The sequence below is a fragment of the Streptomyces sp. NPDC102406 genome, from assembly GCF_044765725.1.
Lineage (GTDB): Bacteria > Actinomycetota > Actinomycetes > Streptomycetales > Streptomycetaceae > Streptomyces.
Window position 1 is genome coordinate 115,344 of the sequence record NZ_JBIWKP010000011.1, and the last position, 45,663, is coordinate 161,006.

At 70.2% G+C, this 45,663-nt stretch carries 39 protein-coding genes and 2 pseudogenes (1 of these 41 cut by a window edge); 18 read left to right on the forward strand and 23 right to left on the reverse strand.

All coding sequences use genetic code 11. The features are described 5' to 3' along the window. The 4 genes from ACIRF8_RS31795 to ACIRF8_RS31810 all read left to right on the forward strand — a co-directional run. Positions 1–513, forward strand: partial view of an alpha/beta fold hydrolase gene (locus tag ACIRF8_RS31795; RefSeq protein ID WP_404220453.1) — the 3' portion only. 402 nt of this gene lie to the left of the window's left edge; the window shows 513 of its 915 coding nt (coding positions 403–915); the start codon falls outside the window, past its left edge; the stop codon is at positions 511–513. 430 nt (positions 514–943) lie between these two features. Next, the gene (locus tag ACIRF8_RS31800) at positions 944–2,278 is read left to right on the forward strand and encodes a hypothetical protein (RefSeq protein WP_404220455.1); all 1,335 of its coding nucleotides are present in this window, start codon (positions 944–946) and stop codon (positions 2,276–2,278) included. Between the two features lie 345 nt (positions 2,279–2,623). Further along, positions 2,624–3,424, forward strand: a complete 801-nt coding sequence (locus tag ACIRF8_RS31805) for a hypothetical protein (protein ID WP_404220457.1) — start codon at positions 2,624–2,626, stop codon at positions 3,422–3,424. 637 nt (positions 3,425–4,061) lie between these two features. Further along, on the forward strand, positions 4,062–5,588 hold the full coding sequence (locus ACIRF8_RS31810) for an RICIN domain-containing protein (RefSeq protein ID WP_404220460.1): 1,527 nt from the start codon (positions 4,062–4,064) through the stop codon (positions 5,586–5,588). A 58-nt stretch (positions 5,589–5,646) separates the two neighbouring features. Here ACIRF8_RS31810 and ACIRF8_RS31815 read toward each other — a convergent pair whose 3' ends face one another. Then, a complete protein-coding gene (locus tag ACIRF8_RS31815; RefSeq protein ID WP_404220462.1) occupies positions 5,647–6,144 on the reverse strand; it encodes a hypothetical protein in 498 nt (165 codons plus the stop codon). A gap of 38 nt (positions 6,145–6,182) precedes the next feature. Next, on the reverse strand, positions 6,183–7,280 hold the full coding sequence (locus ACIRF8_RS31820; protein ID WP_404220464.1) for a hypothetical protein: 1,098 nt from the start codon (positions 7,278–7,280) through the stop codon (positions 6,183–6,185). A 378-nt stretch (positions 7,281–7,658) separates the two neighbouring features. Here ACIRF8_RS31820 and ACIRF8_RS31825 point away from each other — a divergent pair, with 378 nt between their 5' ends. Both ACIRF8_RS31825 and ACIRF8_RS31830 read left to right on the forward strand, forming a co-directional pair. Continuing rightward, the gene (locus ACIRF8_RS31825; RefSeq protein WP_404220466.1) at positions 7,659–8,393 is read left to right on the forward strand and encodes a hypothetical protein; all 735 of its coding nucleotides are present in this window, start codon (positions 7,659–7,661) and stop codon (positions 8,391–8,393) included. Positions 8,394–8,459: 66 nt separating this feature from the next. After that, complete coding sequence (locus tag ACIRF8_RS31830; protein WP_404220468.1) at positions 8,460–10,298, forward strand: FG-GAP-like repeat-containing protein; 1,839 nt, start codon at positions 8,460–8,462, stop codon at positions 10,296–10,298. Positions 10,299–10,656: 358 nt separating this feature from the next. Here the strand turns inward: ACIRF8_RS31830 and ACIRF8_RS31835 are convergent, their stop codons facing one another. Further along, a complete protein-coding gene (locus ACIRF8_RS31835; RefSeq protein ID WP_404220470.1) occupies positions 10,657–11,076 on the reverse strand; it encodes a hypothetical protein in 420 nt (139 codons plus the stop codon). A 313-nt stretch (positions 11,077–11,389) separates the two neighbouring features. Here ACIRF8_RS31835 and ACIRF8_RS31840 point away from each other — a divergent pair, with 313 nt between their 5' ends. Together ACIRF8_RS31840 and ACIRF8_RS31845 are read left to right on the forward strand one after the other, a co-directional pair. After that, positions 11,390–11,734: a hypothetical protein gene (locus ACIRF8_RS31840; protein ID WP_404220472.1), complete on the forward strand. Its 345-nt coding sequence runs from the start codon at positions 11,390–11,392 to the stop codon at positions 11,732–11,734. A gap of 1,046 nt (positions 11,735–12,780) precedes the next feature. Continuing rightward, the gene (locus tag ACIRF8_RS31845) at positions 12,781–13,851 is read left to right on the forward strand and encodes a polyprenyl synthetase family protein (RefSeq protein WP_404220474.1); all 1,071 of its coding nucleotides are present in this window, start codon (positions 12,781–12,783) and stop codon (positions 13,849–13,851) included. 487 nt (positions 13,852–14,338) lie between these two features. Here ACIRF8_RS31845 and ACIRF8_RS31850 read toward each other — a convergent pair. Then, positions 14,339–14,437: pseudogene (locus tag ACIRF8_RS31850) on the reverse strand (MerR family DNA-binding transcriptional regulator); the annotation flags it as partial. Between ACIRF8_RS31850 and ACIRF8_RS31855 the strand changes: the two are divergent. After that, positions 14,411–14,833: a nuclear transport factor 2 family protein gene (locus tag ACIRF8_RS31855; RefSeq protein WP_404220680.1), complete on the forward strand. Its 423-nt coding sequence runs from the start codon at positions 14,411–14,413 to the stop codon at positions 14,831–14,833. The pseudogene ACIRF8_RS31850 and the gene ACIRF8_RS31855 sit on opposite strands and share 27 nt — an antisense overlap. Before the next feature lie 80 nt (positions 14,834–14,913). On the opposite strand, the gene iolD is transcribed toward ACIRF8_RS31855, so the two are convergent. The 7 genes from iolD to ACIRF8_RS31890 form a co-directional block, all read right to left on the reverse strand. After that, a complete protein-coding gene (gene iolD, locus ACIRF8_RS31860) occupies positions 14,914–16,869 on the reverse strand; it encodes a 3D-(3,5/4)-trihydroxycyclohexane-1,2-dione acylhydrolase (decyclizing) (protein WP_404220476.1) in 1,956 nt (651 codons plus the stop codon). Beyond that, positions 16,866–17,807 carry a 5-deoxy-glucuronate isomerase gene (iolB, locus tag ACIRF8_RS31865; protein WP_404220478.1) on the reverse strand — a complete coding sequence of 314 codons (942 nt, stop codon included), beginning with the start codon at positions 17,805–17,807 and terminating at the stop codon, positions 16,866–16,868. Before iolB ends, iolD begins: the two co-directional genes overlap by 4 nt. Further along, positions 17,804–18,685 (reverse strand): deoxyribose-phosphate aldolase, encoded by an 882-nt coding sequence (locus tag ACIRF8_RS31870; RefSeq protein ID WP_404220481.1) that lies wholly within the window; start codon positions 18,683–18,685, stop codon positions 17,804–17,806. Before ACIRF8_RS31870 ends, iolB begins: the two co-directional genes overlap by 4 nt. Continuing rightward, the gene (iolC, locus tag ACIRF8_RS31875; RefSeq protein ID WP_404220483.1) at positions 18,682–19,656 is read right to left on the reverse strand and encodes a 5-dehydro-2-deoxygluconokinase; all 975 of its coding nucleotides are present in this window, start codon (positions 19,654–19,656) and stop codon (positions 18,682–18,684) included. Before iolC ends, ACIRF8_RS31870 begins: the two co-directional genes overlap by 4 nt. A 3-nt stretch (positions 19,657–19,659) precedes the next feature. Further along, positions 19,660–20,559 carry a sugar phosphate isomerase/epimerase family protein gene (locus ACIRF8_RS31880; protein WP_404220485.1) on the reverse strand — a complete coding sequence of 300 codons (900 nt, stop codon included), beginning with the start codon at positions 20,557–20,559 and terminating at the stop codon, positions 19,660–19,662. Further along, positions 20,556–20,693, reverse strand: coding sequence for a hypothetical protein (locus ACIRF8_RS31885; RefSeq protein WP_404220487.1), 138 nt, complete (start codon positions 20,691–20,693; stop codon positions 20,556–20,558). The genes ACIRF8_RS31880 and ACIRF8_RS31885 overlap by 4 nt, the downstream gene beginning before the upstream one ends. 640 nt (positions 20,694–21,333) lie before the next feature. Continuing rightward, positions 21,334–22,077, reverse strand: a complete 744-nt coding sequence (locus ACIRF8_RS31890) for a GntR family transcriptional regulator (RefSeq protein WP_404220489.1) — start codon at positions 22,075–22,077, stop codon at positions 21,334–21,336. 438 nt (positions 22,078–22,515) lie between these two features. On the opposite strand from ACIRF8_RS31890, the gene ACIRF8_RS31895 reads away from it, so the two are divergent. Next, positions 22,516–23,310, forward strand: coding sequence for a DUF1963 domain-containing protein (locus ACIRF8_RS31895; RefSeq protein WP_404220491.1), 795 nt, complete (start codon positions 22,516–22,518; stop codon positions 23,308–23,310). 75 nt (positions 23,311–23,385) lie between these two features. Here ACIRF8_RS31895 and ACIRF8_RS31900 read toward each other — a convergent pair whose 3' ends face one another. Beyond that, entirely contained in the window at positions 23,386–24,264 is an 879-nt protein-coding gene (locus tag ACIRF8_RS31900; RefSeq protein WP_404220493.1) for an alpha/beta fold hydrolase, read from the reverse strand. A gap of 137 nt (positions 24,265–24,401) precedes the next feature. Here ACIRF8_RS31900 and ACIRF8_RS31905 point away from each other — a divergent pair, with 137 nt between their 5' ends. Beyond that, a complete protein-coding gene (locus ACIRF8_RS31905) occupies positions 24,402–26,339 on the forward strand; it encodes a BTAD domain-containing putative transcriptional regulator (protein ID WP_404220495.1) in 1,938 nt (645 codons plus the stop codon). Between the two features lie 200 nt (positions 26,340–26,539). Further along, positions 26,540–26,992, forward strand: a complete 453-nt coding sequence (locus tag ACIRF8_RS31910; protein WP_404220497.1) for a DUF5707 domain-containing protein — start codon at positions 26,540–26,542, stop codon at positions 26,990–26,992. Positions 26,993–27,100: 108 nt separating this feature from the next. On the opposite strand, the gene ACIRF8_RS31915 is transcribed toward ACIRF8_RS31910, so the two are convergent. Then, positions 27,101–28,024 carry an alpha/beta hydrolase gene (locus ACIRF8_RS31915; RefSeq protein ID WP_404220500.1) on the reverse strand — a complete coding sequence of 308 codons (924 nt, stop codon included), beginning with the start codon at positions 28,022–28,024 and terminating at the stop codon, positions 27,101–27,103. Positions 28,025–28,093: 69 nt separating this feature from the next. Between ACIRF8_RS31915 and ACIRF8_RS31920 the strand changes: the two genes are divergently transcribed. After that, entirely contained in the window at positions 28,094–28,570 is a 477-nt protein-coding gene (locus ACIRF8_RS31920; protein ID WP_404220502.1) for a MarR family winged helix-turn-helix transcriptional regulator, read from the forward strand. A gap of 185 nt (positions 28,571–28,755) precedes the next feature. Here ACIRF8_RS31920 and ACIRF8_RS31925 read toward each other — a convergent pair whose 3' ends face one another. From ACIRF8_RS31925 to ACIRF8_RS31940, 4 genes are all read right to left on the reverse strand, one after another. Beyond that, positions 28,756–30,420, reverse strand: a complete 1,665-nt coding sequence (locus tag ACIRF8_RS31925) for a cellulase family glycosylhydrolase (RefSeq protein WP_404220504.1) — start codon at positions 30,418–30,420, stop codon at positions 28,756–28,758. A 415-nt stretch (positions 30,421–30,835) separates the two neighbouring features. Further along, positions 30,836–31,441 carry a hypothetical protein gene (locus ACIRF8_RS31930; RefSeq protein ID WP_404220506.1) on the reverse strand — a complete coding sequence of 202 codons (606 nt, stop codon included), beginning with the start codon at positions 31,439–31,441 and terminating at the stop codon, positions 30,836–30,838. Between the two features lie 41 nt (positions 31,442–31,482). Next, on the reverse strand, positions 31,483–31,866 hold the full coding sequence (locus ACIRF8_RS31935; RefSeq protein WP_404220508.1) for a hypothetical protein: 384 nt from the start codon (positions 31,864–31,866) through the stop codon (positions 31,483–31,485). 108 nt (positions 31,867–31,974) lie between these two features. After that, complete coding sequence (locus tag ACIRF8_RS31940) at positions 31,975–32,964, reverse strand: MerR family transcriptional regulator (protein WP_404220683.1); 990 nt, start codon at positions 32,962–32,964, stop codon at positions 31,975–31,977. A gap of 100 nt (positions 32,965–33,064) precedes the next feature. On the opposite strand from ACIRF8_RS31940, the gene ACIRF8_RS31945 reads away from it, so the two are divergent. Next, positions 33,065–34,561, forward strand: a complete 1,497-nt coding sequence (locus ACIRF8_RS31945) for an alpha/beta fold hydrolase (RefSeq protein WP_404220510.1) — start codon at positions 33,065–33,067, stop codon at positions 34,559–34,561. 411 nt (positions 34,562–34,972) lie between these two features. Here ACIRF8_RS31945 and ACIRF8_RS31950 read toward each other — a convergent pair. From ACIRF8_RS31950 to ACIRF8_RS31965, 4 genes and pseudogenes are all read right to left on the reverse strand, one after another. Then, positions 34,973–35,230 (reverse strand): annotated as a pseudogene (locus ACIRF8_RS31950) (NADP oxidoreductase); the annotation flags it as partial. Between the two features lie 245 nt (positions 35,231–35,475). Then, positions 35,476–35,667: a hypothetical protein gene (locus tag ACIRF8_RS31955; protein ID WP_404220512.1), complete on the reverse strand. Its 192-nt coding sequence runs from the start codon at positions 35,665–35,667 to the stop codon at positions 35,476–35,478. Positions 35,668–36,129: 462 nt separating this feature from the next. Continuing rightward, complete coding sequence (locus ACIRF8_RS31960; protein WP_404220514.1) at positions 36,130–38,832, reverse strand: SpoIIE family protein phosphatase; 2,703 nt, start codon at positions 38,830–38,832, stop codon at positions 36,130–36,132. Positions 38,833–39,328: 496 nt separating this feature from the next. Then, positions 39,329–39,763, reverse strand: coding sequence for a MarR family winged helix-turn-helix transcriptional regulator (locus ACIRF8_RS31965; protein WP_404220516.1), 435 nt, complete (start codon positions 39,761–39,763; stop codon positions 39,329–39,331). Positions 39,764–39,868: 105 nt separating this feature from the next. Here ACIRF8_RS31965 and ACIRF8_RS31970 point away from each other — a divergent pair, with 105 nt between their 5' ends. Further along, positions 39,869–40,783 (forward strand): alpha/beta hydrolase, encoded by a 915-nt coding sequence (locus ACIRF8_RS31970; RefSeq protein WP_404220518.1) that lies wholly within the window; start codon positions 39,869–39,871, stop codon positions 40,781–40,783. 53 nt (positions 40,784–40,836) lie between these two features. Next, on the forward strand, positions 40,837–41,277 hold the full coding sequence (locus tag ACIRF8_RS31975) for a hypothetical protein (protein ID WP_404220520.1): 441 nt from the start codon (positions 40,837–40,839) through the stop codon (positions 41,275–41,277). Between the two features lie 235 nt (positions 41,278–41,512). Here the strand turns inward: ACIRF8_RS31975 and ACIRF8_RS31980 are convergent, their stop codons facing one another. Continuing rightward, positions 41,513–42,271 (reverse strand): SDR family NAD(P)-dependent oxidoreductase, encoded by a 759-nt coding sequence (locus tag ACIRF8_RS31980; protein WP_404220522.1) that lies wholly within the window; start codon positions 42,269–42,271, stop codon positions 41,513–41,515. A 148-nt stretch (positions 42,272–42,419) separates the two neighbouring features. Between ACIRF8_RS31980 and ACIRF8_RS31985 the strand changes: the two genes are divergently transcribed. Continuing rightward, a complete protein-coding gene (locus ACIRF8_RS31985) occupies positions 42,420–43,073 on the forward strand; it encodes a TetR/AcrR family transcriptional regulator (RefSeq protein ID WP_404220524.1) in 654 nt (217 codons plus the stop codon). A gap of 141 nt (positions 43,074–43,214) precedes the next feature. Here ACIRF8_RS31985 and ACIRF8_RS31990 read toward each other — a convergent pair whose 3' ends face one another. After that, positions 43,215–44,093: a hypothetical protein gene (locus ACIRF8_RS31990; RefSeq protein ID WP_404220526.1), complete on the reverse strand. Its 879-nt coding sequence runs from the start codon at positions 44,091–44,093 to the stop codon at positions 43,215–43,217. A gap of 249 nt (positions 44,094–44,342) precedes the next feature. Between ACIRF8_RS31990 and ACIRF8_RS31995 the strand changes: the two genes are divergently transcribed. Continuing rightward, on the forward strand, positions 44,343–45,473 hold the full coding sequence (locus tag ACIRF8_RS31995) for an FAD-dependent oxidoreductase (RefSeq protein WP_404220529.1): 1,131 nt from the start codon (positions 44,343–44,345) through the stop codon (positions 45,471–45,473). The last annotated feature ends 190 nt before the right edge of the window (positions 45,474–45,663 follow it).

Here is a 45,663-nt window from a genome sequence, read left to right on the forward strand (position 1 = left end):
GGGGTCGCCCTGCTCGACGCCGGCATCCCCGGCGTCACTCTCCCCGACACGATCCCCACCGACCCGGAGCGGGCGTGGAAGACCTGGCACTTCGCGTTCCACCTCGTGCCCGACCTGCCCGAGACGCTGCTGACCGGCCGGGAGCGGGAGTACGTCGGCTGGTTCCTGAAGGCGAAGTCCCACTCGCCCGACACGTTCGAGGACGCCGAGATCGACCATTACGCGGCCGCCGTCGCCGCCGAAGGAGGGCTCCGCGCCTCCCTCGCCTACTACCGGGATGCCGCCGAGTCGGCCCGCAAGAACCACGAGGCGCTCCAACGGCAACACCTCGCCCTGCCCGTCCTCGGCATCTCCAGCAGCCATGGTTCCATCCCGGACATGGCGGCATCCCTTAGCCCTTGGGCCGACAACACCACCGGCGTCGTCGTGCCCGACGCCGGACACTTCATTTCCGACGAGCAGCCCGGCGCCGTCGCCGCCGCACTGACCGCGTTCGTCCTCGACGGCGACTGACACCGGGCGAACGCCGTTCAACCCGGCACCGCACCGGCCGGGGCCGGGTTGAGGCTGACCGGTCGGCAGTCCGCAGAGCCCGGCGCCGGTTCAGCGGCAGACGGTGTTCCGAAGCGGCGATGCGGCGGCGGAGACGGCCGGGGCGAGCGCAAACCTCGTACGGCCACCGAACCGGACCGCTCGGAGATAGCGGCCCTCAGGACGGTCGGTCCTCCACGGTCGGTCCTCCACGGTCGGGCCGCTCCGGCTGGCAGCACGGCACATTTGAAGTGCTCCCCGCCTTGGGCCCAGTGCGTTCCGCGGTCCGCTGGCTTCCGCTGGCTCGCGCCACGTCATAGCCACGGCGCCGTACAACCCTCTACGCAGCCGGATCGTCTCTCTTCGCGGGCGGTCCGATCCGGCCGCGCCTCCCACCACCACAGAGGACGCCATGAGACTCCCCGCCCGTGTCACGGTCGCGGCCGCGCTGACCGCCCTGGTCGCACTCGGTCCCCTCGGTGCGCACGCGTTCGCCGACGAACCGGAGAGCGATCAGCTCTGGCTCAACACCCCCTACGAGCTTTCGCTCCCGGCCGGGGGCACTCAGAGCCCGGGCGAAGCACGGGTGTTGGACGTCGGGCTCTACCATGACAACGCCGACGCCGAGGTGGTCGACGGCCGGGTGCACGTCGACGCCTCGGGGATCGCCGCCGTCGCCGAGATCGAGTGGCCGTCGAACTGCGCACCCACCGGCCCCACGGCCGTCTGCTCGGTGCCCGCCGTCAGCAACACCGGTGACGCCGACGACATACGACTCACGGTGCGGGCGGCACCCGGCGCCGCGGCCGGCGCGCGGGGCACCGTCCGCTACTCCGCGACCGCGACCGGCGGCCCCGACGGTACCCTCACCGCCTATGAGCAGGAGACCACCGTCTCCGTGGCCGCCGGGCCCGATCTCACTCCGGTCGGCGTGCACGACGTCGAACACGCCGTGCTCGGCTCCTCCCTCACGCAGCCGGTGGCGGTCGTGAACCGCGGCACCGAGGCCGCACACGGGTTCACCCTGGAGATGAACGTCCCGTACGGCCTGGACTTCGACGCGCGCCGGCCCGAGTGCCAGTACCGCACCACAGGCGGCGGGAACGCGCCGATCACCTTCGCCACCTGCACCTACGACACGGTCCTCGAACCCGGTGAGACCTTCGCGCTGCCCGGCGGGGTCGGACTCGCGGTCCGCGAGCACGCGATGGACGAGCGGTTCGGCGTGAACGTCACGCTCGGCGGCGGCGCCACCGACATCGACACTGGGAACGACTCGGCGTACGCGGCCGTCCGCGCCGACAACACCGCGGACTTCCGGGTCCGCGGCGCCACGGTCCGGGGCGCGGCCGGTGAGACCGTCACCGCGCGCCTGCGCTTCCGCAACACGGGCCCGGCGTGGGTGGCCAACCTCGGCTCGGGCGATCCGGTGGCCTCCGTCGGCTTCGTCGTGCCGCGGGGCGCAACCGTCACCGGCTACCCGGAGGAGGAGTGCCACCCCACCACCCTGGCCGGTGAGTACTACGAGGGCACGACCGGCGCCCCGCGCTACGCGTGCTCGCTGCCGATCTGGGCCGCCCCCGACGCGGTGCGCGACTTCGCCTTCGCTCTGCGCGTCGACACGGTGCTGCCCGGTGCGACCGGAGCGGTCACGCTCACACCGCCCTATGGCGACACCTTCCCGTTCGACCCGAAGCCGGGCAACAACAAGGCGAAGGTCGTGCTGAACCCGGGAGTGAAGCCGTAGGCGCCCGGGGTGCGGCCGTCTCGGTCAGAGGGCCTTGGCCAGGGCCCCTGCCGATCCGGTCCGCGCCCAGGGTAGTTCGCGTGGCATGCCGCTGATCGGGTTCGTGTAGATCGAGCAGTACAGGCCGGGCACGACCGCGACCGGGCCGACCAGGCGGGAAGCCGAGCGGCTCGGAGCTGGGCCATCTGTGCGGTTGGCGTGCGGGGCTTTCCGGTCCAAGGGGCGTCGCTCGTTCGGGTGCGAAGAGACGTTTTTGCTGCTGCGTGCGGTGTCCGGTGCGGGAGATGATTCCGGCGCCCCGTGCACGGGGACACACCAGCCGTCGCGCCCTGCAGGAGTTGCTCCGTGGTCCTTGTCATCGTCGTCGCCGTAGCAGCCCTGCTGGCCGGACTTGCCGCCAACCGCTACTTGCGTCCCCTCCTGCTGAGTGAGGACGACGACACCGGCATGGCCGTCAAAGACCTCGTGGGCCCACTCCTCACACTGACCGTGCTGCTGCTCGCCTTCGTCCTGGTCACTGCCAACAGCTCCTACGGCAAAGCCGAGGTCGCCGCCCGCGGCGAAGCCCGCGCCGTCGACCAACTCGTCGAGGCCGCCGAGTACGCCCCCGCGAGGCAGCGGGCCGAAGTGCAGGCCGACGCCGTCTGCTACGCCCGCGCGGTACGCGCCAAGGAATGGCCGGCCATGGCTGACGGCAACAGCTCCACGGCCCCCAGCGTCTGGTCCACCGACCTGCGGCGCGTCTTCCGCGAGGTACAGGACAAGCCCGTCTTCGGAATGCTGGTGGCCGCCGACAACAAACGCTCCGACGAACGCGAGGAACGCCTCACCCAGGCCACCGCCAGCATCCCCAGCGCCATCCTCTGGTTTCTCCTCTCCACCCTCGTCATCACCGTGATCGCCCTCGGCGTCTGCCTGCCCCGGCGCAACAACCGCGGCCAGATCACCACCCTGGTCGTCATCACCGCACTGCTGACCACCACCCTGTGCATCATCCGCGACGTCGACCGCCCCTTCGGCGGCATCATCGACGTCCAGCCCACCGCCATCACCAAAGTCGAACACCAGGCCAATCGCGACTTCCTCGCCCGCCACAGCGCCGATGAACTGCCCTGCGACAACGACGGCACCCGCCACAACGCCTGACCAGCACCAACTCCCGCCACCGCAAGCACCTGACGGGCGCCCTGATCGGCCAGCCAACGCCGCGCCGCCTCCACGGCTCGCATCTCCATTCGGGGAGTATGGCAAGCCTCGCGTGACCCGCACGCAACAGCCCGGCCGGGACCACCGTGGTGCCGTACCGCCGCCACAAGGAGAGGGCCTGCCCGACCGGGAACAGGCCCCACAAGTCGGCGTCCGCGTCGAGCACGCCTTCGCCCGGATGCCGACCTGGAAAATGCCGTCGTCTGCCGACGGCCGACTGCGAGACGACTGAGCGCAGCACGCGATGCACGGCATCGCTCGCCTGCACCGGCGGTGAGGGCGCGCCTGTCCGGCGTCCAAACTGCGTGGCGGGAGTGCGCGCCGCCTTCCAGGCTCAGCCTGGCCGGATCGCAGAGCGCCACCTGTGACAGAGCCAGTTCGACGACAGAATTCGTCCGTATCTGGCAACTCCTGCGTGCTGGTTGCCCGTTCGGAGGGTGCCGTCCCGTCGCTATCCCATTAACACAGTTCGCAAACCACCCGCTAGTGGACTTGCCGCCGCATATGCACTTGTGACTTTCTGGAATCAGTAAGAACCGTGTGTAGCGGTCGATCGGGGACCGTGAAGGGATGACCGATGAGTACTGCTCAAGCACCAGCGGCGGATGACGAGTCCTCCGTCCCCCCCATCAGCACGGTCGCCGGGACCGGGGTGGCCGGGTTCAAGGGAGAGAACGAGTCTGGCGCGACAGCTCAGTTGAACCGTCCGTACGGGATCGCGGTGGACGGCAACGGCACTCTCTACTTCTGCGACTTCGGCAATCACCGGGTCCGCAAGATCACCACAGACGGGAAGATCAGCACGGTCGCCGGGACCGGCGCCGCGGGCTTCCGCGGTGACGGCGGACCTGCCCGCTCGGCCCAACTGCACAATCCGCGTGAGGTGGTGGTGGACGCCGGCGGCACGCTGTACGTCACCGATTCCAGCAACCACCGGGTGCGCAGGATCACCGCGGACGGGGTCATCAGTACGGTCGCCGGGACCGGCGTCGCGGGCTTCGGTGGTGACGGCGGACCCGCCGTCTCCGCCCGGCTGAACCTCCCGTTGGGGATCGCGCTGGACACCACCGGTGCCCTGTACATCTGTGACTACAGCAATCAACGGATCCGCAAGATCGCTACGGACGGGACGATCAGCACGGTCGCGGGGAGCGGGGTCGCTGGATTCAAGGGAGACGGTGGCCCAGCGGTCTCAGCTCAACTGAAGAACGTGCATGGGGTGGCGGTGGGCCAAGAGGGCGACCTCTACATCGCCGATTCCAGTAACAACCGGGTCCGTAAGGTGACGGCCGACGGAACGATGAGCACGATCGCCGGGACCGGCACCGCGGGCTACAGCGGTGACGGCGGTCCCGCTGCCTCCGCTCAGTTGAACTTCCCTCTGACCCTGGTGGCGGACAGCGGCGGCGCCCTCTACATCTCCGACCACAGCAATCAACGCGTCCGGAGGATCGGCGCGGACGGGAAGATCAGCACGGTCGCCGGCACCGGTGCCGCGGGCTTCAGCGGCGACAGCGGCCCGGCCACGGTGGCCCGGTTGAACAACCCGCGCGGGCTCGCTGTCGACTGTGTCGACACCCTCTACATCTCCGATTTCGACAATCACCGGATCCGGAAGATCAGATCAGCGAGGCTGGCCGGGCTGCCCGACGCGGGCACCGTGGTCTGCTGGGCCAACGTACGCAGTCGGTTGCGTATGGGGGTCTCGCGCGAGTCCGTGAAGGACGGGGCCGAGGTCCATCAGTCGCTCGCCGTCCGCCGCGACCACCAGCGGTGGCGGTTGCTCGCGGCGGGCCAGGACGACGGAGACATCCTGTACCGGATCGAGAACGTGCGCAGTGGCAAGGTCCTGGAAGTCGTAGGAGCGGGGACAGCGCAAGGAGCGGCCGTCGCGCAGCGCGCCTATGAGGGGGGCGACGCACGCCATCAGCAGTGGAGGCTGATCCCGGTGGGCGCGGTGGCCGACAGCCCGCGCGTGTACGAGATCGCCAACGGGCACAGCGGCCTGTTGCTGCGCGTGGAGTCCAACGGTCCAGCGGCGGTCACGCAGTTCGGGGCGGAGGGCGACCACCGCGGCCGGCAGTGGCAGTTGCTCCCTGTATGAGACATGAGCGAGGGGTTCAGGGACGAGGACGTCCCTGAACCCCTCGTCATCCGGAAGGCTACTCGGAGCGGCCCGGCTTCTCGGCGGAGGCCTTGGGCGCCTCGGGCTTCTTGGCCTCGGCGGCCGCCGGCTTGGGCTGCATGCACTCGCTCTTCTTCGGCATGTCATCCAGGTCCGCGGGCTTCTTGAGGCCGCTGTGCCCCGTCACCGTCGCACTCGACTCCTGCATGCCGCCGGCCGCCGCCGCGGACACCGAGCTGGGCTGCTGGGCGTACTGCGCCTGCGCGTCGGCCGATGCCTGCGTGCTGTGGATGAAGGAGCCCAGAAATCCCAGGATCACCCGTGCTTCGGGTGACTGCTCCTGCACGATCTTCGCCCGGGAGGTGGCCCCATGGATGCCGTGCGTGTAGAGGCTTGTGGTCGTGTCGTCGTAGGTGCCGTCGTCGGCGTCCTCGAAGTCGATGTCCGTACCCGGCCGTGGTTTGCCCTGGTCGGGGATGACCGAGAAGAGGCCTGTGCCCTGGCCTGCGAAGCGGAAGATGTTGTCGAACACCATGATCGTCACCTTTGGTCGTGGCGGAGCCGCACGCGTGGTCAGGGCCCCTTGTACAGATCGCGCTCGCTGTCGGTCAGGTTCTCGCCGTCGAACATCGTGTGGTGGACCTCCAGGGCGGAGACGACCTCGGCCAGTCCCTGCATGCGGAAGCCGCCGTCCGCCAAGCCGATCTCGTTGATGTCGCGGGCGACCAGCCGCTCGAGGCCGGGGTAGTCACCGGGCTGCGGGGGTGACAGCACCTTCACCGGCACCGCGTACTCCACCGCGAGCAGACCGGAGAAGGTCACCGGGATCTCGTACGTGTACTGCTTGCGGGTCCGGCGCTGGGTCACGAGGGTCTCCACACGAGAGCCCGGCGGGACTTTTCCGGAGATCTGGGATTTGGAGGCCCAACTGGTGTTCAGAGAACCGCCGACGGAGGCCGCGACCCCTTGCGCCAGCGCGGCGTTGAGCCCGGCGGTGCCCGATGCACTGCCCGTGGTCGTGAATGCTGTCGATCCTGTTACCGAGCCCGTCGCGGTATTCGTCATCCCGTTGGTCATACCCATGTCGACGGCGTTCGCGTTGTCCACGCCCACGCTGTCCTTGCTGTTCTTGTTGGTCACCGTGTTCGAGTTCTTGTTCGTCATCTCGTTCTTGAGCTGAGCCTGTAGCTGCGCCTGGAGATTCAGCCCCAGTTGTAGCTGCAGTTGCAACTGAAGCTGCGCGCTGACATTGCCGCCGAAAGTTAGTTTGGTGTCTCCCGAAAGAGACCAGGTGGCCCCGTTCGACACGGTGAAATCGACCGAGTCGACGAAAGTCATCTCGTCCTTGCCGCGATTGACGTAGGTACGCGACGAGAACGTGTCGGGTGGGGGCTGGGCGATGTCGCGCCGCTCCTCGATCAGCGGTTCCCCGAGGTTCATGTAGGCCAGCCACCCCAGATCGAACGCCGGCTTCCCGGTGAAGTCGCCGAACCGCAGCTTGTTCACGGAGAATCCGACGGGCTTGTGCTGCACGCCGTAGTCGTCGACGAAAACCAGACTGGGATGGCCCAGAATGGCATCTTGAGCCTGCGCGATGCCAAGTTCGCGCAAGTTCTTCTTGGTCAGTGGCTGACGCTTGGCCCGTTCCAGGTTGTACGCGTTGGAAGGCAATGTCTGTCCTCGGCTGATCCGGTCGAAACCCCGCACGGTGATGTGGGAACAGGCGGACTACGCACACGTTCCGAATCGAAGCTAGCACGGACCCTATTTGCCGAGAAGACCCATTCACGGTCAACGCTCAATCGAGTGACGAGGAATTCTCGCCAGCCTCAGGAATCACACGCCATCTCTCCGCAATTCACGCCCAAGGGTGGTGTAGCTGGAATCCCGCCAGCTTTGGGGGTATTTGCCTCGGTCGCGCATTCGTTTTTCGGTGCGCCTTCGGTCGAGCGCTATTGACCGAGCGTTTATGCCACGTGCTTAATCAGTGCTTGAGCGCCGCGACGCGCCGTTCTCCCTCCCACATCAGAAACAGGTGAGGTTTCCGCGATGTACACGCAAGAACGCACGACGATGTCGAATCTGGTGGTCGGCGGCCCGGTGGCGGTGAACAGCTACGACAACGCGATCGTGGCGGCGCTGGTCGAGAACAAACCTGTCATGCTCGTCCACGCCTTCAACGGCGGCTACCTGCGACCCGTAGAGCTCAAGCCGGAGAGCCACGACAAGGGTGTGAAGCTGGCGACCACGCTCGACCCGGCCACCAAGGAGGCCCAGGGTCACCTCTGGTACCTCTCCCCCGCCGGCTTCTTCGGCCAGCGGCCGCTGTACTGCATCGAAAGTGCCGCAGGCCAGGTGCCACCCCCCGCCGCCACGGGCGCGGGCGCGGGCGCGAGTCAGGCTGACGCGGGACGCGGTGACGACGGCACGCCCAAGCCCCAGCGCAGGCGCATCACCGTCCACCAGGACGCCCCCAAGAGCACGGCCGACACCGTGCAGGTCGGCCTGCCGGACAAGGTCGGCGACAAGTGGCGCGGGAAGAACGGCGCATTGGAGGACACCCAATTGTGGGTCGTCACCGTGACACCGTGGGGCGGGATCACCTTCGTCCCGATCACCCACCCCGATGCCATCCTCGGGTTCAAGGACCACGCGGTGACGGCCGACAGCGAAGTGCGGCTCACCTACAACTGGGGCGGGGACTTCACCGGGACCGTCATCAACACCTTCTACCCGCGGCTGCCCAGCGAGTGGAACGTCCCCTACCACCACGTCTTCACGTGATCCGCGGCCACCGCCGCGCCGCCCCCTCCCGAGCCCACGCCCGCGCCGCCTGGAAGAGGCATCACAATGCCCGTGCCCACACACGAACTGAAGCTGGCAATCGTCAACGCCGCCACGGGACAACCCCTCGGCACCAAAGCCGCTCCGAGCGCGGACGGGACACTCGTCGTCCGCGACTTCCCCGACGACGGTCCGAGCCCCGCACAGTGGCAACTCACCCCGGCCCCCACCCCGCAGGACGACAAGACCTACGTGATCCGCAACGCGGCCGACGGCAAGGTGCTCGACAACCCCGCCACCGCGGACCGCGGCGTCCGCCGGCAGGACGCCGCCGCGGGCAAGAAGAGTCAGCAGTGGCACGTCGTCCCGGTCGAGGGCGAAGCCGGCCTCTACTTCATCGAGGACATCTCCGGTGACGTCGTTCTCGACCTCGCCGACCCCGGCGAGGTCGACACCCGCATCATCCTGAGCGCTTATGACGACAGCGCCCTGAGCCAGCGCTGGCGATTCGTGACCGCCGAACCCGAGCGCACCAGCGACCCGGTGCTGCGCTGGACGCCCCTGAGCCATTGGAACGGTCGCCAGTCCTGGCGCCTTGACCGCTCCCCCGCGCTGCGCCCGGCACCCGACGCCTCCCCGTCCTTCAGCGACGTGCTGCTGGTCCTCGACCGGTTCGGCAGCAACCCGGGCGCCGGCGGATGGAACACCGTGGGGCCCAGTCACTTCCCCACCCCCACCGGACAACCTGGCTGGTGGGCGGGTGTCGGTGCACGGTTCCTCGCCGACACCACGGGCAAGGGACGACAGGACATCGTCGGCCTCAAGCCCGCGAAGGGAGCCGTGACGTCGTCCGGCCGGGGCGACGGCATGTTCGACGATGACGAGCGCGTCCTGCACCCACCCGCGCCCTCCGCCAAACCCGCGGACCTGTGGACCCTCGCGGACATGACGGGCGACGGCCGCCCCGATGTCGTCGTCCTTTCCGCCGAGGGGGTACGGGTCTCCTCCCAGGCCGAGGACGGGACGTTCGCGCCCGCGGGCGGCGAGCTGGTCCTCAAGGCGTTCGGGCACGGCCCCCAGGCAGGCGCGTGGTCGACCGACAAGCATCCCCGCTTCCTCGCCGACACCACCGGCGACGGCAGGCTCGACCTCATCGGCTGCCACGACGACGGCGTCTGGATCTCCCTCCAGGACGAGGAAGGAAAGTACGCACCGCTCGGCGACGAGCCCGCCCTCAGGGCGTTCGGCCACCACGAGGAGGCGGGCGGCTGGCTGGCCGACAAGCATCCCCGCTTCCTCGCCGACACCACCGGCGACGGCAGGCTCGACCTCATCGGCTGCCACGACGACGGCCTCTGGATCTCCCTCCAGGACGAGGACGGCACCTTCGCCGAACCCCTGTACGTCCTCGACGACTTCGGGGGCGCCCAGGGCTGGAGCTCGGCCACCGAACACCCCCGCTTCCTGCTCAGCACCGCCAGCGAAGAGGCGGTGGACATCGTCGGATTCGGCCCGCAAGGGGTCGTGGTGGCCCGGGGGCGCGGGGACGGCACGTTCGAGCCCGCGCACATCGTCCTCAACGACTTCGGGGAGGCCCAGGGCTGGTCGAGCAGCAGACACCTACGCCTCCTCGCCGACGTCACCGGCGACGGCCACCCGGACATCGTCGGCTTCGGCGACGAGGGCGTCTGGGTGGCGCACAACCGCGGCGACGGCCGATTCGAACAGGCCCAACTGGTATGCCGCGGCTTCGGACACAGCGACGACGCCGGCGCCTGGCGGGTCGACCGCCACCCCCGCTTCCTCACCGACATCACCGGCGACGGCCGCGTCGACATCGTCGGCTTCGGTGGTCCCGGCGTATTCGTGGCCCGCAACCTCCACCGCCGCTTCCGCACCCGGTAGCCCGCGAGGCAGCTCCGCGGCGCCCACGACAGCGGCCCGTCGGACGGGCCTGCGCGACGTGTTCGCGCCGGCCCGCTTCAGCGGTCAAGCTGACGCAGGCGACAGATGGGCGCCGAGCCGGTCGGCCCCGCGAAGTCGTCGTCTCCGGCCCGCGGCAGCAGTGGTTGGAGCTGCCGGCCGATCCGGGCACTGCCTCCACCAATGCCGCCCATGCGTCCGCCTGATCACCGAGCCGGGCTGCCTCGCATGCGGAGTACCGGGGCACGTAACCGGGTGTCGCCCGCGCCTCGAAAAGGGGTCGTCGCCACGTCGTACGACCCGGACGCAAGCCGTACTCTCCGTAGGCGCAGGCTTCGTGTCAGGCTCGGTCGTACTTCCAGGATCCGCAGCTGTACGGCTCGCCCTCCAGAGACGACAAGCACGCCTGATAGCGGATCCACGCGCCGTTGTAGATCTGCGTCTGGGCGAACTGCTTGGTCACCGCGGGGCCGTCGTACCCCTTCCTGTTGTAGACGTAGTCGACGTAATAGTCGTACCTGCCGCTGTACTCGTCCATGACGGCGATGATGCCCATCGTGGCCTTGCCGTCGGGCTTGAGGTCGTGAACGGTGAAGTAGTTGCCGCTGGTCTTCCAGTCGACGCTGGCCGCGCCATTACTGTTGCCCACGGTGCCGTCGGCCGCCGCACCGGGCGCGAAGGTCGCGGTCGCGGCCGTGATCAGGGCCGCTGTGCCGAGTACGGCGGCCAAGCCGAGCTTGCCAGTACCTATGGATCGCATGGGGTCCCCCTGGAAACGCTGCACGTGGACTGCAAATCGGCAACAGGATGGGGCGCGGGGTGTGCGACGTCGAGAGGTGGGGCGGCATCCGTTTGTGCGAGCCGAAGGCCGGGGCGATCGGGCCCGCCGCCGAGGAGCTGCGCGCGTACGCGGCTGGCGCGGAGACCTACGTCCTCCATCCTGAGCAAGGCGCTGGCGCGTCTGACCGGTGCAGGTTCGTTTCCTCAGTGTCCGTACGGGTGAAGCGGCGGTGCGCGCTGTCCCCACCGGGGCAGTAAAGGCCACGGCAACATCCCTCAACAGAAAGACCCCCATGCGTCTTCGCTCCGCCTTCACAGCCGTTCTCGGCGCCGCTCTGCTCCTCACCGCGACCCCTTCTTCCGCATCGGCCGCCGCCGGACAGTTCCGCTACGACTACCTGACCGACGAGGGATACGAGGTCACCGGCTTCCTCACTGACCCGCCCAACAACCAGTGCCTCACTCTCCCCGGCGTCGGCCAGGACAACCCCCAGCCCGGCCACTCGCCGAAGAACCGCACGGATGCCTGGGCAACGGTCTTCAGCGAGCCCGACTGCCAGGGTGAGTTCTTCAAACTCCGCCCGCACACCGGTGGAGCATCGGAGCGACTCAAGGTCCGTTCGGTCGTCTTCGACTGACACACCCCCGCTACCTCGTTCGTAGTCCTGCACTGAGACCACCGGCCTCCGGGTCCGGCACGCACTCCCCCCTTGGTATTCATGATCCGGGAGGGGGCGGTGTTGCCGGTTCCGGAGGCACGGACGCACCGCTGACGAGGGACTTGAGCACCGGTGTTGTCCGGGAGCATCTACGGCGCGCTCACTCCCCGAGCACGAGAAGCAGAAGGCGTACTCCGGAGCCGTCGCCGAGGCACACGCCGACTTCGCGGACAGCTCAGGCTCACGATTCCACCCGGGGTCGCAGCCCTGCGGCCGGTGTCTCAACGCCCCCCGTAAGAACGCCGAGCCACTGCCCGCCGAACTCGCCGGTCCCGCTGCCGGCGGACGCGAGACCACGGCCAGGGCGACGCCCCGGTCGGCCGCGGCGCGGACGGCGCACGTACGCCGCCGCGCCGACAAGTTCATCGACGAACGCCGCTCAGCGCTCGACAGACTGGGCCGGCCGCGATGCAGCAGCCGCCCCATCTAGATGAAGCAGCCTCCCTCTCTATCAGCCCCGCCTCAGGGCGCCGGCTCCGCGACGGGACTGCGTCGGCACCGGCACCGGCACCGGCATCGGCATCGGCATCGGCATCGGCCAGACCGTCGGGTCACACCAGATCCCCCCTGAGGCTCGGCGTCACTGTGCCCCATGTGACCATGTGACGTCCTATGACATCCGAAGGCGCATCCTCCTGGTCCCGGCGGACCGTTCTGCCGGTCCTGGGCCCGCGGCATGCTGACGTGGTCCAGTGGGAGCGACCGACCGGCTGGTGGGCCGAGCCGATCTGGACGAGCGTGAAGCGGCGAAGATCCGGGACATCCTGCCCGCGACGGGGCACGCGAGGAGACCGAGCGGGTGATCACTCCCGGCTACGAACACCTCCCGCGTGTCCTGGGCGGGAGCGGGGCACCCAGTACGCCTCCTGACCCCGAACAGCGACCGTGGCCCCCAGGGCACCACACGTCAACCGTTGCACGTCCACAGCGGTGTCATCCGCCGCTCCCAGCAGGAAGAACTCGTGATGACCGAGCAGGTTCTCGATCGCATCGCCGGATATGAGCGCCGGTTCAACACGCTCTTCGAGGAGTACTTCGACACGTTGAGCGCCGGGCTGGACGCGCCGTCGTTCAGTCGTTTCACCCCGGAGTGCTTGCGGTTGTTGCGGGAGTTGTCCTTGCGGGGCGGCAAGCGGATGCGGGTCGTTCTGCTGCATGAAGCGGCGCGTCTGGTGACGGACGAGCCGGTCGAGGGGCTGGAGGCTGCGGCGCTGAGTATCGAGCTGCTGCAGACCCACGGTCTGGTGCACGACGATCTCATCGACGACAGCCCCACCCGCCGAGGCGGCCCGTCCACCTACTACGCCTATCGTGAGCGGTTCCCCGACCGGCCGCGGACGGCCCTTGGCCTGACCGTGCTCGCGGGGGACCTCGCCCTCGCCCTGTCGCTGAAGGTGCTGCTGGAGGCGCGAGCGCCTATGGCGATGCGGCAGGCCATGGTCGAAGTGCAGACATGGGCAGCGGCCGACACGTTCGTGGGCCAGATCGTCGACCTGGAACGCGACTTCGCCGACGCGCCGGGCGAGGAGGTCCTGCACAGCGTGGCCGACTACAAATCCGCCCGCTACTCGATTCTCGCACCCCTGCAACTCGGGCTCCTGTCCGCAGGCGAGCAGCCGGCGCTCTTCGATAAGGAACTGCGGGAGTACGCGCGGCTGGTGGGGATCAGCGGGCAGATGCGCGACGACTACCTGGATCTGTTCGGGGACGCGTCCGTCATGGGCAAGCCGACCGGCACTGATATCCGCGACGGCAAGCACAGCTACACGGTCAGTGTCCTGCTTGCGGCTGTTGACGATGCCGAGCGGCGCGTGGTGGAGGCCGCGCTCGGTGACGCGTCCTGCCCGCCGGAGACCATCGCCGCCGTACGGGCGATCGCGGAGCGTCATGGTGTGCCGGGCAGGATGCAGGCGGACATGCGCCGCTTCGCGGAGCAGGCCACCGAGGTGGCCGCCGGCTGGCGTTCACGGTGGCGGGAAGAGGCGGTCACCTTCTTCGAACAGGTACCGCTGTGGAGCGTCAACCGCACCGGGTGACCGGCCCGTTCAGGCGCCTGCCGGGTGCCGCCTTCGGTGGCGGGGGCCAGCGCGTCAACTCCGTGACGGCCTGGGGCCAGGGTTCGGGGGTGCCGTCGGCGCCGGGAAGGGCGTGGTCGATACGGAGAGAAACGCTGTTGGCGTCTTCGCGTGTCGCCGCCATGACGGCCAGGCGGAGACGCCGGGCGGGCTGCACAAGACGGCGTCGATACGCGCGCCTGGAGGGCGGCGGACGGCACTGGTGGGGAGGCGGGCAGGTGTCCTCGGTGCGCTCTCCGGTTTTCGTCAGACGAATCCAGCGCCGGTAGCGCGTACCGCGGTTCCGCTCGCCGCGCTTGCTCGGCGGCACGACAAACTACTGGATGCTCCAGCGGGGGGAACGCTCAGGATCGTTGGGATAGGCGAATACGTTGAGCTCGCCCCCGCGGCCCACGCCACGGTGACTTCCGTAGGAATGGCACAACCGTGCATGGGCTGGTCCTGCTCCTACCCGCGCGATGGCATCCTGCCGGTACAGGCGCTGGCCTGCCGGGCTGCGCTCCGCGGTGAGCAGCCCCTGCTGCTCGTAGTAGCGCACGGCGCGCACCGGTTCGACCGGCTCGCCCCCTTCTTCTCGCCGGACGTCGAGCTGCATCAAGCAGCTTCTCTGCCCTATGGGGGCACGTGGCGTGCGCACCGGGGTATGGCGCGGTTCTTCCTCAGGATGGGAGAGGTGTGGGAGTCGTTCGACAGGGTGGAGCAGCAGTTCCTCGCCGCGGGTGAGACTGCGGTCGTGCTCACACAGGTTCGTGCCCGCGCTCGCGCGACCGGCCGGGAACTCAGCTTCCCGCTTCCGCAAGCGATCACGGTCAAGGATGGGCGGATCACCGAGGTCCGTCCGTTTTACTGGGACATCCAAGCCATCGCCGACGCCTGCGCCTGCGCCGTACCGGCATCGGCATCGGCATCGGCATCGGCATCGGCATCGGCATCGGCAGACTGACGGCTTCGTTCCGCGGCGCCTGTCCCGCCCTGTCCGCCCCGTTCGCCCCGTTCGCCCTGTCGCCCCGTCCCGCGTTCGCATCACTCGCGGGGCGGGCGGTCCGTATCCGGAGTCGTCGGGGCGAGGAGCGGTCGTTGAGTCGCCTTGTGGTCGGCGTACACCGCCCATGCCTCCCGCGTCGAGTCGAGAGTGGAGACCTCGCTGACCGGCACGTCCCACCAACTGTCGCTGTCCGGGGCGGAGATGGTGGGGTCGGTCTCGACGTGGATCACGACGGGGCCGCCGTCCGCGGGCCACGCCTTGGCCTCGGCGATGGCCTTCTCCAGCGCCCCGCGCGAGCGCACCTCGATGACGTGCGCTCCCAGACTGCGGGCGTTGGCGGCCAAGTCGGTGGGGAGCCGGGGCCCGTCAAGACGCCCCTCGGCGGACCGGTAGCGGTAGCGGGTCCCGAACCGCTGGGAGCCGACCGACTCCGACAGCGAGCCGATCGAGTGGAAGCCGTGGTTCTGGACGACCACGACGATGACCTTCACACGTTCCTGCACCGCCGTGACCAGCTCGGTCGGCATCATCAGATAGCCGCCGTCACCGACCATCGCGAACACGTCCCGCGTGTCGTCGGCGAGCCGGACACCTAGCGCGGCCGGGATCTCGTAGCCCATGCACGAATACCCGTACTCGACGTGGTATGCCTTGCGTTCGCGAACGCGCCACAGTTTGTGCAGGTCGCCTGGCATGGATCCGGCGGCGCACAGGACGACGTCGCGAGGGTCGGCGAGTTCGTTGACGCAGCCGAGGACGGTGCCCTGGGTGAGGGCGCCCTCGGCCAGCCGGTCCGTCACCGAGGCGGGCGGACGGTAGGCGTCCTCCACCTGCTGGTCCCAGTCCCGCCAGAGTGCGGCCTGCCGCTCCTCGTACTCCGTCGGCACGCGGTGCCCGTCGAGCGCGGTGGTCAGTGCGGTGAGGGCTTCGCGGGCGTCGGCCACGACCGACAGGCCGGCGTGTTTGCCCGCGTCGAACCCGGCGATGTTGATGTTGATGAACCGAACTCCCGGTTGCTGGAAGGCGGTTCGTGACGCGGTGGTGAAATCCGCCCAGCGCGTGCCGATGCCGACGACCACGTCGGCGTCCCGGGCGAGTGCGTTGGCCGCGGTCGTTCCCGTGGAGCCGATGCCGCCCATCGCCTGTGGGTGGCCGTGCGGCAGGGAGCCCTTTCCGGCCTGGGTCTCCCCCACCGGGATGCCGGTCGCGTCCGCGAACGCGGTCAGGGCCGCCTCCGCGCCCGAGTAGTGCACGCCGCCGCCCGCGACGATCAGCGGGCGCCGCGCCGAGCGCAGCAGCTCGGCGGCGGCGGCGATCCGGGCCGCCTCGGCGGGCGGCCGGGCGATGTGCCAGGTCCGCGCGTCGAACAGCTCGACCGGCCAGTCGTACGCCTCGGCCTGAACGTCCTGCGGCAGCGCGATCGTCACCGCGCCGGTCTCGGCCGGATCGGTGAGCACCCGCATGGCGCCGAGGAGTGCGGAGGGCAACTGTTCGGGCCGGACGACCCGGTCGAAGAAGCGGGACAGCGGCCGGAAGGCGTCGTTGACGGTGATGTCCGCGGCGCCGGGCTGTTCCAGCTCCTGGAGGACGGGGGCGCTGGGGCGGGTGGCGAAGGTGTCCGCGGGCAGCAGCAGCACCGGGACCCGGTTGATCGTCGCGAGCGCCGCACCGGTCAGCATGTTGGTGGAACCAGGGCCGATGGAGGCGGTGCAGGCCCAGGTCTCCAGGCGGTCCCGGTGCCGCGCGTAGGCGACCGCCGTGTGGACCATGGCCTGTTCGTTGCGGGCCAGTACGTACGGGAGGCCGTCGGGCTCCCCCTCCTGCTGGAAGAGGGCCTGGCCGAGGCCCGCCACGTTCCCGTGGCCGAAGATGCCGAGGACACCGGCGAAGAGGCGGCTGCGCCGCCCGTCGCGTTCGCTCCATTGGGCGGCGAGGAACCTGACCGTGGCCTGCGCCACGGTCAGGCGTACCGTCGTGGCCTGTCCCGTGCTCATGCGGCACCTCCTGCGGCTTCGTCGGGGAGGGAGGGGGTCGGCGCGAGTCGCGCGTCGAAGGGCAGGTCGCGCCAAGTGTCGCGGACCCAGGCGTGTGCGGGGTCGTCGCAGATGAGCCAGGCGCGTACGGGTCCGGGACCGGCCATGACGTTGAGGTAGTAGAGGTGGGCGTTCGGCGCCGCCATGGCCGGTCCGTGCCAGCCGTGCGGCACAAGGACCACGTCTCCGGTACGCACTTCGGCCAGCACGTCGATCGGGCGGTCGGGGTCGGAGGCGTAGACGCGCTGGTAGCCGACGGGGTCGGTGCTTCGGGCGTCGGTCGGCTGCGTCTCGAAGTAGTAGATCTCCTCCAGCGCGGTCTCCTCCCCCGGCCGCTCGACGTCGTGCTTGTGCGGTGGCCACGAACTCCAGTTCCCGGCCGGGGTGATGACCTCGCAGGCGATGAGGGCCTCGGCGTCGAGCACGTCCGGTGTGCCGAAGTTGCGCACCTGGCGTGAGCAGACACCGGCCCCGCGCGCTTCGACCGGCACGTCGGCGGCGGCCACGTGCCGGAACGCCTGCCCGCCTCCGTTCTCCGGCACGCGGGCCCCGGCGACCGCGACGCGCGCCGCGCCGGAGTCGGCCCGCAGCGTCAGGCGCCACCCGGCGGGTACGTAGGCGGTGTCCGTGGGCCCGCTGAACACGTCACGGCGTCCGGCGAGTCGCGCCTCGTGCGTCTTTCCGTCGGGCGCCACGGCCAGGACCCGTACGCCTCCGGAGAGCGGCACGACGATGTGCTCCCAGCCCGCCGCCTCAAGGACGCGGGTGTCGCCGGCGTCGAGGGTCGCGACCCGCAGGCTCGTGTACCGCCAGTCCGGGGGCGAGGCGGTGGCGGCGACCTCCCAGCCGTCGTCGGCGGCGCTGCCGAGGGGCAGGACCCAGCGGGCGTTGTCGTTCATCGGCTGCTCCCGTGGACGAGGTCGGCGGCGATGTCGACGGCCGCGGCGACATCACCGCCCGGCGGATACAGAAGCGTGCGCCCGACCACCAGGCCGCGCACCGCGGGCAGGGACATGGCGGCGCCCCAGGCGGCGTAGGTGTCGTGGGGGTCGCCCTGCGGGTCGCCGCCGAGCAGCAGCGTCGGCAGCGTGGTCGCGTCCAGGACGCGTTCGAGTTCGTCGACGACCGGCAGCTTGAGCCAGGTGTAGGCGCTGCTCGCGCCGAGCCCGCTCGCGATGTGTATCGACTTGATGACGCTGTCGGGGTCGAGGAGGTTGCGGACGCGGCCCTCCTCACGCACGCTCAGGAACGGCTCGATCATGGACATCAGGCTGTGCTCGGCCAGACTGGTGACCGCGGCGGCCGTCGCCTGGAGCGTGCTGAGGCTTCCCGGGTCGTCGAGGCAGATCCGGGCGAGCGTCTTGCCGCCGTCGAGCCCTTGCGCGGCGATGGATTCGGCGGTGTAGGCGGTGAACCGGTCGTCGAGCTCGAAGACGGAACCTTGCAACCCGCCGCGGTTCATCGACCCGATGGCGACCCGGTCCTCCAAAGCGCCCATGAGGAGAAGGTCGTCGAGCAGGTCCGGGGTGCCGAGCACGCCGTCGACCCCGGGGCGGGACAGGGCGGTCACCAGCCGGTCGAGGAGCCCGGTGCGGCTGGCCATGGCCGCGTCGTCGTCGCGGACGCCGAGGGCACCGCGGGCCGGGTGGTCGGCGGCGACGATGAGCAGGCGGCCGTCGTCGCCGTGCAGGGGGCGGCGGGAGCGCTTCTGCCAGGCGCGCCCGATGCGCTCGGGCTCGCGGGCCCGGATGTCGGTGAGTCGTGCGGCGTCGATCATGTGGTCCCCACGGTCTGGACCGGCGACGGTGAGGCGAGGGCCGCCTCCACCTCGGACGTGGTCGGCATGGCGGTGGAACACGCGAGGCGGGCGGCCACGAGCGCGCCCGCCACATTGGCGAACTCGATGATCCGGCGCAGCTCCCAGCCGCTGAGCAGGCCGTGCACGAGGGCGCCGCCGAACGCGTCGCCCGCGCCGAGTCCGTTGACGACCTCGACGGGGAACGGGGCGACCTCGACCCGTTCGTCCCGGGTGGCGGCCAGTACCCCTTTGGGGCCCTGTTTGACGACGGCGAGTTCGAGGCCCCGGTCGAGGAGCGCGTCCGCCGCCCGTCCGGGCTCCGTCTCGCCGACGGCGACCTCGCACTCCTCGCGGTTGCCGACGGCGACGGTGACGTGGTCGAGCGCGCGCTCCACCTGCCGCCCGGCCCCCTCGGGTCCGTCCCAGAACATCGGCCGGTAGTCCAGGTCGAGGACGGTGTGGCGGCGGCGCCCGCGGGCCTGCCAGGCGGCGAAGTGCGCGGACCGGCTCGGTTCGGCGGACAGGCCGGTCACCGTCGCCCAGAAGACGGCGGCGTCCCGGATGTCGTCGAGCGGCAGCTCGGCGGGCTCGATCATGAGGTCGGGCGCGCCGGCGTACCGGTAGAAGTAGAGCGGGAAGTCGTCGGGCGGGAAGACCTCGCAGAACGTCACCGGGGTCGGCGGTCCGCCCGGTGCGGTGAGCGGGGTGATGTGGGCCGGGTCCACCCCGAGCCGCGCGGCTTCCTGCCGTACGTACCGGCCGAAGGGGTCCTGTCCGACCCGGGAGACGAGGGCGGCGCTGCGCCCGTGGCGGGCCGCCGCGACGGCCACGTTGGTCGCGCTTCCGCCGAGGAACTTCTCGAACGTACGCACCTGCTCCAGGCCGACACCGTGATCGAGGGGGTAGATGTCGACGCCGGTCCGCCCGATGGCGACGAGGTCGTGGGCCATGGCTCAGCCCTTCGCGGCGGGGGTGAGGGAGAGGAGGTGGTCCACCGACGCGCGCACCGCGTCGGCCGGTCCGGGACCGGTGTCCGGGTCCGGTGCGGAGGCGAGGATGGTGTCCTGTTCGAGTACGTACCAGCCGTCGTACCCGGAGTTCTCGAGCAGCCGGACGATCGCGGCGATATCGATGTCACCGGCGCCGAGCGGCACGTACATCCCGGCGGCGACCGCCTCGGTGTAGGTCGTCCGCCCGGATCGCACCCGCTCGCACAGGTCCAGTCGTACGTCCTTCAGGTGGGTGTGGGCGATGCGCTCGGGGTGCTCGGCCGCGAGGGCGACGGGGTCGCCGCCTCCGATGAGCAGGTGCCCGGTGTCCAGGCACAGGCCGATGCCCGAGCCGTCGAGCACGCGCCGCGTCTCCTCGCCCGACTCGACCATCGTCCCCACATGAGGGTGGAGCGTCGCGACGAGCCCGGCGCCCGCGGCGGCGGCGGAGATCCGGTCGAGGTTGGCCAGCAGCGTCCTCCAGCCCGCGGCGTCGAGCGCGGGACGCTCGTCGTAGCCGTCGGTGCCGGTGGCCGCCGCGACGACGACGGTGCCCGCGTCCGCGGCCAGCAGCCCGGCGACGGCCGCCTCGACCTGCGGAAGCGGATCGTGGCCCGGGTCGTGCAGCACGGCGGGGACGAACTGGCCGACGGCCCGGAGACCGTACGAGGCGAGGGTCGCGGCCTTGTCGGCAGGGGCGTCGGGGAGGAACCCCTCGGGCCCGAACTCGGTGGCTCGCAGGCCCACTTCACGCATCTCCCGCAGCACCAGGTTCGGCGTGAGCTGGTGTCCCCAGCCAGGAACCTCGCAGACCCCCCAGGAGATCGGCGCTCCGGCGACGCGCTGGGCCAGGGGCGCGGTCACAGCTCTCCTCCTTCGGCGACGCGGACCGTGCGGTCCGCCTGGACGGCGTGGACGGTACGGGCCAACTCGATCGGCATACCGAGCCTCTTCCCTGGTTCCCGCGGCGTGGTGGGCGGGTGCTGTCCCGCTCGCACGGTTCGAGCCTGCCCTCCGCACCAATACCCCGTCAACCTATTGTCCTTACATACTGACTCACGTGCTGACTCACGTGCTGACGCATGTGCGGACTCATGCGCACCTGCTGTCGGGCTGGACAACCGCCGGGCAGCACATCGCTCAGATCACCTCGTCCTCCAACAAGATCACCTCCGTGATGCCGTCCCGGTCCAGAGGCGCGGGACCAGTTCGTCCTGCACGCCCTTCCCCGACAGCCCCAGCATCACACCCACCTGCGGGGCGGCGGCACCCGTCGGCAGCGTTCCGGCCGACCGCAGCCCGGAGACATGGAGCCCCGCACCGGTGCACTCCTGGACGATCTCGCGCAGCCGCCGCCGATGAAACCGAGGCCGGACACGATCTGCGCGGCCCCCCGGGACAGGCCCAGCGCGCGCCACCCCGGAAAGACCCAGCGTGTCCGCGAAGCCGTACTCCGACACCAAGAAGAAGAGCGCCGATCCCAGGTCCACGAGCACGTGTGTGCGCAAGCCCGCCCATGACATCGTCGACCGAGCGGGAGAACCGGTAGAGGTCCTCACGGTCGATCGGCGTGGGGGTGGACGATCCGCGCCGGGTGCAGGGGCACTCGATGGCGGCCCGGAAGGCGGCGGGGCGCGGTCAGCGGGCCGCGACCGTCATCTCGAAGGAGTAGCGCGAGGCACGGTAGACGTGTGTCCCGTACTCGATCGGTGTGCCGGTGTCGTCGTACGCGGTCCGGGTCATGGTCAGCAGGGTGGCGCCGCGGGTCTCGTCGAGGAGCTTGGCCTCCGCCGTCGTGGCCTGGCGGGCGCCGATGGTCTGCTCGGCCGTGTGCAGTTGCACGCCGGAGTGGCGCAGCAACTGGTAGAGGCCCGCCTCGGCCAGGCTCTCCGCGCTCAGCTCGACCAGGCCGACAGGGAGGTGATTGCGCATCAGCGCGATGGGCTGGTCGTCGGCGTACCGGAGCCGTTCGATCGACAGTACGTCGGTGCCCTCCTCGACCCGCAGCGCCGCGGCCGTCGCCGCGCCCGCCGACTGCGTGAGGACCGACAGAACCTTCGTGTGTGGATTCCGGTTGTCGCGCTTCAGGTCGTCGTACAGACTGGAGAACTCGATCTGGCGCCGGATGCGGTTGGTGACGACCTGAGTGCCGACGCCGCGTTTGCGGGCCAGCAGCCCCTTGTCGACAAGGTGCTGCATGGCCTGCCGCATGGTCGGGCGGGACAGCCCGAACTGGTCGGCGAGGGCGATCTCGTTGCTCAGCCGGGTGCCCGGCGGCAACACGCCGGTCTCGATGAGCTGTTGAAGCTGCTGAGCGAACTGGAAGTACAGCGGGACCGGACTGGCCCGATCGATCGTGATCAGTTTCGTGAACGACTCCACGTGACCCTCCTGGGCGCTGCTGCGAACACCGTCAGTATGGCGCACTCCTCATGAAGCTCAGTACGTCCGCACGTCGTTATGTAATAACAAACAGAGCTGCCAGTCCGCTTCGGTCGCGGGGTGAGCGCGCCCGCTCTGGCCACCGCTCCTCACGAAACGTGCCGCACATGCGCATCGCACCCATCGGCATCGGCCCATCGGCGCCGCCACCCGCTACGGCAACGCCTTGGGGTCCCGCTTCCACTTCGACTGAGCGCCGAGGACGACCTGGCCCCTGACTTCCGGGGCGGGGGCATCGAGCCCGGCGTCCCGCAGGCACTTGACTCACTCTGCCGACATCACGCATCACGCTTCAAAGATCAGCAGCGCCAAATGAGCCACTCGGCAAGCGAGTTCGGCCCTGCCACTACCCGCCGTTGGACCCCTTAAGGTGGCCCGGTGACCGACGAGAACATGGACAGGGTGAACAACTTCCGGGCCGAGGCGGCATCCCTGGGCCTGCCGTCGGAGGAGGTGGAGGAATGGATACGTGTCCTCCGTCCAGCGGTGTACCTGGCGGAGGGCGGTGACGGTCCTCTCGTCGCCCGGGTCGGCGGCCACCCCTTGCTGCCGCACGGCGTGCCGAGGCCGTCCGAACTCTTCGTGGCCTCCGTCGACCTCGCAGCTCTCCCGCCGGGCGCCACCAGCCTCCCGCTCCCCGCCGACGGCCACCTGCTCCTCTTCTCCGGCACCGAGGTGCAGGACATCGGAGGAGAGGTGTCCGACGCGGTGCTGTACGTCGCTGCCGGGACCCCGGTGACTTCGGCCCCCCTCGCACACAGTTGGCGCGAGCCTTACCGGCCGCGTGAGCTCCGTACGTTCTGGCACCGGCCGAGCGCGCAGATGCCGGAGAGCTTCGCCCTCGACAGATGGGGCGACTTTCCCGGGGACGAGCAGTTCGAACTCGCCGACGAACTCAGCGATGCCTGGGCGCACGTGGGCGGCTACCGCCCTTCCTGGGCCTTGCAGATCGGCGGCCATCCGGTCTCGCCCCAGAACGACCCGGTGCACTACGCCCGTGGACCCCAGGAGGTCCACGGGGAGGACGCCGACGACTGGGCTCTCCTGGCCACCTGGAGGTGCGGTGACGACGTCACGGAACTGGACTCCGGCGTGGCCCACTGGGTGATCCGCCGCCGGGACGTGGCGGCCCGGCGCTTCGACCGGGTCCACCGCTACGTAGAGATGGCCTGACCGCGCGGGGCGGGGACGGCCGGTTCCGATCCCCGGGCTCCCCCGCCGCTCCCGTGGCCCGGCTCGCTGAAGTGCTCAGCGCAGCAGCAGGTCGCGGATCGTTTTCGTGATCTCGTCGGGCGCCTCCTCGGCCATGAAGTGCCCCGCGCCGGTCAGCCGGTGGTCCAGATCCGGCGCCCACGCGTGCCAGACCGCGGCGGCGTCGTAGCCCAGTCGCGCGCCCCAGTCCTGCTGAACGACGGTCACGGGCATGGCCAGTTGGGAACCTGCGTCCTGGTCCGCCTGATCGTGGGTGACGTCGATGCCCGCCGAGGCCCGGTAGTCCGCGACGATCGACGGCACGGCCGCGGCGCTTGCCCGCAGGTAAGCGGACCTGACCGGTTCCGGCACTGCGGACGAGTCCTTGGCCCAGGAGTCGAGGAAGGAGCCGAAGAAGGCATCGGCGCTGTTGGCGATCATCGTTTCCGGCAGGCCCGGTGGCTGTGCCATGAGGAACAGGTGGTAGCCGACCGCCGCCGGGACACCGTGCAGGACGCTCCACATGTCCAGGGTCGGCACGACGTCGAGAATGCCGAGGTGGGTGAGTGTCTCGGGATGGTCCAACCCGGCCCGGAAGGCGACCAGGGCGCCCCGGTCGTGGCCGACGAGGGCGAAGCGCTCATGGCCGAGCGCCGCCGCCAGGGCGACGACATCGGCGGCCATGGTGCGCTTGGAATACACCTCAGGGCCGGTGGCCACCGGCTTGTCGCTGGCGCCGTAGCCGCGCAGGTCGGGACAGATCACCGTGTGTTCGTCGGCGAGCCGCTCGGCGACGTGCCGCCACATCAGATGGGTCTGTGGGAACCCGTGCAGCAGCACGACCGGACTGCCGCTGCCGCCGACGGCCGCGGCCAGCTCCACTCCGTCGGCGCCGGGCAGCCGGACGTGGTCGAAGCCGGGGATGGTGAGCGTCATGAAGGGCCCCTTCCTGGGGTCGGTGGACCGGCGAACGCCTTGGTCCGGGAGGTGACGGAGACAGCGTGGGCGACGGCGATCAGCAGCCGATCAGTACGCTTCGTCGTCACGGACCCGCGGCACGGAAGATGGACGGCATGCGAATCGACGTACTCGGTGCCGTGCGGGCCTTCCACGACGACGGCACCCCGGTCGACCTGGGCGGACCCCGCCACCGCGAGGTCCTCGCCCGGCTCGTCGCCGCTGGTGGACGGATGGTCCCCACCGACACCCTCGTGGACGACTTCTGGGCCGAGCCGCCGGTGCGCGCCGTGGGTGCGTTGCGTACGTTCGTCGCCGCGCTGCGCCGCGTCATCGAACCCGGCAGGCCGCCCCGGACCCCGCCGCGCGTCCTCGTCACGGAAGGACCCGGCTACGCGCTGCGCCTGCCGCGCGACACCGTGGACGTCCACCGGTTCGAGGACGCCTTGGCCCGCGCCCGGCGTACACCCGACGCGCTGACCGAACTCGACGCGGCCCTCGCGGCCTGGCGCGGCCCCGCCTACGCCGACGTGGCCGGCTCCCCGTGGGCCCAGCACGAACGAACGCGGCTGGAGGAACTGCGACTGGAGGGTCTGGAACTACGCGCCCGCCTCATCCTCGACTCCGGTTCTGGAGCCGAGTTGGTCGCCGAGCTGGGCGCCCACGTCACCGCACACCCCTGGCGTGAGCCGGCCTGGGGGCTGCTGGCCCGCGCCCTGCACCGGGCAGGCCGTCAGGCGGACGCACTGGCCACCCTCCGCCGCGCCCGCACGATGCTCGCGGACCAGCTCGGGCTCGACCCCGGCGCCGACCTCCAGCGTCTGGAGACCGACATTCTTCGCGGAGCCACGACGCTTCAGCCCCCGCGTACCGTGTGGACCGCGGGCGTACGGCTCGGTCCGCGTACCACCGTGCGACTGGCGCGCACCCTGGCCCTGGCGGGAGGTGACGCCCTCGTCCACTCGCGGCGCGACCGCCTGGCCGCCGTCCGGGCGGCGGAGCACACCGGGGACATCGCCCTGACCGCCCGGGTCATCGGCGCCTATGACGTGCCCGCCCTCTGGAGCCGGGCCGACCATCTCGATCAGTCCCGTGCCGTCGTCGCGGCGGCCGAGCGTACGCTCACCGCGCTCGGCACCGACGGCCCCGCCGGACTGCGCGCCCGGCTGCTGGCCACGGTCGCGGTCGAGAGCCGCAGCGCCGACCTGTCCGCAAGCGAACGGCGGCGAGCCGGGCAGGCGGCGCGCGAGGCGGAGGCGTTGGCAAGGGAGTTGGACGATCCTGCCCTGCTGGTGTTCGCTCTCAACGGCGTGTTCCTCCAGTCCTTCACCCGTCCCGGGCTCGCGGCGGCCCGGGACGTGATCGGCGCCGAGATCCTCGACCTGGCCGCCCGGCACGAGCTGCCCGACTTCGTCGTGTTCGGTCGGCTTGTCCGCATGCAGTCCGCCTCAGCTCTCGGCGACCTCGACGCCGCTTGCGCACACGCCGACGCCGCCGAGCAGCTCGCCGTCAGCACGGAGGCCTCTCTTGTCCCCGTACTCACCGGCTGGTTCCGGGCCCGGGTCACGGCCGCCCGCAGTACCGAGCCGGGCGGACCGACCGCCGCCACGGCCGCGGCGCAGTACCGTGCCGCCGAACACGCCCTCGCCGAGACAGCGGGCATGCCGGGGCTGCACCGAGGCCTGTTCGCCCTCGCCCTGCTTGGCCTACGTCTCCTGCACGACCGTCCCGCGCCCACCGATCCCGCCCTCGACTGGGGCCCGTACCACCCCTGGACGCGCCCCTTGGTGCTGCTCGCCCTCCACCGGGACGAAGAGGCCCGCACCGCCCTGACCATGGCGCCCGAACCACCCTTTGATCACATGCAGGAGGCGCTCTGGTGCCTGACCGCCCGTGCCGCCGCCCGCCTCGGCGAGCGCCCGGTCGCCGCTCGCGCGGCAGCAGCCCTGCGTGCCGCCCGAACCGAAGACGCGGGCGGGGCGAGCGGGATGCTGACGCTGGGGCCGGTGGCGCGGTATCTGGCGGAGGCGGAGGTATGCGCCGACAAGAGCTGACCCGACACCGTCCACGGACCCGCACAAGGCCGTCCCACCGTGGCCGGGCAACGGGACCCCGGCTGGCCCGGCTGACCAGCTACTCAGGCCCGGGTTGAGTACGTCTGCTCATACCCGGTGCTCGCCGCGCGGCCAGGATGGGGGCAACGGCGCAGACGAGAGCGCCGATCTGATCCTGCTGAACCTTGGGGGAATTTCTCATGTCGCGACGTGTCGTCTTGTCCGTGGCCGCCGGTGTCGTCGTCCTCGCGGGTGCCGGAGCGACCGCCGTCGCCTACGCCGGGGACCAGCCTCCTTCTGTGGCGCACAGCGCTGCCCGCTACGCCGCCCCGGACGGTGACCGCAGCGGCTCGTTGACCTTCACCACCGACATCACCGCGTCCTCCGGCGTCAAGGACGTGAAGGTCCTGGCCTGGCCCGCGAACTCGTCCTTCGTCAAGAAGGGGCTGACCGCCAAGGACATGGCCGCCGTGGAGTCGGCCGTCTGCAAGCCGTCCGGTGAAGACACCGTGCGCTGCACCTATACGGCCACCGTCACCCGCGTCGAGGCCGACGCGTCCCCGCGCGGTCGGTGGCACGTGGCCGTCCTGGCCACCACCGAGGACGGCGACACGACGCTGGACACCAAGGCGGCCGACTTCACCGTTGCGTGAGCCGCACACCGGCCTGCTCGCCGACACCCGCGCTGGCAGTGCCCCGCACAGTCGAAGCCGGGCGGGCGGCCGTCGTGACGGCCTCTTCGTCGGTGGTCGCGGCTCGCCCTATCCTGCTGACGCGTGCGCCGCGCCCGCGGCGCCGAGGCGCTGGCTGAGGAAGAGGGCCGCGCGGTCCAGTGCCTCGTCGGCCTCGTCCAGGACGCCGGCGAACGACTGGAACACGTGCGGCACGTCAGCGGTGACATCCAGGATGACGTCCACTCCGGCCGCCCTCGCCCGCGCGGCCAGGCGTACGGAGTCGTCCAGCAGGATCTCGTTGGCGCCCACCTGGAGGAGGGTCGGCGGAAAGCCGGTCAGATCGGCGAGGACGGCCGGGCTGAGCAAGGGTTGATACGGATCGGCTCCGGCGAGGTACATGGCACCGATGTGCTCCACGGACGTGCGGGTCAGAATCGGATCGACACCCTCCTTGGTGCTCATGCTCTCGCCCGTGCGGGTGGCGTCGAGGCCCGGTGAGAACGCCACGATGGCGGCGGGCAGCGGGAGGCCCGCGTCGCGGGCGGCCAGGCAGGTCGTGACGGCGAGGCCGCCGCCGGCCGAGTCCCCGGCGAAGGCGATGGCCGAAGGGTCCTGACCGCCGTCGAGGAGGGCACGGTAGGCGCTCACGGTGTCTTCGATCGCCGCCGGGAACGGATGCTCGGGGGCGAGCCGGTAGTCCACCGAGTACGCCACGAAGCCAGTCTTGGCGACGAGGTGCCCCGTGACCGACAGCACGCTCTCGGGCGAGCCGTACACCCACCCTCCGCCGTGGAAGTACAGGATCGTCCCGTCGCGCGGCCCGTCGCCCGACTCGACGAGCAGTGCGGGCCGGTTGCCGAGGGTTGTCCGTTCGGTGCGGGTGGTGGCGGGCACGATCATCGGGGCCATCAGCGCCTCGAATCCGGCTCGGATCGCCTCGACCGTTCGGGGGCCCTCCGGTCGCGGCTGCCGCAGCATCGCGTCGATCCGCGCGCGCTGTTCCTTGCTCATCCTGGCTCTCCTGCCGTAAGTGCATGCCGTCGCACTATATGCCACGGCATGTAAAGTAAACTATATGCCATGGCATCAAAAATGAACGGTGCGACGGTCGACCTCCCGGGTCTCTTCGCCGACCTGGTCCGTTGTGAGACGCGTCTGTACAACGCCCTCAACGACCGTCTCCGCGAGCTGCACGGGATCGTCACCTCGCAGTTCGAGGCTCTGCGCTATCTGCGCGACCATCCCGCCTGCCGCGTGGCGGACCTGGCGGGCGAGTTCGCCATCGGCATCGGGGCGACCAGCAAGACCGTCGATCGTCTGGAGAGGCAGGGGTGGGCAGTCCGCCAGCCGAATCCGTCCGATCGCCGATCCTCACTGCTGGCCCTCACCGATGACGGCTCGCGGCTTGTCGACGCGGCGGAGCAGACCTACAACGATGCGGTGGCGGAGCTGATCGGCGGCACCCTCGACAGGCCCTCGGCATCGGCCGTCGCACAGGCCCTCTCCAAGCTGCGCTCCGCGCTCGAACGCGACCAGATCGGTACGCCCACAGGCTGATGGACCCGGAGCGGCGGGACTCATCTGGCCGACCGAACACGCCGAACAACGGCTGGCCAGCCCCCCCTGCCGCCGCCCGGAACGGCTGTCCGGGCCCTGACCCCGCCCCACGGTTACGGCTGGACGACGTGCACAGCAGCACGTTCGAGGCCGGGACGGCGGGGTGAGGACAGGGCGGCCGGGGGTCAGGAGGTCGTGCAGGCGGCGCCGTTCAGAGTGAACGCGGTGGGAGCGGCGTTGTTGCCGGACGTCGTCGTGCCGGTGAAGCCGAGGGTCGTCGTGGCACCGGCCGGGATCGTCGCAGTGTAGGACGCCGCGGCCACCCGCACCTGCGCGCCGGTCTGGGACGGGGTGCCGCCCCACATGTTGCTGACGGTCTGGCCGGCCGGGAAGGCGAAGCCCAGGGTCCAGCCGTTGACGGGGGCGGTACCGGTGTTGCGGATCGCGATGTCGGCCTGGAAGCCGCTCGGCCAGGTGTTCACGACGCGGTAGGTGACCGCGCAGCTTCCGCCGGGGGTGCCGGTGTCCTTGTCGGTGGTGACGGTGACCGTGGCCGAGCGGGGCGATCGGTTTCCGGCCGCGTCCTTCGCGTACACGGCGAAGGTGTACGTCGTGGCCGGGGTGAGGGAGTCCAGGGTGACCTTCGTCGTCGTCGTGGACGCGACCGGCGTTTCCGTGGTGCCCGCGACCCGGACCACGTCGTAGCCCGTCACGCCTCTGTTGTCCGTGGCCGCCGGCCAGGTCAGCGTCGCCGACGTGGGCGAGACGGCGGACGCGCTCGGCGTGCCCGGGGCCGTGGGGGCCTGGGCGTCGGGCGTGGTGGAGCCGAACACCGTGGCCTCGCGGGCGGTCTGGGCGATGCCGTTCGCGCCGTGGAAGATGCGCTCGCCCCAGGAGCTGAGGCGCGCCGGGTCGAAGTCGATCGCGAGATCGAGCACCGGGTCGGTGTTGCCGCTCCAGGACCAGGCCAGGTAGCCGAGGCCGAGCCGCTGCGCGGAGGCCATCATGGTGTCCTCGTCGGGGTCGCCCCACTGGTCGGCCGGGCCGCCGAACTCGCCGATGACGAGCGGGAGTCGGGCGCTCACGAAGGTGTTCAGGTAGTCGGTGATCTCCTGGGCCGTGTCGTACACGCTGTACATGTGGATCGAGAAGATCAGGTTGCCGGTCGGGTCGGCGGCGTACACCTGCCGGGCGTCTGCCTTCATGACGCCCTGCCAGTCCTGGCCCCAGTTGGGCGCGTCCACCATGATCGTGTGGGCGAACCCGGCCGCCCGCAGCTTCTGGATCGCGGCGGTCGTCGGGGCGGTCCAACCCGCCGGCTCGGTGTTGCCCCAGGGCTCGTTGCCGATGTTGATGACGACGTAGTCCTCCTGACCGGCGAGGACGTCCTTGAGGCTGATCCAGTAGTCGGCGGCGTGGTCGAGCGTGCCCGCGGCGGCGTCCTCGCCGTAACCGGTGGTGTCATGCACCTCCAGGACGCAGATCAGGCGGTTGGCCTTGCAGTCGGCGACGACGGCGGCCACGTCCTGGGCGCTGTTGCGGCTCCAGCGGTAGCCGTCGGAGAGGACGACGCGCACGGTGTTGGCGCCGAACGCCTTGATGTCGGCCAGCGACCGGGGCTCGCCCGGATACCAGGTGTGGGCGTGGTTGACGCCGCGCATCACGAAGTCGTTGCCGTTGCCCTCAAGGAGGCGGCCGTCACTGATATGCAGGCCCGTCGCGGCGGCGGCGCTGTCGGGCGCGGGGGCGGCGTGTGCGGTGGGGGCCGTCAGGGTGATCAGGCCGAGGAGGGTGGCCAGGGCGGCGATGATCGCCTTGGCCGGGCTGGTCGTTCTCGCGCTTCTTCTCACTGCGGCTCCGGCGGGGTGAGGGGTTCGGGGTGAGGAAAGGGTGGCGCGACGTACGTATGGGAGCGCTCCCATATAGCCAGTGTGAGCAGGGGCACGTCAAGAGGGAGGGCCCGCCGGATGCCTGTGATGGCAAGCAGAAGCGGTGAGTCGCGTGCGCAGCCGGTCATGAGACCCACCGCTGTCCCGCGGTCATGAGATGCACCGCCGTCGCGCGGTAATGAGATGCACCGCCGTCCTGCGGATCATGAGACGCGCCGCTGTCCCGCGGATCATGAGATCCATCGCCGTCTCGCGCGGCGCACCGCGCGGGAGAGGCGTCCGCCCGGCTACTTCCCGGGCGGCCGGTTCCCCTTCGTCGCGGCACGCGTCCGCCAGACGCTGATCAGCGCACAGCCGATGACGATCAGGACGAGTGTCACCACGCCGGTCGGCCAGAGACTGCCGAGAGACCCCGCGCCACGAACCCGCCATCAAGCACCTGCCGCTGCGCTACTCCCTCTCGGACATTGCCCTGCCCGACGGCCGGAAGATCCCCGGTGGCGACGCGATCCAGGTGGTCTGCCCCCTCCGTGCTCAGGCGCACGCCACCGTTCCTGTCCGAGGCCCGGTAGCCGCGCTTTTCCATGGCCTTGCGCGCCGCCTCCACATCGAACGTGCCCGTCAGCCGCTGCGCCTGGCCCGTGCCCACCATCAGCGAGGTGTTGACGTCCTTCGCGCCGAAGCCGTACGACTCCTTCGTGAAGGCGGCGGTCGTGCGCCTGCCGGACAGTTCCCACACGCCGAAGCCTTCGAGCCCCGCGTACAGCTCCCTGTCCGCGGCGACGAGCCTGCGCACGACATCCACGTCGCGGTACGTGAGGCTCTGCTCGCCCGCCGACGCGGGGGCACCTGACAGCGCCGAGATGAGTCCGCTGGCCCCCTCGCCCGTGCCCCTGTCCCCGTCGTCATGGGCTCCGCACCCCACGACACTCATGCCGAGCATCCCGGCGAGCACCGGCACCACACACCACTTCGCCACCATCCGCAGAGGCGGCAGTCTCGCAGGCACCGATCACGTTCTCGCTACGACGACGTCCGGCACGGGACCTTGTGCGTCTCACACATGCCTTCCTCCAGCTCCTGGATGTCCCGGTCACCGGAAGCGACGCAGATCCAGCGCGTCGGTTCTTCAACGTACTCCCAACTGCTCGGATCAGCGAGCAGAACCTCCAGCTCCTGGCCGGTGACCTCCTCACCGGTGAGTTCCGCCGGCCACTGGTCCGAACGGAACACTCTGATGAATCCGAGCCGGCTCCAGCAGGTGAGGAGGCGGGTGAAGCGCGGAATGTGCGTCACCCACTCCTTCTCGTCCTCGCTTTCGCTCCAGTCGGCGAGCAGACTCCACAGGTCCGATCCCTCGCCGCCGTTGACGTAAAGGCAGTACTCGTCGTCCTCCCAGTCCTTCACCGGGCGTTTCCTCTCAGGCTCATTCCAGAATCGTTCCAGGGTCGGGGCGCCGGTCGGTCGGATGGCAGGAGTTTATGTGTCATGCCTGTCACGTGGCCCCGAGGACCCTCAGACCTCAAGCCGTGTGTCCAGCGCCGCCAGCAACCAGTCATGCGCGGTGCCCGGGTTCGGCTCCGGGTCGCCGCCCTCCGGCGTGTGCAGATCCGCCACCAGTTCCCAGTAGCCGTCGAGCCGTGGGTCGACCGACAGTTGCTGGGCCAGTTCGCGGCGGAACTCAGGTGTGTCGTGGCAGCCGAGAACGCTCGCGTATGTCGCCACGAAGCAGTCGAGCGCGTCGCCCTCCTCGGGATTCCCGCCTGCGCGCATCCTCAGGGCGGCAAGGTCGTAGGCCTCCGCAAGCCCCGAGTAGAGCAGGGCGGACTCCCGCGCGCCCGCCGACCGGTGCGCGGCAGGCTGCGTGGGACGTGGCGCGGGGCCGGTCGGGCACGGGCTCGACACCAGGGCACACAGCCGGGCGAAGGCGAGGACCTGCGCCGGTGACGGGTCATCCGGCGGTTGGGGAACGGTGGCGTCGAGAAAGGCGGCCCGCGCCTTCGGCGGCATCCGCGGCGGCAGCCAGGCCCGCCAGAACCTGGCAAGCGGCGCGGTGTTCGGCGGCGTACCCAACGCGCCCACGAGCCGCAATCGCTCCGCACGCTCCCCCGGGGGCGATTCCTGCACCAGGCGTAGCGCGGACTCCTGCCAGCGCAACGAGCTCAGCCGAGAACCGAGCGTGCGCAGTTGTTCCGCAACGGCGTCCTCCAGCACTCCTTGCGCACCTGCCCGTTCGTCCACGATGCGGCGCACCTGCGGTACGGGCAGGCCCAGGTTGCGCAGGGAGCGGATGAACGCGAGCTGGTCGAGGGCGTCGGGAGCGTAGCGGCGGTGCCCTCCGGCACTGCGGGTGCCCTCCGGCAACAGACCGTTGTCGGAGTAGAAGCGGACGGTCTTCACCGTGGTGCCCGCCTGCTCGGCAAGCTCGCCGATGCTCCAGAGACCGTCGGATGCCGGCGCGGAGCCGGACAAGGGCGGGGCATCGAGCTCGGACTCGGGCGACAGCGACAATTGAATCTCCCTCAAGGGGAGTTCCTAATCTACCCGTCATCGAGGCGGGCGGATGGACCCGGTCGCCGACGCGGAGTCCCGAGGGGTGTGGGGAATGATGGAATACGTACTGGTTCCTGGGCTGTTCACGGGCTCGCAGGTGTGGCGCGCCACGGCCGAGAAGCTGACCGGCCGTGGAGCGAAGACGCACCTCGTGCCTCTTGGTTCGGCGGCCGATCTGGAGACGCACATCGCCCGCGTGGTCGAGACCATCGACGCGATCGGCGCGACGACGGACGAGCGGGACATCGTCCTGGTCGGGCACGACTACGGCATGCACCCGGCGGTGGGCGCGGCCGACCGGCGGGCGAACCGCATCGCACGGATCGTCTACGTCGACACCGCTCCGGTGCAGGACGGTGCAGCGGCGCTGGCGACGCTCGCCGACCAGGAGGTGCGCGAACGGTTCGCCGCGTCCGACGGCACGACAGGCGAACTGCCGCCGCCCCCGCGGGAGGAGTGGCAGCGCTGGGGAAGCACGGCCGGCCTGTCCGACGAAGACCTTGACCTGCTGACCACCTCCGCCGCGGCCCAGCCTCTGGGCACGCTGACACAACCCCTGCGGCTGACCGGCGAGGCGGAGAGCCTTCCGAGTACGGGTGTGCTCTGTGCGGAGAGCGGGGCGACCATCGCCACCCTCCGCATGCTGATGAGCTTCGGTGATCCGATGTTCGCGTCCCTGTCCAGGCCCGACGTCACCTTCTTCGAACTACCCACCGGGCACTGGCCGATGCTGTCGTGCCCCGAGGAGCTCGCCGACGTACTCCTCGCGGCGGCCGCGGGCCAGGGAACCAGCCTCGTGACGCCGGAGGAGGCGCCGGAGACACCTGCCTACCTGCGCCCCTTCCTTCTCGACGTACCGCAGGTCCCCCGCGAACGCTGCGGCAACATCGATCTGTACGTACCCGAGGGTGCGGAGACGACGGCGCGGCCGGCGATCGTGTTCGTGCACGGTGGTCCGGTGCCGGCCGGGGTAGAGCCCACGCCGCGCGACTGGACGACGTTCACCTCGTACGCGCGGTATGCCGCGGAACAGGGCGTGATCGGCGTGACGCTCGACCACAGGCTGCACGATGTGAGCGCTTATCCGACGGCTGCCGAGGACCTGGCCGCCGCGGTGGCCGAAGTGCGCGCCGACCCTCGTGTCGACGGGGACCGGATCGCGCTGTGGTTCTTCTCCGGCAGCGGACCGATGACGGCCCCGTGGCTCAGGGAGACGCCGCCGTGGCTGCGCTGCCTGGCGGCCTGTTACCCGATCATGGCTCCGCTTCCGGGCTGGGGCGTGAACGACCCTCGGTTCCGGCCCGCGGAGGCGGTGGCAGGCGGCGGAACGGTGCCGTTCGTCCTGGTCCGGGCGGGTCTGGAAACGTCAGCGGTCGCAGCGACCGTTGCCGAGTTCGTCGCGGCGGCCGAGGCGAGCGGCACCCCGCTCGAGCTGCTCGACGTTCCGGACGGACACCACGGTTTCGAGGGTCTCGACCACACCGACGACGCGCGCAACGCCGTGCGGGAGGCGATGCGACGGGTGGTGGAGCGGCTCGGGTCCGAGTGACGCGTCTCGTGCTCTTGGCCTGGTGCGCCGCGCAGCGCAGCGCGGCATCGCTCCGGGTGCCCGGCCTGTGGGGATCGATCCCGTCTGCTCAGGCCGGGGCGGTTCTCGCGGATCGGATCGTGCCTGCCGACACGCGGCGTTCGCGTACCGCATGACGGTGTCGAGGCTCCAGCTCAGGTGCCCCGGACGCCGCCCGGTGTGAGTGGCCTCGGATCGGGAGCCCGTCTATCAGGGCGTGAGTTGCCTTCGTTCTATCAGGGCGTGTGTTGCCTTCCTTCGTTCGGCTCGTCGGCCGACGAGCTCCAAGTCCTCCTACGGCACTACGGCGGACCGGAACTCGGAGTGGCTGCCCCTTGAGGCGCTTGTACAGGCCCACAGATGCCTACCTCGGCCCACCGCCTCTTCATTCGGTCAGCGGGCGATCGATATGGCAAAGGGTGCGAATCCGCTGGCCCGGATCACATGAGGGACGAACCGGACGGCGGCCTCTACGGCCTGCGCGGTCTCGATCCCTCCGAGGTACGTGATCCACTCTCACGGCCAGCCGAGGCATTCGAGAAGCCGGTGGACGGTCTGCTTGGCCTGCGGGCCCTCGCCAGAGAGGAAGGCGGTGGGCGCCTGGGCGAGTGCGGTGGGTGCGGTGGGTGCGGTCATCACCGTGTAGAGCATGGGGTGGGGTGCTCCCCACCGATCCGGCACATGTGTGGCTACGCGGTCTGGCGCGGACGGTGTTGGCCGATGCGACGAAGGGACGGGGGGCGGGAAACGGGTTGACGACTGCGACCGGAGCTGAGCGAACGGCCGGTGACTCTGTGTCCTGAGGCTGACCGCGACGCGGATCGGAGCTGGCGTGACCACGGGGGGGCGGTCGCCCTACCCCGCGTCGGTCAACGCGCCCCGACCTGCCGGAGCATTCAGCGATCAGCACCCTCGTGCCCGGACTCGCGCGCGGGGTTCGTCACGAAGCGGCTCAGCCGGTAGGCGGTCGGCAGCTCCAGTCGCCCGCACAGCGTGTCGATCCGGATCATCGATTCGTCGACTCCTGTCTCCTGAAGTCGGCGCAACCACGTACGCATCTCCGCCTGGTCCCCGGTCTCGACGAGCACTTCCCACTGTCCCGCGTCCGGCGCGGTACGAACGGCGAACCGCTGTCGCTGCTCCTGTCGCCGCCGCCTTCTCTTCCCCTGTCCTGGCACCTGCCCAGAATCACTGGCCGGCCTCGGAACAGCAAGGCGCGCGGGCCGAACACGCACCGCCCTGCTCGGTCGGCTTCTCAAGGCCCGCGCCGCCACGGGGCCTTGCTGGGAGGCCCTTTGCGCCGTGTTCCACCCACACTCGCGTGCTGCGCCGTCGGCACACGTCGGCTCGACGCCCGGTCACACTTCGGTAGGAACAGCGGCATGCCCGGGAGCGCGACCTGCCGGACGGCACAAGACAGTGGCCCGTGCTTGCGGTGCCGTGCACAAGCGGGTGGGCACGGCGCGGCACGTCGCCCGCCAAGCGGTGCTGCCCGACGCGCGAGGCACCGCGGCTGCCGTGTCGCACCGGAGAACTACCCGGCGTACGTGCTACGAGGACGGGGCGGGGCGGATCGCGAGGATGGCGATGTCGTCGTCGTTGTCCGCGCCCAGGCCGATGAGGAGTTCGTCGCAGAACACGTCGAGGCGTTCGCGGGCCAGGTCGGCGGCGCGGCGGCGGAGGCGGTCCATGGCGTCGTTCAGGGACTCGTTGCGGCGTTCGATCAGGCCGTCGGTGTAGAGGAGGACGGTCGAGTGGGCCGGGATGGCGTTGCGGCCCCGGGGGCGGGGCAGGTCGGGGTCGAGTCCGAGGAGTACGCCCGCGCCGTCCTCCAGGAAGCGGGTGTGGCCGTCCTCGGTGACAAGGAGGGGCGGCAGATGACCGGCTGAGGAGTGCACCAGCTCCCAGGGGCCCTCCTTGGGGCCCTTGAGGAGTCCGTAGATGCAGGTGGCGGTGGCCTCTCGGTAGAGGCTCTGGTTCGCCATGTCCAGTCGGTGCAGGACCGTCTCGGGGGGCTCCCGTCGGTCCACGGCGATGCCGCGCAGCATGCTGCGCAACTGGCTCATGGCGATGGCCGCGTCGAGATTGTGGCCGGCGACGTCGCCGATCACCAGGGCGGTGTCCCCGCTGGGCAGGACGAAGCTGTCGTACCAGTCGCCGCCCACCTGGGCGGTGGTGGAGGAGGCTGCGTAGCGGGCGGCGATCTGGAGGTGGTCGATCTCGGGGAGGACGGGCAGCAGCGAGCGCTGGAGGCGTTCGGCGATGTTCCGCGTCTCCTGGTACAGGCGGGTGTTGTCCACGCCCAGGGCGAAGACGCGCGCCAGATCGTCGATCAGGGGCAGGTCGTCCTCGGTGAAGGGCCGTTCCGCGGTGCCCCGGGCCACGGTGAGGGCGCCGATGATCCTGCCGCGCGTCCGGAGCGGGGTGACGACCGCGCTGTGCGTCCCCATGCCGCGAAACAGATCCCGGTAGTGGGCGTCCAGGGCACTCGTCGTCTGGCTCGGCGCCAAGGGCTCGACGAGGAGCAGGGGGCCGGCACCACGTAGCGCACGGGCGAGAGGGCCGCGAGCGGTCTCCGTCACGGGCGGAAGCAGGCCCTCGTAGGCGTGGGGGCAGGGCGAGCCGGGTGCGCGGTGGACGACGCAGACCCGGTCCGCCTGGGCGGCCTCCTCGGTGAACAGGTCCACCGCGCACCAGTCGGCGAGCCGTTCGGTGAGCACCCGGCCCACCTGTTCCACACCCTCGTCGAGGTTGGTGGCCCCGCTCAGTGCGGCTTCGGTGTCGGCCAGCAGAGAAAGCCGTTTCAGCGCCGGCGTTCCGACTTCGGTTTCCTCGGTGTGCGGCGGGGCGGGCGACGGGGTGCGGCCGTCCGGCTGCTGGGGTGCCGATGACCGGGCCCGGCCGCCGGACGGGCCCGGTGGGGTCGCCGCCGTGGTGGCCCTGGGGGTGAGCTGGGCGACGAAGACGGTGCGGCCGTCAGTCGTCTCCTGGGTCTGGATGAACAGCCGGACCGGCACCAGCCAGCCGTCGCGGTGCAGGGCGGGGAGGGGCACCGAGCGGCCCAGGATGCGGGGTTCCCCGCTGAGCAGCAGAGACGTGAACGCCTCGATGTGGCGTTTGCGCAGGTGTTCCGGGATCAGGGTGGTGAGGGGCAGGCCGACGAGTTCGTCGGCGTGCCGGCCGAGCAGGCTCGCCGCGGGGCCGTTCGCAGCGATGATGGTGTTCCGCTCGTCGGCGGCGATCGTCGGGACTCTGCTGGCCCGCACCTGGCCGGGGTCCCACGGGACCAGTTCCGACGGGCTGGCGCCCGGCTCCCGGGGCACCACCGTCCACGCGGTGGGGGGCCCGCCGGCGAGTTGGCCGATGATCTGGTCGAACAGCCATTCGTGGAAGACGCGGCTGCGCGGCAGTGCCGGCAGGGTCAGGAACCGTTCGTCACGGGCCTTCTCCTCGGCCAGGTCGAGGACCGTACGCAGTGCCTGCGCGGCGGGCCCGGCGTCCGACGGCACGGACAGGGGCAGCGACCGGATCTCCGCTCCGCCGGACTCCTGTTGGATCGCGGCTGTCACCCAGGTGCTGATCAGGTGGTTCACGTCCTGGGCCGCCGCGAGTTCGTCCGGTGACACACCCAGGTCCTCCCCGGCGGCCACGGCGAGGGCGACCTCGCGCAGCAGCGTGTGCCGGTGCTGCTGGGAGGCCGAGTAGAGCGCTTCCGGCACGTCGATCAGGGTCACGGTAGCGCCTGGGGCAGGGTCCACAGGCAGCGCCGGGATGTCCCCCCACTCGCACTCGTCCGACGGTCGGTGGGCTCCGGCAGAGACTCCGTCGGGGGTCTCGTCGAGGGTTCCGGTAGGAGATTCGGCGGGCCCCAGTTCGCACCACACCGTCTTGGTGTCCTCACCCACCTCGACACCGTGCCGGGACGCCAAGCACCCGACGATGGCCAGCCCTTGTCCCGTACCGGCGTACGGCGGGTACGCGTACGGCATGAGTCGGCGGTCCGGCCGTCGGTCGCTCACCCCCACCCGGACCGTGCCGTCGTCCACTTGGACCGATACCTCGACCTCGGTCCGGGCATGCAGCACCGCGTTGGTCACCAACTCGCTGACCAGGAGCTGAGCGGCCTCGACCACGTCCGACGCGACGCCGTCCAGGGCGGAGGCGGACCGCACGAACCGCCGAGCCTCCGACACGCTCCGCGGTCCCTGCCCGAACCAGCGCGATGGCGCGCCTGCAGCTTGAAGGTCGGCCATGAATTCAGTCTGCCTCAGTGGGTCCGGCCCCGCGCCCGCGGACGGTCCGGGCAGGGGAACGAGCGCAGGTCCTCAGTCCCGGACACCGCGCTCCCCCAGCCTCGGCAACTCCGCACGGCCCACCGTCGGTGACAGCGGCGTTCTGCGAGTCTTCGGTCCTGCGCTTGGTCGGCTTCGAGCACCTACCAGCGTCCTGGCCCGCCTCGTACGACTGCTCCGGCACATCCGCCACCGTGCCACCACGCCGCCAGACGCCGCACCAGCGCGAAGTGCCGGTCGAACTGTGCCGGACTCAGCGCTGCGAAGGGCTCGCCCCACCGCGGGATCATCTGCTGACCCACCCCGCCATGACGCGGCGCAGCATCGCGAACGTGCCCGCGTCCGAAGCGAGAAGGGCATCCGCTGGGGCGGACGTCCCTTGCCGTCGCGACCTGAACGATCCGACGAACCCATGCGGTCGCGGCCCGAACGTGGAGCAGAGCACCGGGCGGACGAATCACTCGCGCATACGGCCTGAGGCGGGCGAGGCGAGCATCGCTTTGAGGATGCGTTGCAGCTCAACGCGGTCCTGAGCGGTCACCCTCGCCAACCTGCGGTCGTACTCCGCCGCGAGAGCTGCAAGTGCTCGATCGCGTGCTCGCGTGCCTTCAGCGGTCAGTACGAGCCGATGACGCCGCAGGTCCGCCTCGTCGATCTCGCGGCGGACAAAGCCCTTGGCGACGAGGTTGCGAACGTAGACCGTCACGCTCGCCTTCGGCAGCAGCAGCGCAGTCGCGATCTCAGCCGGATACGGCGATGCCTCCACCTCGGCCAGGACGAAGAACTCCTTCGTCTCCAGCCCGAGCTCGGCCAGCTCCCCCGTGCAGGCATCCATCACGACTGCCAGCAGCCGCTGGTTCAGCGTCCACAACTGCGCCCCGTCGACCGACATCGACCCTCCATCCAGGTGATACAGTTTCGTATTAGTTTCAGATCGTACAAGATGTCACTTTGTACTGGGCTCCTATGGAACAACAATCTCACGAAGGAAGCCGGCATGCTTCAGCACCTCACGATCCCGCGCGGTCCCATCAACCTCGCCGCGGACCTCCACCTGCCCGACAACGCCGACAGCAGCACACCGGTGCGCGCCGTGGTGCTCTCCACCCCAGGCAGCAGCGTGAAGGAGCAGATCGGCGCCGACTACGCCTCCCGTCTCGCCGCCCGCGGCGTCGCGGCGCTCGTCCTCGACCCCGCCCATCAGGGCCAGAGCGAGGGCGAGCCCCGCGACCTCGAAGACCCCTACCGGCGAGGTGAGGACATCTCCTACGCCATCGACGTGCTCACCACGACCCCCGGCATCGACCCGCGGCGCATCGGCGTCCTCGGTATCTGCGCCGGTGGAGGCTACGCCGTGCACACCGCCCGCACGGACCATCGCATCAAAGCGGTCGGCGCTGTCGTCCCCGTCAACATCGGCAACGCGTTCCGCGGCTTTCAGCCCGACGGTCCGGCCGCAGCACTCGACGCCCTCGCGGGCGCACGGTCCGAAGAGGCCCGTTCCGGCGAGACGACCCGCGTGAACTGGCTGCCCGACACCCTTGAGGACGCCAAGGCAGCGGGCCTGACCGACATCGACACCACTCAGGCCGTCACCTACTACCGCACCGAGCGCGGCGGCAACGAACACTCCACGAACCGGCGTCTGCTGCGCGGCGACTCCCTCCTGCTGGGCTACGACGCCTTCCACCTGGCCGATCAGCTCATGACCCAGCCACTCCAGGTCATCCTCGCCGGACGCATCGGTAACACCGGCTCCTACGACACCGGCATGCAGCTGTGGAAGCTGGCTCCCAACCCCGTCGACCTCATGGTGATCGACGGCGCCGGCCACTACGAGATGTACGACGAACCCGAATACGTCGACGCTGCCGTCGAACGACTCGTCAGCTTCTACGCGAACAACCTGTAAGGCAAACGAACCGGCGAACCTATGCGGTCACAGCACTGGCCTAGCGTCCCGTCGTGGACATCAACCATTGGTTCGAGGTCGAGGACCCGCGGGGATACGGCGAGGAGCCCTGGGACTTCGACGAGGCCGAACGCGCCTTCCTCTCGGCCCTGCGCTCCCGGGCCGCAGGCTGGCGGGGGCCATGGGCTCCCAGTAACGTCTCGCGGCCCGAGGACGACTCGTCGCTTCTCGTCCGGGTCTCTCTCCTCGACGACAGGCACTCGGTGATCCTCAGCCAGTGGGCCGTGCACTTCTATGGCACGCACGTGCGGGCGGGGAAGGTCTGCGATCAGTTGTTCAACCTCCACGAGGCACCCGAACACGGCTTCCTCCAGGTCTCCGGCACCGCCGAAGGACTGGCTCGGAAGTGCGTCGACTGGTTCGAGACCCGGCTGCGCCGCCCTGCCGTTCGTAGCGATCGACGCGCCTCCGCAGGACCGCGCGCCGCCCGCTGACGCCGCCGTCGCCCAGCCCCGGCCCCAGTCCCAGGCCCGGCCCCGGCCCCGGCCCCGGCCCCGGCCCCGGCCCCGGCCCCGGCCGAGGAGAACATCGCCCCCCGCCGTCGACATCTTGTGTCCACATCGCGATCCCATGCGTCGGAGATGGACGAGGACGAGGACGAGACGGGCCGCGAGTGAGAGTCGGGGCCCGTCGCCGCCTGCCTCTGTATGAGCCGTCGTTCCGTGTCGCTCAGAGGAGGGCGCCGCCAGAGACTTCGATGCGCTGAGCGGTGACCCAGCGCAGGCCCTCGGAGGCCAGCGTGGCGATGGCGTCGCCGATCTCCTCAGGTTCGCCGACGCGGCCGAGCGCGGTCTGTCCGGCCAGGACCTGGCGCATCTCGACGTCGTCCCGCATCGCTCCACCGTTGAAATCGGTGGCCGTCGGCCCCGGGGCGATGGAGTTGACCCGGATTCCGCGTGGGCCGAGTTCTGCGGCGAGGGTGCGGCTCAGGGCTTCGACGGCGGCCTTCGAGGCGGAGTAGACCGAGGTGGCGGGGCTGGTGTGGCGGGTCAGTGACGTCGAGACGTTGATGACACGGCCACCCTGGGCCAGCAGCGGCACAAGGGACTGGATGAGGAAGAACGTGCCCCGGACGTTGGTGCCCATCACCGTGTCGAAGTCGTCGATGGTGACGTCCTCCAGCGGTCCGAAGATCCCTACTCCCGCGTTGTTGACCAGGATGTCGAGCCGCGATGCACCCCAGCGCTCCAGTCGCTCACTCAGTTCGGAGGTGAAGGACGCGAAAGAGGCGATGTCGCTGATGTCGAGCCGCAGAACAGCGGCAGCCCCACCTATCGCCTGCACCTGTTCCACCGTCTCCTCGGCCCCTGCCACATCGCCGCGGTGGGTGACCAGGACCTGTACCCCGCGCTTGGCCAGAGCGATGGCCGTGCCACGGCCGAGTCCGCGATTCGCACCGGTCACCAAAGCGATCTTGTCGGTCGTCATGAATTGTTCCTCCAACGCGCGGCCACCGGAACTCAGCCGGGCACCACAGATACGATGCGAGTCACTCGACTCGCATCGCTCTCGACCGTAAGCAGGACCACCATGGCGAGTCAAGTGACTCGCCTCGGGTCTACGGCATACTGTCCGCATGGCAGCAGAACTCTCCGCGCACCACCGCAGGCTCGCTCAGCAGAAGCGCGAGGCGATCATCACCGCCGCCACAGAACTGTTCCTGGATCGTGGTTACGACGGCACCTCACTGGCCCGCATCGCCGACGCCGCCGGGGTCTCGAAGTCCACCTTGTTCAAGCGGTTCCCCACCAAGGCGGCCCTCTTCGAGGCCATCGTCGCCGAGTCCTGGCAGCGCGACGCCGACAACGCTGCCGCGCCGCCACAGACCGGAGATCTGCGCTCCGGACTGACAGTCATCGGCCACCGCTACGCCGACCTGGTCGGCCGGCCCGGCATGACGGCCCTGTTCCGCATCGTCATCGCCGAACTGCCTCGCTTCCCCGAACTGGGGCGCATGCAGTTCGAACTCGGCAAACTGCCCTACTTCACCTCCGTCCAGCGCTACTTGGAATCCGAGCACGAGGCCGGGAACGCCGATGTCCCGGACGGGGCGAGCGCCGCGAACCAGTTCCTCGGCATGATCGCCAACTACGTCCTGTGGCCCCGCATGCTGCTGACCGACTGGAGCCCCGCGGCCGCCGACATCCACGACGCCGTCGAAGAAGCCGTCCAGACGATGCTCGCCAGATACGCCCTGCCCCGCCGGTCCGACGCGAAGCCGGCACGTTGACATTGGGACACCGGTGCCCAAGGCTCGACATCCGCGATGCCTCCATTCAGCGGCGCATGCCGGTGGACGACGGCACCCGGCACGAGCTTCGACCGTGCGGCGCGAGACCTCGGGACGGCGCGGCGCTCTTCGTGCCGCCGACTACAGCTCCGAGAGAGCGACCAGCAAGAACACCACGGGGTACATCACGGTGAGCACGCTGATCGGGATGCCGAGAAACAGGTAGGCGAGAAAGAACACGACCTGGTGCATGGGCTCCCGTCGTGCTTTCATCCGGCTCTCGACGAGTGGGTCGTACGTCACCTCGATGCGGTCAGGGTCGGTCGCGACCAGCCTGCCGTTTCCCTTGTAGGTGCGCTTCACGCCCCTGTCGTCCTGCAGACGGTAGACGTCGGTGGAGGAGAGCTGTCCCTCGGAGTCCTCATCGGACTCGGTCCGTAGGTAGGTCGCCACGACGGTGATGCCCCGACGGCGCAGAACCCACCAATCCACCGTCGCGCTGCGCACCATGTGCACGACCTGGCAACCGGTCAGGAACATCGCGTAGAGGACGAGCCACGCGATGATGAGTCTCTTGTCGCCGGTGGCGCAGGCCAAAACCGTCCCGGCGGCGAACAGCAAGCCGAAGAACCACCGCTTGGCCCGCTCCTTCCCCGCCCCTGCACTGTCCACCCCTTTCGCCCGGGGAGGTTTCGGCACCGTGGACACCTGTCGGGCCCCGCTGAGTCGGGGCTCGGCGGCGTCACGTACCGGCACAGCCGCGTTGACGGCATCGGCGAAGGTCTGGGCGGCCGCGCCGCTGGTGGGCCGCAGGGAGTAGGTGACCGGCCGAGCCTCTCCCGGACCGGCTGTCAGCACGATCTCGATGCGGCGCCGTGGGCGTACTCGGACGGTTTCGACGGCGGCCAGCGGGATGCGGACCCGCAGCCCGGTACCGAACTTGTCCAGCACAACGGTTGCCGTCGTACCCGTCTCCAGCCGCGCGGTGGTGAGACGGCTTCGGAGTACCTGTTCGATCACGACCGGAGCGTAGGGCATGGACATGGCCACGAGAAAGGGTGCCAGTGCCGGCGGAGGCCGGTAACGCACCCGGCCCGAGTTGAGGGCCCCTCACCGCGCCGTCATGCATGACGAGCGTCGCTGCGTTGTCGGAGGCTATCGGCGATCTGTCGGTGAACTGTCGACAGCCCCTGCGACATTGCGGTCCTCCGGCGCCCGCCACCGACGGCACCGGACCGACACCGGCACCCACCCTCGGAGGAAGACCTCATGCTCACCGATGTCACGATCATCGGCGCCGGTCTCGGCGGCCTCACGCTCGCCCGCGTCCTGCACTTGCACGGCATACCTTCCGTGGTCTACGAGGCGGAGTCCGCCCCGACCGCCCGCGCACAGGGCGGAATGTTCGACATCCACGACTACAACGGACAACTCGCGCTGTCCGACGCCCAGTTGCTGGACAAGTTCCGCGGACTGGTCCTGCCGGGCCGACAGGCGATGCGAGTCCTCGACACGACCGGGGCGGTCCTCTTCGAGAAGACCGACGACGGCACGGGCGGTCGCCCCGAAGTACAGCGCGGCGAACTGCGGCAGCTCCTGCTCGACTCACTCCCGACGGGCACCGTGCGCTGGGGCCACAAGGTCAGCGGCGTACGGACGCTCACCGAGGGCCGACACGAGGTCACCTTCGCCGACGGCACCACCGCGGTCACTGGGTTGCTGGTCGGAGCGGACGGCGCGTGGTCGCGCGTACGGCCGCTGCTCACCGATGTCGTCCCCGGGTACACCGGCAGGTCGGTCGTCGAGACGTATCTGTTCGAGGCCCCGTCCCGGCATCCGGCCGCGGCGAAGGCGGTCGGTGGCGGCGCGATGGTCGCGACCGGGCAGGGCCGGGAAATCTTCGCCCACCGCGAGAGGAACGACACCCTCCACGCCTACGTGGGGCTCAACGAGCCACGCGCGTGGCTCGACGCGATCGACTTCACCGACGCGCCCGCGGCAACGGCGCGCATCGCGCGGGAGTTCGAGGGCTGGGCTCCCGAGCTCACCGCGCTGATCACCGACAGCGACGTAGCCCCGGTCCTGCGCCCGCTGTACGCGCTGCCCGCCGGACACCGCTGGGACCGGGTGCCCGGAGTGACCCTGCTCGGTGACGCCGCCCACCTCTCGGCACCGAACGGCGAGGGCGCGAACCTGGCCATGCTGGACGGCGCCGAACTCGCCAAGTCCCTTGCCGCACACCCCGACGACGTCGAGGCCGCACTCGGCGCGTACGAGCGGGCGATGTTCCCGCGCAGCGCGGAGGCCATCACCCATGAGGGCGCGGAGGCGCACGGATCCGACGCCGGCGCCGGCGTGGTCGAGGGCCTGATCGCCGCGGTCACGCGCGACGACCGGTGACGGCTCGCCCGGACGTTCAGGGCCACTTGGCAGTGCTCACCCCTCTTAACGCGTTTCACCGTGCCGGGCCAGATCCGGGCCATCCCCGCGAGGGACCGCGAGGGACCGCGAGGGACCGCGAGGGACCGCGAGGGACCGCGAGGGACCGCGAGGGACCGCGAGGGACCGCGAGGGACCGCGAGGGACCGCG

Bases quoted from the DNA above. Each gene is read 5' to 3' on its own strand.
- ACIRF8_RS31800 (WP_404220455.1), top strand. From the start codon at position 944: ATGAGACTCCCCGCCCGTGTCACGGTCGCGGCCGCGCTGACCGCCCTG.
- ACIRF8_RS31810 (WP_404220460.1), top strand. From the start codon at position 4,062: ATGAGTACTGCTCAAGCACCAGCGGCGGATGACGAGTCCTCCGTCCCC.
- ACIRF8_RS31815 (WP_404220462.1), bottom strand. From the start codon at position 6,144: ATGGTGTTCGACAACATCTTCCGCTTCGCAGGCCAGGGCACAGGCCTC.
- ACIRF8_RS31825 (WP_404220466.1), top strand. From the start codon at position 7,659: ATGTACACGCAAGAACGCACGACGATGTCGAATCTGGTGGTCGGCGGC.
- ACIRF8_RS31830 (WP_404220468.1), top strand. From the start codon at position 8,460: ATGCCCGTGCCCACACACGAACTGAAGCTGGCAATCGTCAACGCCGCC.
- ACIRF8_RS31835 (WP_404220470.1), bottom strand. From the start codon at position 11,076: ATGCGATCCATAGGTACTGGCAAGCTCGGCTTGGCCGCCGTACTCGGC.
- ACIRF8_RS31840 (WP_404220472.1), top strand. From the start codon at position 11,390: ATGCGTCTTCGCTCCGCCTTCACAGCCGTTCTCGGCGCCGCTCTGCTC.
- ACIRF8_RS31845 (WP_404220474.1), top strand. From the start codon at position 12,781: ATGACCGAGCAGGTTCTCGATCGCATCGCCGGATATGAGCGCCGGTTC.
- iolD (WP_404220476.1), bottom strand. From the start codon at position 16,869: ATGAGCACGGGACAGGCCACGACGGTACGCCTGACCGTGGCGCAGGCC.
- iolB (WP_404220478.1), bottom strand. From the start codon at position 17,807: ATGAACGACAACGCCCGCTGGGTCCTGCCCCTCGGCAGCGCCGCCGAC.
- ACIRF8_RS31870 (WP_404220481.1), bottom strand. From the start codon at position 18,685: ATGATCGACGCCGCACGACTCACCGACATCCGGGCCCGCGAGCCCGAG.
- iolC (WP_404220483.1), bottom strand. From the start codon at position 19,656: ATGGCCCACGACCTCGTCGCCATCGGGCGGACCGGCGTCGACATCTAC.
- ACIRF8_RS31900 (WP_404220493.1), bottom strand. From the start codon at position 24,264: ATGACGCTCACCATCCCCGGCTTCGACCACGTCCGGCTGCCCGGCGCC.
- ACIRF8_RS31905 (WP_404220495.1), top strand. From the start codon at position 24,402: ATGCGAATCGACGTACTCGGTGCCGTGCGGGCCTTCCACGACGACGGC.
- ACIRF8_RS31910 (WP_404220497.1), top strand. From the start codon at position 26,540: ATGTCGCGACGTGTCGTCTTGTCCGTGGCCGCCGGTGTCGTCGTCCTC.
- ACIRF8_RS31915 (WP_404220500.1), bottom strand. From the start codon at position 28,024: ATGAGCAAGGAACAGCGCGCGCGGATCGACGCGATGCTGCGGCAGCCG.
- ACIRF8_RS31920 (WP_404220502.1), top strand. From the start codon at position 28,094: ATGGCATCAAAAATGAACGGTGCGACGGTCGACCTCCCGGGTCTCTTC.
- ACIRF8_RS31930 (WP_404220506.1), bottom strand. From the start codon at position 31,441: ATGGTGGCGAAGTGGTGTGTGGTGCCGGTGCTCGCCGGGATGCTCGGC.
- ACIRF8_RS31945 (WP_404220510.1), top strand. From the start codon at position 33,065: ATGATGGAATACGTACTGGTTCCTGGGCTGTTCACGGGCTCGCAGGTG.
- ACIRF8_RS31960 (WP_404220514.1), bottom strand. From the start codon at position 38,832: ATGGCCGACCTTCAAGCTGCAGGCGCGCCATCGCGCTGGTTCGGGCAG.
- ACIRF8_RS31965 (WP_404220516.1), bottom strand. From the start codon at position 39,763: ATGTCGGTCGACGGGGCGCAGTTGTGGACGCTGAACCAGCGGCTGCTG.
- ACIRF8_RS31970 (WP_404220518.1), top strand. From the start codon at position 39,869: ATGCTTCAGCACCTCACGATCCCGCGCGGTCCCATCAACCTCGCCGCG.
- ACIRF8_RS31980 (WP_404220522.1), bottom strand. From the start codon at position 42,271: ATGACGACCGACAAGATCGCTTTGGTGACCGGTGCGAATCGCGGACTC.
- ACIRF8_RS31985 (WP_404220524.1), top strand. From the start codon at position 42,420: ATGGCAGCAGAACTCTCCGCGCACCACCGCAGGCTCGCTCAGCAGAAG.
- ACIRF8_RS31995 (WP_404220529.1), top strand. From the start codon at position 44,343: ATGCTCACCGATGTCACGATCATCGGCGCCGGTCTCGGCGGCCTCACG.